This is a genomic window from Marinactinospora thermotolerans DSM 45154 (assembly GCF_900167435.1).
Classification (GTDB): domain Bacteria; phylum Actinomycetota; class Actinomycetes; order Streptosporangiales; family Streptosporangiaceae; genus Marinactinospora; species Marinactinospora thermotolerans.
The window spans coordinates 1-45254 of sequence record NZ_FUWS01000019.1 but is presented as its reverse complement, the minus strand read 5'-3'; the positions used below and the strand labels follow the sequence as shown (position 1 = coordinate 45254).

Genomic DNA, 45254 nt, shown 5'->3' with positions numbered 1-45254 from the left:
AGGTCAAGATCCGGGGCTTTCGCATCGAGCTCGGCGAGGTCGAGGCCGCGCTGGCCGACCAGCCCGGCGTGGGCCAGGCCGTCGTCGTCGCGCGCCCCGGAGCGGATGGCCGGCCCGCGCTGGTGGGCTACCTGGTGGCCCGGGACGCAGAGATCGACGTCGACGCGGTGCGCGCGGCGCTGGCCGACCGGCTGCCCGGCTACATGGTGCCCGCGGCACTGGTGGCTTTGGAGGCGCTGCCGCTCACCGCCAACGGCAAGATCGACCGCGCCGCCCTGCCCGCCCCCGCCACGCGGGGGGAGGCGCCCGCCGGCCCCGCGCCCGCCGGCCCCTTCGAGGCCGCGCTGCGCGACCTGTTCGCCGACGTGCTCGGCCTGCCCCGGGTCGGCGCGGACGACGACTTCTTCGCCCTGGGCGGCCACTCGCTGGCCGCCGCCCGCGTCGCCGGGCGCATCCGCGCCGACCTGGGGGTCGACGCCGGCGTGCGCGACCTGTTCGACGCGCCCACCCCGGCCGCGCTCGCCCACCGCCTGGCCGACGCGCGACGCGGCGGCGCCCGCCCCTCCCGTCGGCAACGCCCCGACCGCCTCCCGCTGTCACCCGAGCAGCGCCGCCTGTGGCTCATCGACCGGCTCGACGGCCCGGGGTCCGCCTACAACGTCCCCTGGGTGCTGCGGCTGCGCGGCGACCTCGACACCACCGCGCTGGCCGCGGCACTGGCCGACGTCGCCGAACGGCACGAAATCCTGCGCACCCGCTTCCCCGAGGTCGACGGCGAACCCGAGCAGCGCGTCGTCGAGCCCGGCGACACCGCCCTCCTGCGCGTCGACCCGGACGGGGCCGACCCCGCCCGGCTCATGGCCGCCGCCACCGAGCCGTTCGACCTGGCGGCGGGGCCGCCCATGCGCGCGGTCCTGTTCCCGGCAGGCCCCGCAGAACACGTCCTGCTGCTGGTGTTCCACCACATCGTGGTGGACGAGTGGTCGCAGGAACCGTTCCTGCGCGACCTCGACGCCGCCTACACCGCCCGCCGCGCCGGACACGCCCCCGACTGGGCGCCGCTCCCGCTCCACTACGCCGACTACGCGCTGTGGCGCCACGACCTGCTCGGCGACCCCACCGACCCCGGCTCCACGGCGGCCCGGCTGCGCGCCCACTGGCGCTCCGCCCTGGCCGGCCTGCCCGACGAGGCGACCCTGCCCCCCGACCGGCCCCGGCCGGCCGTCCTCGGAACCCACGGCGACCTGGTCCGCTTCACCGTGCCCGCCCGGCTGCGCGCGGCGGTGACCGAGTTGGCCACGCGCCTCGGCGCCACCCCGTTCATGGTGCTGCGCGCCGCCGTGGCGGCCCTGCTCCACCGGATGGGCGCCGGCGACGACATCCCCATCGGCACGCCGGTCACCACCCGCTCCGACGCCGCGCTCCACCACGCCGTCGGCTTCTTCCTCAACACCCTGGTGCTGCGCACCGACCTGTCCGGCGACCCGTCCTTCGCCGAGCTGCTGGGGCGGGTGCGCGCGAGCGACCCGCGCGCCCACGACCACGCCGACCTGCCCTTCGACGAGGTCGTCGACCTCCACGCCCCGGCGCGCTCACGCGGCCGCCACCCCCTCTTCCAGGTGATGGTCTCCCACCAGATCCGCCCCGGCGGGGTCGGGTCCCTCCTGGGCACCCGCTCGACCACCGAGGACCTGGTGGTCCCCGGCGCCAAGTTCGACCTGGAGATCGCGTTCATCGAACGCCCCGGCGTGGACGGCCTGGACGGCGTGGTGCGCTACGCCACCGCGCTGTACGACCGGGTGACCATCGAGCGGTTCGCCCAGCGCCTGACCGGCCTGCTCGACGCCGTGGTCGCCGACCCCGCGCGCCCGATCGGCGCGCTCGACGTCCTCCTCCCCGCCGAGCGCGCCCTCCTCGCCGCGGAGAACACCACCCACCGCCCGCTGCCCGAGACCACGCTGACCGCCCTGCTCGCCCACGACACCGACCCCGACGCCACCGCCCTGATCCACGAGGACGCCGCGGGCACCCCGACGCGACTGTCGCGCGGTGGGTTCGAGGCGCGGGTGAACCGGCTGGCTCGGGCGCTGGCCGCACGCGGTGTGGGACCCGAGACGGTCGTCGCCGTGGCCATGGAACGCTCGGCGGAGCTGGTGGTGGCGGTGCACGCGGTGGTGCGCGCGGGCGCGGCCTACCTACCGGTGGACCCCGGCGACCCGGCCGAGCGGCTGGCCGCCGTCCTCGACGACGCCCGCCCGGCCCTGCTGCTGCTCGACGACGCCGGCGCCGCGAGCGTCCCGGAACGGGCCGGCGTCGAACGCCTCGTCGTGACCGACCCCCGGGTGCGCGACCGTCTCGCGCGCCTGCCCGCCACGCCTCCCGCCCCCGGAGAACTCCCCGAACCACGGCCCGACCATCCCGCCTACGTCATCTACACCTCCGGCTCCACCGGCCGGCCCAAGGGGGTGGTGGTCCCCCACTCCGCCATCGTCAACCGGTTGCTGTGGACCCAGGACCACTACCGCCTCACCCCCGCCGACCGGGTGGCGCACAAGACCCCGGCCACCTTCGACGTGTCGGTGTGGGAGCTGTTTTGGCCGTTGGTCGCGGGCGTGCCGCTGGTCGTGGCCGCGGCGGGGGTCCACCGCGACCCGGCCCGGCTGGCCGCGCTGTTCCAGCGGCACGGCGTGACCACGGCGCACTTCGTGCCGTCGATGCTGGAGGTGTTCCTGGAGGAGCCGGCCGCCGCCGGATGCGTCGCGCTGCGCCGGGTCCTCGCCTCGGGCGAGGCCCTGCCCACGGCGACCGCCGCGCGTTTCGCGGCGGTGCTGCCGCAGGCGCGGCTGCACAACCTGTACGGGCCTACCGAGGCGGCGGTGGACGTCACCGCGTTCCCGGCCGACCGGGTGACGCAGGGGCCGAGCGTGCCGATCGGCCATCCGGTGTGGAACACCCGCGCCCACGTGCTGGACGCGGCGCTGCGCCCGGTGCCACCGGGCGTTCCAGGGGAGCTCTACCTCGCCGGCGTCCAGCTGGCGCGCGGCTACCTGGGGCGTGCGGGCCTGACCGCCGAGCGGTTCGTCGCCGACCCCTTCGGCGGTCCGGGGGAGCGGTTGTACCGCACCGGTGACCTGGTGCGCCGTCGCGCCGACGGCGCGATCGAGTTCCTCGGCCGCACCGACTTCCAGGTCAAGATCCGCGGGGTGCGGATCGAGCCCGGCGAGGTCGAGGCGGCCCTGACCGCGCTGCCCGGCGTCGGCGCCGCGCTCGTCATCGCCCGCGCCACGGCGTCAGGAGACCAGGCCCTCATCGGCTACGTCACACCGCGCGCCGGAGCCAGCCTGGACCCCGAGGAGCTGCGCGCCGCCCTGGCGGGCCGGCTGCCCGCCCACCTGGTGCCCGCCGCGGTCGTGGTGCTGGCCGCCCTCCCGCTGACCACCAGCGGCAAGATCGACCGCGCCGCCCTGCCCGCCCCGGCGTCGGGGACCGCGCCCGCCCGACGGCGCGCACCCGCCGGACCGGTCGAGGCCGCGCTGTGCGAGCTGTTCGCCGACGTGCTCGGCCTGCCCCGCGTCGAGGTGGACGACGACTTCTTCGCGCTGGGCGGCAACTCCCTGGCCGCCGCGCGGACCATGAACCGGGTGCGCGCCCGGCTGGAGACCGACGCCGGGGTCGCCGCCCTGTTCGACGCCCCCACCCCCGCGGCGCTCGCCGCCCTCCTCGCCGCCCGCGCCACCCCCGACACCCCGGCCACGGGCGGACCGGTGCTGCGCCGCCGCGTCACCGGGGAACGCGGCCTGCCGCTGTCGGACGGCCAACGCCGCATGTGGGTCGCCGGGACACTCGACCCGGGAGCCGCCCACAACGTGGTCTGGGCGCTGCGCATCGACGGCGACCTCGACGCCACCGCGCTGGCCGCGGCACTGGCCGACGTCACCGACCGGCACGAGATCCTGCGCAGCGTCTTCCCCGACGAGGGAGGAGAACCCCGCCAGGACGTCCTGGCCGAAGGCACCCCGCTCGCGGTGGCCGACGCGGCGGGCGGCGACCCCGACGCCCTGCTCGCCGAGGCCGCGCGTCGCCCCTTCGACCTGCGCGCCCACCCCCCGTTCCGCCCCACACTGGTGCGCGTCGGGCGGCAGCGGCACGTCCTGCTGCTGGTGTTCCACCACATCGCGGTGGACGAGTGGTCGCAGGAACCGTTCCTGCGCGACCTCGACGCCGCCTACACCGCCCGCCGTGCCGGACACGCCCCCGACTGGACGCCCCTGCCGGTGCGCCCCGCCGACTACGCGCTGTGGCGCCGCGACCTGCTCGGCGACCCCACCGACCCCGACTCCACCCAGACGCGGCTGCGCGCCCACTGGCGCCGCGTCCTGGCCGGCCTGCCCGAGGAGACCGCGCTGCCGGCCGACCGGCCCCGCCCCGATAGGCGCGACGGCGTGGGCGCGGCGGTGGAGACCGAGGTGCCGCCGGCCCTGGCCGCCGCCCTCGCCGAGCTGGGCCGCGCCCACGGCGCGACACCGTTCATGGTGTTCCAGAGCGCGGTCGCGCTGCTGCTGCACAAGCTCGGAGCCGGCACCGACATCCCGCTGGGCACCGCCGTGACCGAACGCGCCGACGAGGCGCTGCACGACCTCGTCGGCTTCTTCCTCAACACGGTCGTCGTGCGCGCCGACCTCTCCGCCGACCCCGCCTTCACCGAACTGGTGGAGCGGATCCGCGCCACCGGCCTCGACGCGCTCGCCCACGCCGCCCTGCCCTTCGACCACGTGGTCGACGAACTCGCCCCCGAGCGCGCGCCCGGCCGCCACCCCCTCTTCCAGGTGATGGTCACCCACCAGATCCGCCCCGAGCGGCCCGAGCGGCTGTTCGGCCTGGACACCCGGATCGACGACGGGATGGGGGCGGCGGCGCGCTTCGACCTGGAATTCGAGTTCGTCCAGACCCCGGGCGAGGACGGGGCGCGCGTGGTGGTCCGCTACGCCACCGACCGGTTCGACCGCACCACCGCGCAGGGCATCGCCGAGCGCCTGCTCGGCCTGCTCCACCGGGTGGCCGAACGTCCCGGCCTGCGCCCCTCCGGCCTGGACCTGCTCACCGACCCCGAACGCGCCGCGATCGGGGCCGGCAACGCCACCGGCCACCCGGTCACCGCGCAGACCCTGCCCGACCTGCTGGACCGGTCGCCCGCCCCCGCCCACGCGGTCGCGTTGGAAACCGCCACCGAGCAGGTGACCCGCGCCGGATTCGAGGCGCGGGTGAACCGGTTGGCGCGGGCGCTGATCGCGCGCGGTGTGGGACCGGAGTCGGTCGTCGCCGTGGCCGTGGAACGCTCGACGGCGTTCCTGGTGGCGGTGCACGCGGTGGTGCGCGCGGGCGCGGCCTACCTGCCGGTGGACCCCGACGACCCGGCCGGACGCCTGGCCGCCGTCCTCGACGACGCCGGGCCCCTCCTCGTCATCGCCTCGACCGAGACGGTCTCCAGGCTCCCCGGGCAGGTCGAGACGCTGGTACCCGAGGCGGTCGCCACCGCGGCCGAACTCGCCGCCCACTCCGACGCCCCGCTGACCGACGCCGACCGCAGGGCTCCGCTGCGCGGCGACCACCCGGCCTACGTCATCTACACCTCCGGTTCCACCGGCCGGCCCAAGGGGGTGGTGGTTCCCCACTCGGCCATCGTCAACCGGTTGGAGTGGATGGCCGCCGCCTACCCGCTCGGCCCCGCCGACCGGGTGGCGCACAAGACCCCGGCCACCTTCGACGTGTCGGTGTGGGAGCTGTTCTGGCCGGTGGCCGCGGGCGTCCCGCTGGTCGTCGCCGACCCGGGCGTCCACCGCGACCCGGCCCGGCTGGCCGCGCTGTTCCAGCGGCACGGCGTGACCACGACACACTTCGTGCCGTCGATGCTGCGCGCCTTCCTGGAGGAGCCGGCCGCCGCCGGGTGCGCCACGCTGCGCCAGGTGTTCGCCTCGGGCGAGGCGCTGGGCCGTGACCTCGCCGCGCGGTTCGCGGCGGTGCTGCCGCAGGCACGGCTGCACAACCTGTACGGGCCTACCGAGGCGGCGGTGGACGTCACCGCGTTCCCGGCCGACCGGGTGACGCAGGGGCCGAGCGTGCCGATCGGCCATCCGGTGTGGAACACCCGCGCCCACGTGCTGGACGCGGCGCTGCGCCCGGTGCCACCGGGGGTGTCGGGAGAGCTCTACCTCGCCGGCGTCCAGCTGGCGCGCGGCTACCTGGGGCGTGCGGACCTGACCGCCGAACGGTTCGTCGCCGACCCCTTCGGCCACCCCGGAGCCCGGCTGTACCGCACCGGTGACCTGGTGCGCCGCCGTGCCGACGGCGCGATCGAGTTCCTCGGCCGCACCGACTTCCAGGTCAAGATCCGCGGGGTGCGGATCGAGCCCGGCGAGGTCGAGGCGGCCCTGACCGCGCTGCCCGGCGTCGGCGCCGCCGTGGTCACCGTCCAGACCACCCCGGCGGGCGGACGCCACCTCGTCGCCCACGTGGAACCCGAACCCGGTGCCACCCCCACGGGAGGGGACCTGGCGGCCGCCCTGGCCGACCGGCTGCCCGCCCACCTGGTGCCCGCCGCGGTCGTGGTGCTGGCCGCCCTCCCGCTGACCACCAGCGGCAAGATCGACCGCGCCGCCCTGCCGGCGGCCGACCTCGCCGCCGGGGCCGGCGGCGGACGCGACCCCCGCGGCGAGGTCGAGGCCGCGCTGTGCGAGCTGTTCGCCGACGTGCTCGGCGTGCCCCGGGTCGGGGTGGACGACGGGTTCTTCGCGCTCGGCGGCGACAGCATCCTCGCCATCCGGCTCGTCGCCCGCGCCCGCGAACGCGGACTCCAGATCGGCGCCGCCGAGGTGTTCGCCCACCAGACACCGGCCCGCCTGGCGCCACTGGCGCGCCAGGCCACGGCCGCCCCCCGCCCCGGCGACGACGACGGGACCGGAGAGGTGGCGCTCACCCCGATCATGCACTGGCTGCGCGAGCGCGGCGGCCCCATCGACCGCTTCAGCCAGGCCATGCTGCTGCGCACCCCGCCCGGCGCCGACACCGAGCGGATCACCGCCGCGCTCCAGGAGGTCTTGGACCGCCACGCCATGCTGCGCGCGCGGCTGGACAGCGACGCCGACGGAACCTGGAGGCTGACCGCGCCCCCCGAGGGGACGCTGCCCGCCGAACGCATCCTGCGCCGCGTCCCCGCCACCGGGCTCGACGACGCCGGGCTGCGCGCCCTGGTACGGGCCGAAGCCGCCGCCGCGCAGGCCGGGCTGGACCCGGCAGCCGGAGACATGGTGCGCGCGGCCTGGCTGGACCGGGGCAACGCGCCCGGACGGCTCCTCCTCGTCGTCCACCACCTCGCCGTGGACGGGGTGTCCTGGCACATCCTGCGCGCCGACCTGGCCCGCGCCTGGACCCGACCCGGCCGTCTGGCCACGCTGCCGCGCGGCACCTCCTTCGCCGCCTGGGCGCGGATGCTGCACGCCGCCGCGACCGACCCCGCACGCGCGAGCGAAGCCGCACTGTGGCACCAGATCACCGCGGACCCGGGGCCACGGCTGGCCCACCGCGAACCGGACCCCGCCCGCGACACGGCGGCCACCACGCGCCGCCACGTCACCGTCCTGCCCACCGAGACCACCACGCCGCTGCTCACCCGGGTCCCCGAGGCGTTCTCCGCCGGCGCCGACGACGCGCTCGTCACCGCGCTGGCCCTGGCCGTCGCCGCGGAACGCGCCCGACGCGGCCGGGGAGGCGCCGGCGCGCCGGTGACCCTGCACCTCGAAGGGCACGGCCGCGAACCCGCCGTGGTGGGCCGGGCCGACGTCGACCTGACGGAGACGGTCGGCTGGTTCACCAGCCTCTTCCCGATCCGCGCCGACCTCGCCGACATCGACGTGGCCGAGGCGCGCCGCGGCGGCCCCGCGGCCGGACGGGCGCTCAAACGGGTCAAGGAGCACCTGCGGTCGCTGCCCGCGCGCGGCGCCGGATACGGGCTGCTGCGCTACCTGACCCCCGCCGCCGACCGGCAGACCGCCGGCGGCGAACCGGAGATCCTGTTCAACTACCTCGGCCGCCTCAGCGTCCCCGACGGGGACGACGGCGCGGACTTCGCGGTCGCCCCCGAGACCACCGAGATCCCGCCCGGCGCCGACCCCGCCATGCCCGTCGCCCACCCGCTGGAGGTCACCGCGCTCACCCGCGACGGCGCCGCCGGCCCGGAACTGGTGGCCACCTGGGCCTGGCCCGAAGGACTGCTCGCCGAAGAGATGGTGCGCTCCCTCGCCGAGGGCTTCCTCGACCACCTGCGCGGCATCGCCGCGCACGCCCAAGACCCCCACGCCGGCGGGCACACCCCGTCCGACCTGTCCCTCGTGACGCTCGACCAGGACGAGATCGACGAATTCGAAGCGGAGTGGAGACTGTCGTGAACACCCCCACCGGCCTGGAGGACATCCTCCCGCTGACCCCCTTGCAGGAGGGGCTGCTCTTCGAGAGCGGACGCGACGACGACCCCGGCGTCTACACCGTCCAGGTCGCGCTGGACCTGCGCGGACCGCTCGACCCGGCCGCGCTGCGCGAGGCCGCCCGCGCCCTGCTGCGCCGCCACCCCCACCTGCGCTCGGCGTTTCGCCGCCGCCGCAACGGCCAGGCCGTCGCCCTCGTCCCACGCCGCGTCGACCTGGCCTGGCGTGACACCGACCTGAGCGGGGCCGACGAGGCGGGCCGCGCCGCCGCGCTGCGCCGACTGCGTGACGAGGAACGCGCCACTCCCTTCGACCCGGCCACCCCGCCCCTCATCCGGTTCGCGCTGGCCCGCACGGCGCCCGACCACCACGTCCTCGTCCTCACCCACCACCACATCCTGCTCGACGGCTGGTCGCTGCCGCCGCTGACGCGCGAACTCCTCGACATCGCCGCGGCCGGCGACGACACCGCCCTGCCCCGGCCCACCCCCTACCGCGCCCACCTCGCCTGGCTGGCCGGCCGCGACCGCGCCGCCGCCGAGGCGGCCTGGCGCGCCGCACTGGCCGACCTGGACGGCCCCACCCTGCTCGCCGGCGCCCACCGGCCCGGCCGGGACACGCCCGACACCGTCCTCGCCGACGTTCCCGAGGACGTCACCGCCGCGCTGGGCGCGCTCGCCCGCGACCACGGCGTCACCCTCAGCACGGTCGTGCAGGCGGCGTGGGCGGCGCTGCTGGGCACCCTGCTGGACCGCGACGACGTCGTCTTCGGCACCACCGTCTCGGGGCGCCCGCCCGAGATCCCCGACGTCGAGTCGATGATCGGCCTGTTCATCACCACCGTCCCGGTCAGGGCGCGGCTGCGCCCCGCCGAACCGGTGGCCGACCTGCTGGCGCGGATGCGCGACGAGCGCGCCGCGCTCATGGACCACGACCACCTCGGCCTGGCCGGAATCCAGCGCCTGGCCGGCCCCACCCCCCTGTTCGACACCCTGGTGGTCGTCGAGAACTACCCGCTGGAACGCGCGACGCCGCCCGAGCGCGGCGCGTGGGTGGCCGCGGTCGAGGGGGACGACTCCACCCACTACCCGCTGTCACTGGGAGTGGTGCCGGGACGGCGCCTGCGGCTGCGCATCGGCCACCGGCCCGACCTGCTGCCCCGGCGGCGCGCCGAGGAGATCGGCGCGTGGCTGGTGACCCTGCTCGGACGCGTCGCCGCGGACCCCGGCGCCCCCCTGGGCCGGCTGTGCCTGCTCGACGACGCCCGGCTCCGCCGCGCCGTCACCCCCGACGCCACCGACACGGCCGGCCGGGCCGCCACCCGCCCGGCGACCTTCCCCGACCTGCTCGCCCGCCGCGTCGCCGCCGACCCCGAGGCCCCGATGCTGGTCGGCGCCGACGGGCAGGAGAGCGCCGCCCAGGCCGACGCGCGCGCCACCCGGCTCGCCCGGGAACTCATCGCCCACGGCGCCGGCCCCGAGACCGTGGTCGCCGTCGCCCTGCCCCGCTCACCCGACCTCGCCGTGGCACTGGCCGCCGTCCTCAAAGCCGGCGCGGCCTACCTGGCCATCGACCCCGGGCACCCCGACGAGCGCGTCGCCACCACGCTGGCCGACGCCCGCCCGGTCTGCGCGGTCACCGACACCGGCCTGCACCCCCGGCTCGCCGGCCTCCTCGACGCCCCCTGCCTGGTCCTGGACGACCCGGACACCGCCGCGCGGGTGGCGGCACACCCGGCCACGCCCCTCACCGACGCCGACCGCGCGGCCCCGCTGCGCCCCGACCACGCCGCCTACCTCGTCTACACCTCCGGCTCCACCGGCCGGCCCAAGGGGGTGGTGGTCACCCACGAAGGGGTGGCCAAGCTCGTCGCCACCGCCTCCGACCGGCTCGGCGTGGGGTCCGGCTCCCGCATCGCGCAGTTCGCCTCACCGGCCTTCGACGTGGCGTTCTGGGAGATCGTCATGGGGCTGCTGTGCGGCGCGGCGCTCGTGCCGGTGCCCGAGGAACGGCGGGTGGCCGGCGCCCCGCTCATCGACCACCTGCGCGCCCACGGCGTCACCCACGCGGCCCTGCCCCCGGCGCTGCTGTCGGCGTTGCCCCCCGACATCGAACTCCCCCCGGGGATGACCGTCCTGGCCGGGACCGAGGCGGTCTCCGCGACCCTGGTGCGCCGCTTCGCCGCCGGACGCCCCATGTTCAACTGCTACGGCCCCACCGAGGCCACCGTCAACGCCACCCTGCACGCCTGTGACCCCGACGCCGACGCCGAGCGCGTCCCCATCGGCCGCCCCGACCCCGGCGTGCGCGCCTACGTGCTGGGCCGCGGCCTGCGCCCGCTGCCCGACGGGGTCACCGGGGAGCTCTACCTGGCCGGCCCCGGGCTGGCCCGCGGCTACAGCGGCCCCACCGCCCTGACCGCCGAACGGTTCGTCGCCGACCCCTTCGGCCCGCCCGGATCGCGCATGTACCGCACCGGGGACCTGGTGCGCCGCCGGCCCGACGGCGAACTGGACTTCCTGGGACGCGCCGACCACCAGGTGAAGATCCGCGGGCTGCGCGTCGAGCCCGCCGAGGTCGAATCGGCGCTGGCCGCCTGCCCGGACGTCGCCGCGTGCGTGGTCCTCGCCCGCGCCGACGACACCGGAACCGTCTCGCTGGCCGCCTACGCGGTCCCGGTGGACGGCGCCACCCTCGGCCCGCGCGCGCTACGCGACCGGCTCGCCGCCACGCTCCCCCCGGCGATGGTGCCCGCCGCGATCGCGGTGCTGCCCGAGCTGCCCACCCTGCCCAACGGCAAGGTGGACCGCGCCGCGCTGCCCGACGCCGAGCCCCTGGCCGCGGGCGGCGGGCGCCCGCCGCGCGACCCCGTCGAGGAGCTGCTGTGCGAGCTGTTCGCCGAAGTGCTCGACGTGCCCGCCGTCGGCGTCGACGACGACTTCTTCGCGCTGGGCGGACACTCGCTGCTGGTGACCCGGCTGGTCGCGCGGGTACGCGCCGCGCTCGGCAGGGAGCTGCCGCTGCGCGCCGTCTTCGACGCGCCCACCGTCGCCCGCCTGGCCGAGCACCTGGAGGCCGGACGCGAACTGCCCGCCCTACGTCCACGGCCCCGCCCCGAAGTGCTGCCGCTGTCCTTCGCCCAGCAGCGCATGTGGTTCCTGTACCGGATGGACGGCCCCACCCCCACCTACACCATCCCCTTCGCCGCGCGGCTGCGCGGCCCGCTCGACCCCGCCGCGCTGCGCGCGGCACTGGCCGACGTGGTCGCCCGCCACGAGACCCTGCGCACGGTGTTCCCCGAGGTCGACGGCGAACCCCGGCAGGTGATCCGCGCCCCCGAGGCGGCCCGCCCGGACCTGCCGGTCCACCCGGTCGACGAGGCTGACCTGGCGCAGCGCCTGGCCGAGGCGACCGCGACCGGCTTCCGGCTGGAGGAGGAGCCGCCGTTGCGGGCCCACCTGTTCCGGCTCGGCCCCGACGAGCACGTGCTGCTGCTCCTGCTCCACCACATCGCCGGCGACGGGCGTTCGGCCCGGCCGCTGCTGCGCGACATCGGCACCGCCTACACCGCCCGGCTCGTGGGTCGGGCACCGGCCTGGACGCCCCTGCCGGTCCACTACGCCGACTACGGGCTGTGGCAGCGCGACCTGCTCGGCGACGAGAACGACCCCGACAGCCTGGTCGGCGCCCAGGCGGCGTTCTGGCGCACGGCCCTGGCCGGGCTGCCCGCCGAACTGGCGCTGCCCACCGACCGTCCCCGCCCCGCGGTCGCCGGCGGACGCGGCGGAGGTGTGCGCGTCACCGTCCCCGCCGGGCTCGCCGCCCGGCTGCGCGGGCTCGCCCGCGACTGCGACGCCAGCGTGTTCATGGTGCTCCAGGCCGCCGTCGCCGCGCTGCTGACCCGCCTGGGCGCGGGCACCGACATCCCGCTGGGCACCCCCGTGGCCGGACGCGCCGACCCCGCGCTGGACGACCTGGTCGGGTTCTTCGTCAACACGCTGGTGCTGCGCACCGACACCTCCGCCGACCCCTCCTTCCGCGAGCTGGTGGCACGAGTGCGCGAGGCCGACCTGGCCGCCTTCGAACACCAGGACATCCCCTTCGAGCGCCTGGTCGAACTGCTCAACCCGGTGCGCTCCACCGCCCACCACCCCTTGTTCCAGGTGATGGTCGCCTATCAGCGCGCCGGCGACCTGGAGTTCCCGTTGGCCGGGATCGAGGTCCGGCGCGAACCGCAGCCCGGGGCCACCGCGAAATTCGACCTGGCCGTGGAATTCCTGGACGACCCCGGCGGCGGGATCGGCTGCGCCCTGGATTACAGCGCCGACCTGTTCGATCACGCCACCGTCGAGGGCGTCGCCGCGCGGCTGCTGCGCCTGCTGGAGGCCGCCGCCGACGACCCGGCCCGCCCCATCGGCCGCCTCGACCTGCTCACCGCCGCGGAACGGGCCGAGGCCGCCGCCGTGGCGACCGGGCCGGCGCTTCCCGCCGCCGACGTCACCCTGGCCGACCTGTTCGAACGCCAGGCGCGCGCCACCCCCGACGCCACCGCCCTGGTCTGCGGCGCGACGCGGCTCACCTTCGCCCGGCTCAACGCGCGCGCCAACCGGCTGGCCCACGAGCTGATCGCGCTCGGGGCCGGCCCCGAGCGCGTCGTCGCGCTGCTGCTGCCCCGCGAGGCCGACACCGTCGCCACGCTGCTGGCGGTCCTCAAGACCGGCGCCGCCTACCTGCCGATCGACCCGCTCTACCCTGATGAGCGCGTCACCCACATGCTCACCGACGCCGCCCCCGTCCTCCTGGTCACCTCGCCCGGCCTGGCCGACCGGCCGGCCGCGACCGCCGCCGGCGTCCCCCGCCTGGTCCTGACACCCGATACCGCCGCCCACCGACCCGCCACCGACCCCACCGACGCCGACCGCGCGGCCCCGCTGCGCCCCGACCACGCCGCCTACGTCATCTACACCTCCGGCTCCACCGGGCGGCCCAAGGGGGTGGTCGTCACCCACCGCAGCGTCGTCAACCTCTTCCACAGCCACCGTGAGACCCTGCACCGGCCCACGGCCCGCCGGGCCGGCGGGCGGGCGCTGCGGGTGGGGCACTCCTGGTCGTTCGCCTTCGACGCCTCCTGGCAGCCGCAACTGTGGCTGCTGGACGGCCACGCCCTGCACGTCGTCTCCGAGGAGGAGATGCGCGACCCCGATCTGCTGGTCGCCCACATCCGCTCCGCGCGCATCGACTTCATCGAGGTGACGCCCTCCCACGCGCTCCAGCTCGTGCGCGCGGGACTGTTCGACGACGGCGCCCACCACCCGTTGACCCTCGGCGTCGGCGGGGAGGCCGTCCCGCCCGCGCTGTGGCAGCGGCTGCGCGAACTGCCCGCCACCCGCGGGGTCAACCTCTACGGCCCCACCGAGACGACCGTCGACGCGCTCGCCGCCTTCACCACCGACCACGAACGGCCCGTCGTCGGCCGTCCCACGGCCAACACCACCGCGCACGTCCTCGACGCGGGCCTGCGTCCGGTGCCGCCCGGCGTCGTCGGCGAGCTCTACCTCGGCGGCGCCGGCCTGGCCCGCGGCTACCTGGGGCGGCCGGACACCACCGCCGAGCGGTTCGTCGCCGACCCCTACGGCCCGCCCGGATCGCGCCTGTACCGCACCGGCGACCTGGTCCGCCGCACCCCTGACGGCGCCATCGACTACGTCGGACGCGCCGACGACCAGGTCAAGGTGCGCGGGTTCCGCATCGAACTCGGCGAGATCGCCGCGGCGCTGGGCGCCCACCCCGACGTCGGCCAGGTCGCCGTCGACACCTGGGAGGCCGCACCCGGCGACCGCCGCGTCGCCGCCTACGTCGTGCCCGCCGGCGACGGCGGCGTCGACCCGGCGCTGCTGCGCGCCCACCTCGCCCGGACGCTGCCACCCTCGATGATCCCCGCGGCCTTCGTCACCTTGGACGCCCTCCCGCTCACCGCGCACGGCAAGATCGACCGGGCCGCGCTGCCCGCGCCCGACACCGCCGCGCACGAGCCGGGCCGCCCGCCGCGCGACGCCGCCGAGGCGCTGCTGTGCGCCCTGTACGCCGAGGTCCTCGGCCTGCCCGCGGTCGGCGCCGACGACGACTTCTTCGACCTCGGCGGCCACTCCATGCTCCTGGTGCGGCTGCGGGCGCTGGTCGCCGAGCACACCGGCGCCCGCCCGCGCATCGCCGACCTGTTCGCCCACCCCACCCCGGCCGCGCTCGCCGCCCACATCGCCCGCGACGGCACGGCCGCCACCGCGGTGGGAGACGGCGCCCCGGCACCGCGCGGCGTGCGGGTCCTGCGCGCCGAGGGGGAGCGGGCGCCGTTGTTCTGCGTCCACCCCGCGAGCGGGTTCGCCTGGCCCTTCGTCGGCCTGCGCCGCCACACCGGCGCGGACCGTCCCCTCTACGGTGTCGAGTCCCCCGACCTGTCGGCCGCGCTGGCCTCCGGCGCGGAACCCGCCGGCCTGGAGGAGCTCGCCGAGGAGTACGTGGCGCGCGTGCGCGCCGTCCGCCCGCACGGCCCCTACCACCTGGTCGGCTGGTCCTTCGGCGGCGCGCTCGCCCACGCCATGGCCGTGCGCCTGCGCAAGCAGGGGGAGCGGGTCGGGCTGCTGGCCCTGCTCGACGCCTTCCCGCCGGGCCACGCCCACCCGCCCCGCGAGGACGGGGCGGACGCGGCGCCTCCCGACTTCGGGGAGGCGGGCGCGGCCGTCGCCGGCGACCACGGTGACCCGCGCCTGCTCGCGGCCAACCACCGGCTGGCCGCGCGGCTGCTGGCCGCCGGGGTGCCCGGACACCACCCCGGCGACGTCCTCGTCGTCGAGGCCGCGCCGCCCGGCGGGCCGCGCGGGGAGGCGGCGCGGGCCTGGGCGCCCTACGTCGGGGGCGCGGTCGAGCGCGTCGAGGTGCCCTTCGCCCACGACGACCTGCTCGCCCCCGCCGCGCTGGCCGCCGTGGGGCCGCTGCTCGCCGACCGCCTCGCCGCCGCCGAGCAGCGCGAGGAGGACGCCGGAACCGTCCCCGGCGTGTGACCGGTGCCGGCGGGGAGGACCGCCCCGCCGGCACCCCGACGACCACCCGCGCGGCGCGGGCGCCGACACCGCCCGCGCCACACCCGTCCAGGTCAGGAGGACCACGTTGCCCGAGACCCCGGGCGCCCCACAGCGGACGCGCCCCTCACCCCGCGAACTCACCGAGGGACTGGCGCCGGAGGTGGTGCGCGCCGGCCCGCCCCCCACCCCCCGCCTCGTCGGCGCGATCACCGTGCGACCGGTCCGCCCCGAGGGCGCCGACCTGGACCTGGTGCACGCCTGGATGAACCTGCCCCACGTCGCCGAGTTCTTCGGGCAGGCGTGGCCGCGCGAGCGGTGGGCCGACGAGCTCGCCGCGCAGGCCGGGGGCGACTACGCCCGCCCCCACCTGGTCGCCGTGGACGGCGCCGAGGTGGCCTACATCGAGCTGTACCGGGCCGCGCGCGACGTCATCGCCGAGCACTACCCGGCCGACCCCCACGACGTGGGCCTGCACATCGCCATCGGCGTGCCCGAGCGGATCGGGCGCGGGCTGGGGCCGCGCATCATGGCCGCGGTCGCCGGCGGGCTCTTCGCCGCCGACCCGCGCTGCCGCCGCGTGATGCTGGAACCCGACGCGGCCAACACCGCCGCCCGCCGGGCCGCGCGCCGGGCCGGCATGCACCTGCTCGGCGAGGTCGAACTCCCGCACAAACGCGCCGCCCTGTTCGTCCTCCCACGCACCACCGCCGACCTGCCGGGGTGAGCCGGCCCCGGGCCGGGACGGAGCCGGGCCCCGCGCGCTCCCCTCGGGCGCGACGGGGCCCGGCCGTTCGGGGCCGCCCGGCCGGTTCAGCGGCCGCGACGCTCCACGGCACTGCGCCGGGGGAGCGGGGCCGGTCGGGGCGGCGGGGCGGGTGGGGAAAGCCAGCGCAGGACGAAGTACACGCCGTCCTCCGCAGGGGCGAGCGTTCCCCAGCGGGCGGCCAGCCGGTCCACCAGGAACATGCCCCGGCCGCGCTCCGAGCCGGGATCGGGCTCCAGCACGCGGGGGAGGTCGCAGGGCCGGCGCGGGGGCAGCGTGCGGACCTCGGTCCGCGCGCCCCGGGCGTCCACCTGTACCCGGACCCGGAAGGTCCCGTCCGGGCCGCCGCTGAGGGTGTGCAGCACGGCGTTGGCGCACAGCTCCGAGGTGATCAGCTCGGCGCGCTCCACCATCTCCGCGGACACGTCGGCCTCGGGGGCGATGCGCAGCGCGCCGCCGACGAAGCGCCGCGCCAGGGCGACGCCCTCAGGCCGGCCGGGGAAGGCCGAGAAACACACGCTCACCGGACCACCGCCAAAACGCCCGGCGCGACGCGGGGCCGCGTCGGGGGCACGTGTGACCGGCGCCGGCGACGAAGGGCGGCGCGCGGCTCCCGGAGGATCCACCTGTGGGCGAGGACAGCCTCGTGCATCGGGTTTCCACCTGTTCATGCCAGTCGGGGCTCATGGCCCCGGTCCGGTGTGTCCGCACCAGAGGGGGCCGTTTTCGTTCACCGATGGGTGACGACCGTTCAACACTCCACCACCTGACCAAGGTTCTCCAGGCGTATAGCTGACCTGGGAACAATTGGAAAGGCGTAATCTAATCAGTGGTAATCCAGTGGTGGAGGGCGATAGGTCAGTGGTGAGACATCCTCCCGTTTGGGCGCGGTTCGGCGGTGAAGTGCGCCGTTTGCGGCGCCAGGCGGGATTCTCGCAAGAGCATCTCGCTAAAATGATTCCCCTGAGCCAGAGCATGCTGAGTGGTATCGAGCTCGGCAGCAAAGGTGCAAAGAGGGACCATGCGGAAGCTATTGACCGCGCGCTCAACACCAGCGGCAAACTCACCCGGCTCTGGGATTCGCTGAACTCGGGTCCGGCCCATCCTGATTGGTTCCAGGACGTGCTGACCCTGGAGCGCAGGGCCGTTGAAATCCGCGAGTACCAGATGGCCGTGCTTCCGGGGTTGTTGCAGACCGAGGCGTATGCCCGCTCCCTGATCCGTCCGGCTCAGCCCTGGGCGACCTTGGCGAAGGTGGAGGAGCTGGTGCGAGCGCGGATCAGCAGACGCGAACTTCTGTCCTCAGTGGAGCGCCCTCTCGTCTGGTTCGTTGTCGACCAGGTCGCCATCGACCGCATTTCCGGCGGTCCCGCTGTGATGAAGGAGCAGATGTCGTACCTTCTGGAGCTGATCGACGACTGTGTGATCAGGTTCCAGATCGTTCCCCAGGAGCTTTCCCTCCATCCCGGACTCGCCGGTCCCTTCCGGATCATGTCCTTCGACGACCGTCCTACGATGGTCTACACAGAACACGCCCTGGGGGGACTGCTGCTGGACCACAACAAAGAGGTCCGGCAATGTGCGGCGATATTCTCCGCTTTGCAGTCAGAAGCGTTGTCCCCCGGAGATTCTGCTTCTTTCATCCGCAAAAGAAGGGAACAGCTATGAATGCTGGCGAAATAGGGCACGGAGTCCTTCGCTGGCACACGTCCAGCTACAGCAGTGGCAATGGGGGCAACTGTGTCGAGGTCGCCGAGTGCGGGGACGCGGTGCTGGTGCGGGACACGCGGCACCGGGAGCTGGGGCATCTGGGCTTCGCACCGGCGGAGTGGACGGCCTTCCTGGCCGGACTGAAGAACCGTCACATGTAGTCCTCCCCTCCAGGGGAGGCGAGGCGGCGGGGCGCTCCCCGGAAGCGGGGCGGCGCCTTCGGGGGCGGGAAAAAGACGTGGCTTCGCGGGACGGAACGTGTAGGGTCCGGAGCCGCGTCCCGACATCCGCGGGCAACGCGCCCGCGCCCCGAGCGACCTTCGAGGAGAACCCGACCGTGCCCTCCGCGTCACCCGTCCTGGACGTCCGTATCGATCGGCTGCGGGAACTCGCCCACGCCGAACCCCTCCTGGAGGGGGTGCTGCTGTACGGCTCGTGGACCATGGGCGAGGCCGACGCGCACTCCGACATCGAGGCCTACCTCTACGTCGCCGATGATCGTGTCGAAGACTTCGACGCCCGCGCCTTCCTGGAACGGCTGGCCCCGCTGGAGCTGGCCTACACCAACATGTACGGCATCCTCGCCGTGGTCTTCGACGACCTGATGCGCGGCGAGTTCCATGTCGGCCCCGCGGGGGAGGGGATCGCCGAGGTCCCCACCTGGAAGGGGATGGTCCACCTTCCCCGGCCGGAGAAGGCCGTCCTGCTGGACCGGACCGGACGGCTGACCGAGGCCGCCCGGCGACTGGCCGACGAGATCCCCCCGGAACCGGTGGAGACCGCCCAGCGGCTCACCGACGAGCTGGCCAACTGGACCCTCATGCTCGCCCACGTCCTGCGACGCGGCGAGATCGCCCGGGCGCACGCCCTCCTGCACACCATCGTCGCGCCGCAGCAGCTCCAGCTCTGCCGTCTCCTGCGCGGCAGCACCGCCCACTGGCTGACGCCCAGCCGCGCCCTCGAACAGGACCTTCCCGCCGCCGACGCGCGGCGCTACGTCGCCACCACCGCCCCCGCCCGGGAGCCGGAGGTGCGCGCTGCGGCGCGTTCCAGCTGGCGCTGGAGCCGCGACCTGGCGGCGGAGGCGGCCGGTCGGTGGCCCCTCACCCTCCCCGAGGACCTGCACGAGCGGATCGCCGGCCTCCTCGACCGTTCCTGAGCCGGCGGGCGCGCCGGGAGGGGCGGCGGCCGTCACCCCTCCCGGGCGGAGATGAACCCCTGACGCGCCCGCGCCACGATCCGCAGGGCGGCGGCCCCGCGCACCGCCGACCGCGACAGCTCGGCGAACGCCTTCCGGTAGGGGGCGATCGCGTCGTCGTCGGTCAGGCTCAACTCCGCCCCCGTGGTCTCGATCAGGACGCGGCCCTCGTCGAACATCCAGAATCCGTGGGCCGGGACGACGCTCACCCGCGCGGCGATCGGCAGGACGGAGACGCCGACGACACCGCGTTGGATCACGTCGGCGATGTGGTCCATCTGTTCGGCCATCACCGCCGGTGGCGCCAGAGCGGTCCTCAGCGCTGGCTCCCAGACCAGGATGTCGAACACCCGCCCTGGTTCGTCGATGATCCGGCGCCGCTCCATCCGGACCCGGACCCCCGCTTCGAGGTCGTCGGGGCTGCGGTGGAAGTCGATGACGTGCCGGAGTACGTGCCGGGCGTAGTCGGGGGTCTGGAGCAGCCCTGGAACGCACGAGGTCTCGAAGATGCGGAAGCGCCGTGTCCGGTCCTCCAGGCTCTTGGACGCCGCCTGACGAGCCCGGGTGCCCGCGGCGAGCTGACGCCGCCAGCTCGTGTAGTGCGTTTCCAGCGCTCTACGCTGGGCCGACAGCTCGACCGCGGCCCCGGGCACCCCGCACGCCACCGACCACGCCTCAAGATCCTCGACGCTGGCCGTCTGTCGGCCGAGTTCCAGCCGGGAGACCTTGGAGGGAGGCCAGCCCAGGGCCTCGGCCAGCGCCCGCCCGGACAGCCGGGCCTCGACCCGTAGCTCGCGCAGGCGGGCGCCGAGTGAGGCCCTGGCCATCTGGTAGTCGGTCATCCCACCCTTGTCGCCATGTACTCCGTGTAGGTGAGGGCATGGTGCCACGCCGCGTCACGTGCGGCCAAGGCGGTGACGACGGCTCGGGGATCGTCGTCGAGGTGGACTCCGATGACGTCAGGTCCGTCGAATTCGAAGCGGGCCAGCAAGCGGCTGTCGAAGATCCAGAAATCCTCGTCGGGGAGTTCCGCCACCACGGGATGTTCTCGGGGGAGGTAACGGATGTCCTCCCCCACGCCGAGGTTGTAGGGGGTCGCCCACAGTTCCCAGCGCAGGTAGTCGGAGGGGGGATCGTCGATGATCCGCACCCGCTCCATCCGTTTCCCCTTGGCCAGTTCCTCCCGCATCATCCGTAGCCATGGTTCGAACCATCCGATCCCCGGGTCCTTGCCGGAAAGCCACTGCTGGTAGGGCTCGTCCTCGTCGACCTTGCCGTAGGCGGTCCGGGTCTCCAGCCGCCATGCCGTGTAGCGGTAATCGCGGAACAGGGCGTCAAAGGCGTCATCGTCCAGGGGGATGCCCATGGTGCTACTCCTTCGGGGCGAAGCGGGTCATCAGTTCCCGAGGAACCACGACGAACGTCTCGTTGGGGAGAACGTCCTCCAACTGGGCCAGAGCCTCGGGATCGGTGAGCCGGTAGCCCTGGACGATGATGTCACCTCGCTCCATTTCATACAACGTGGGGCATTTTCCGGCGTTGGACGTGGTTCCCAATTTGTGTAGTTTCATCTCTCTCCTCGACTCTCGGGGCCTCCAGTATTCCGTCGCCTCTGTCGCTCGGCCAGAGCCGTGTCGAGGGCCCGCGAGCAATTCCGCGCAATCCCTCTCCGACGCCGCCGCCTCCATTTCTACGCTCCCTCTTAAACCCGGGTATTCCGTATACGGAGAGGATCGAGATGGCGATGTGCGGGGTCTGTAGGGGCGAGGGAGGCTCGTGAGTGGCGGCCGACGGAGACGCTACCTGGGCGAACAATCGGGTCTGGGTCCCCTGCAGTGCCTGTGATGGGATCGGTGAGAAGTGACCTCCGAGCGGGATTCCACCCCCCGCCCGCTGGGAGACGCTCCCCTGATCCGGCGGATGCGTTCGTCGGGTGTTCCGGAGGAGATCCTCCGGGCCTTCGCCCGCGTCCGCCGGGAGGAGTTCCTCCCCGATCGGGTGTGGGATGAGAGAGGGGGAGAGGTGGTGCGCTCCGACAGCGGCGAGGAGTGGTCCCGGCTCGTCCACTCCGACGCTGCGGTGGTCGTCCAGCGCGACGACGGCGTGGCAGGCGGGCGCGGCGTCGCGACGTCCTCGTCCTCCGCTCCGTCGGTCATGGCCGCCATGCTCCAGGCCGCGGACGTCCGGAGGGGAGCCCACGTGCTGGAGATCGGGACGGCCACCGGCTACAACGCCGCGCTCCTGGGGGAACTGACCGGAGCTCCAGAGACGGTGACGACCGTCGAGATCGACGCGGCTCTCGCGGAGCGGGCGCGTTCGGTTCTACGCGACATCGGACACCACCCCCGCGTGGTCGTCGGAGACGGGGCGTTGGGCCACCCCGCCACCGCGCCCTTCGACAGGGTGCTCGCGACCTGCGCGGTGGCCCGGGTCCCCGCTCCCTGGATCGACCAGACCCGTGAGGGCGGGCTGATCGTGTGCCCCTGGGCCCCTTCCTCGGCTCTGCCCGGTGGGTTGCTGGCCCGGCTCACCGTCCGGGATGGTACTGCCGAAGGGCCTTTCGTCCGCTTGGTGTCCTTCATGTGGCTGCGCGGACAGCGGGAGGAACCCGGTGTTCCCCACGATCTGGGGGCACCCCCCGACCGGGTGTGTGCGGTCGACCGTGATCCACGCAGCCTCCTCCTCGACGGAACGCGGGCACTGCCCCTCGCCCTCATGGTTCCGGCCTGGCGGTTCGGCGTCCGGATGGGGACGCAAGGGGAACCACAAGGGGAACCACTGGTGTGGCTGTCCGCGCTGGACGGAGCCTCATGGGCCAGGCTGTATCCGGACCGAGTCGAACAGGGCGGGCCGCGCCTCCTGTGGGACGAGATCGAGGCCGCCCACCGTCGGTGGCGGGCACTGGGCGGCCCACCGGCCACCGCGTTCGGGCTCACCATCGCCGGTGGGACACACCGCGTCTGGCTCGGCGATCCGTCCGGGCCTTCCTGGTCCCTGCCATGACACCCGGCTTCCCAGGTCCGATCTCTCACGTGGATCGAGGAGGAAGGGAGGGATGCTGAGCAGACCGGTTCCGGTGCCGTCTCGTGGGGCGCCCGAACAACGTGGGCGGTAACAGTCCGAAAGAACGAGGAGACCGTACTCCGCGACGGCGCGGTCCGGCGCCGCGCGGAGCGGTCGAGGAGGGCGACGGTGCGGGGCGAGAATGACTGAGAAGACCGAGGGAGTCGACTGCGTGTTCTGTCGGATCGTTTCGGGGGATGCTCCGTGCCATCCGATCTGGGAGGACGAACGTCACCTGGCCTTTCTATCGATCTTCCCCAACACCGAGGGATTCTCGGTCGTGGTGACCAAGGAACATCTGTCCAGCTATGTCGTCGACCTGGGTGACGACTCCTACCTGGCTCTGCACCTGGCCGCGCGTGAGGCCGCCCGCCGGCTGGACGCGGCCTTCCCCGATGTGGCCCGCACCGGGATCATCTACGAGGGGTACGGGGTCGACCACGCCCACGCGAAGCTGTTTCCAATGCATGGGACATCGGGTAACTCGGGCGCGGACTGGCGCGCGGTCGAATCCGACGTCGACCTGTACTTCGAGCGGTACCAGGGATACCTCTCGTCGCATGACCACGGTCGCGCCGATGACGATGAGCTCGCCCGTCTCGCCCGGCGGATCAGGACATCGCTGTAAGAGCCCGCATGTGTGAACGCGAGAGCCGTGGCGTGCGGACGGTTCCTGTGAGACAGAGGAGAACGCGGGGCCGGGCATCCCGGCCCCGCGCGAGGTGTGCTCGCTGTACCTAGTTGTCTCCGTCGCCGTTCATCTGTACCTCCGAGGACGTTGGGTCTTGGCGAGACCGGAGTGAGGATGCTCGTTTCTCCGGAACTCCGCCTTACCGGGAACCTTAACGATTTCTCCTCTTCGACGGCACGTCATTGCTCGGGATTGCTCGTTTCCCGCCGAGATCACGCGGAACCGGGGAGACGCGGGAGACGGCCATGAGAGGAAGGGGAGAAGGTCACTTCGGCATCGTCCCACCCGGTGGCCGGAAGACGCGAGCGGAAACGTCCGAGAAAAACCCCGGGACCTGTTTATCACAGCTGTGATAACGTCCGTGACATGATCGATGGAGGGGGCGGAGGTGACGCGGTCCGCCACCGTGTCCTGGAGGCGGTCCTTCGCCTCGTGGAGCGCGGCGGCGTCGCCGAGGCGTCCCTGCGCAGGGTGGCCGAGGAGTCCGGTGTCAACATCGGTTCGGTACGGCACCGCTTCGGCAGTCATGAGGCGCTGCTGACGGCTGCGGCCGAGGAGGTCGGCGCGCGCATGGAGCGCCGGCTGGACGCCGCGCTGCTGGATCCGCCGGGCCCCTCCGACGTCGCCGGCCGCCGCGCGCTGCTGGAGCACGTGGTGGCCGCGCTGCTGCCCGAGGCGCCGGAGGAACGCGCCGAACTGGTGGCCCTGCACGAGTTCGTCGCCGCCGCGCGCATCCACCCCGCGTTTCGGCCCCTGGCCGCGCGGATGGGACGTGACATGCGCGCCCTCCTCCGCCGCGCGCTCGACCTCGCCGGCGTGGCCGACCTCGACGTCGAGACCGAACGCCTCGTCGCGCTCGTCAGCGGGCTGACCTTCGACCTCGTCCACCCGCACGGCGCCGGCGCGGACACCCCCGCGCCCCACGAGGTCCTGCGCCACCACGTGGCGGCGCTCATCCCGGGCTGACGCCCCCGACACCTTTCCGACGTCCGAGATTCCGAGATCCGGAGGGCAGCACCGTGCCGGCCTGGCTCGTCGCGCTCGCAACAGGAGCGCTCGTCTTCTACACCGACGACTACGTGATCGCCGGGGTCATCCCCGAGATCGCCGCGGACCTCGGTGTCAGCACGGCCCTGGCGGGGCAGCTCGTCACGGTCTTCTCGCTGACGGTCGCGGTGGCCGCCCCGGTCGCCGCCGTCCTCACCGCGCGGCTGCGCCGCCGCACCGTGCTGACCGCCGCTGCGGCCGTGTTCACGGCCGCCAACGCGCTGGCGGCGCTCGCCCCCGGCTACGAGGTCCTGCTGGGATTGCGGGTGGTGGCGGCGCTGGCCGCCGCGGCGGCGACCCCGTCGCTGTTCAGCGCCGCCGCGCAGCTCGCCCCGCCCGACCGGATCGGCCGCCACGTCGCGGTCGTCTCCTTCGGGGTGACCGGGGCGATCGCCCTGGGCGTCCCGGTGGGCACCTGGGTGGGCGGCGCGTGGGGGTGGCGGGCCACGTTCGCGCTGATGGCGGTGGCCGGCGCGGGCGTCACGGTGGCGTTCGCGGCGCTGGTCCCGCGGCGGGCGGGGGCGCGCGAGGCGCTGCCCGTGCGGGCCCAGCTCGGCGTCCTGGCGCGGCCGGCCATCTCGGTGGGACTGGTCGCCAACCTGGTGCTGATGCTGGGGTCGATGATGCTGCTGACCTACCTGGCCCCCTTCGCCGCCGGGATCACCGGGACCGGGACGACCGGCCGGGGCGTGCTCTTCGCGCTGTCGGGGATCGCCGGCATGGCCGGCATCTGGGCCGGCGGCCGCGCCACCGACAGGTGGGGGCCGGACCGCACCCTGCTCCTCGGCGTGGCCGTGTTCGTCGTCACCATGGCGGCCCTGGCGGTGCTGTGGCCGCTGCGGCCCATCCCCATGGCGGTGCTGGTCCCGTTGGCGGTGGTGTGGGGCGGCGCGGCGTTTTGGAACTCCCCGGCCGTCCAGGCGCGCCTGCACCTGCTCGCCGGCCCGGTCTCGCCCCAGGCCCTGGCCCTGAACACCTCGGGCACCTACCTCGGGGTCGCGGCGGGCGGGGCCGTGGGCGGTCTGGTGATCGACGCGGCCGGCCCGGGGCCGCTGCCCGCCGTCTCGGGCGTCTGCGGGCTGGTGGCGGTGGCGCTGTTCGCCTTCGCGGCGTCGAGGTCGGGAAGCGCGCGGGAGCGGAGCATCACCCCCTGACCCCTTCCGGTCCCGCCTGTCGGGACCCGCGTCTGGTACGAAGGACCGGGCGCGGGCCGCCTTCCGGCGGATCGCCGAGTCGCGCCCGCCGGGCCGCGCCCGGCCCGACCGCGAGGAGCTGCGCCGTGCCCCTGGCCCGCCTGGTCATCGACCTGAGTCCGTTGCGTTCCAGCGGCCCGTTCCGCGTCCTGTTCGCGGTGCGGGTGGTGTCGCTGTTCGCTGGCGGGTTCCGGCTGGTCGCGCTGCCGATCCAGGTCTACGCCATGACGGGCTCGTCGTTCCTGGTGGCCAGCGTCGGCATCGTCAACGGCGTGGCGAGCTTCGGGGGCACCCTCGTCGGCGGGCTGCTCGCCGACCGGTGGGACCGGCGCCGCCTGATCGTGGCCGCGGCCGTCATCGAGGTGGGGGTCCTGGCGTTGTTCGCGGTCAACGCCTACCTGCCCGCACCCTCCCTCGGCCCGATCTACCTGGGCGCGGCGGTCAACGGCGTGGCGGGGACGGCGGGCCTCATCGCCCAGCAGGCGGCCGTCCCCGCGCTGGTGGGGGCGTCGCGGGTGGCCGCGGCCGGCGCGCTGTTCGCGGTGACCGCGCAGTTCGGCGCGATGGCGGCGCCCGCGCTGGGCGGGGTGGCGATCTCGGCGTGGGGCGTGGGGCCGGGCTACGCGGGCACGGCGGTCATCGCCGCCGGGTGCGCCGTGGCGGTGGCGTTCCTGCCGCCGTTGCGTCCGGCGCGCGGGACGCAACGGACCTCGGCGCCGGCCGACGTCGTGGAGGGGCTCGCCTTCGTGCGGCGGGATCCGCTGGTGCGCCCGCTGCTGGTGCTGGGGTTCGCCCAGGTGCTGTTCACGACGCCGCTCGCGCTGGTCCCGGAGTTCACCGACCGGGTGCTCGGCGGCGGTGCCGCGCTGGCCGGGCTGCTCTACACCGCTCCGGCGATCGGCGCGCTGCCGGCGTCGCTGACCAGCGGGTGGACCTCGCACGTGCGCGGGGGCGGCCCGGTCGTGCTGGGCGCGGTGGCGCTGTGCGGTGTGGCGGTGACCGCCCTGGGGGCGAGCGGCGGCGCGGTGGCGGCGTTCGCGGCGCTGCTCCTGCTGGGCTGCGGGCAGGCGATCGAGGAGATCCTGCGCTACGCGCTGATCCAGCGGCACACCCCCGACGCCCTGCGGGGACGGGTGACCGCGGCGTGGACCGCCCAGGCGACGGTGGGCGGGTCGCTGGGGGCGACCGGGCTGGGCGTGGCGGCGGCACTGGCCGGGCCCGCCGTGGCGCTGGTGGTCAGCGGGCTGTTGTGCGTGGCGGCGACCGTCGCGGTCGCCGTGACCGAGCCCGGGTTGCGCGCCCGCGGGGCCGGGTGAGGCGTCCGGCCCGAGACGGCCGGACGCGGACGGTGTGCGCTCCCTCACCGTGGGGAACGAGGCAAGGGGTGGTGCGCGAGCCCCCGGACCTCTAAAGTGCTCAGGTAAGCCTTTCCTTGCAAAGGTTAGCCTTTCCTCATTCACCCTCCGGGAAGGGGATCCCATGAGCAACCCGTTCGACGACGCCGACGGCACGTTCCTGGTGCTGGTCAACCACGAGGAACAGCACTCCCTGTGGCCGGAGTTCGCCGAGGTGCCGGAGGGCTGGACCGTCGTCCACGGCCCCGCGTCCCGCGACGAGGCGCTCGCCTACGTCAACACGCACTGGACCGACCTGCGCCCCAAGAGCCTGCGGGTGGCCATGGGAGAGGCGTGAGCCCCCCGTGCCCGGGCGAACGGCGTCCACGCCCGGGCACGGGGCACCCCGGTGCGCGCGCACCCCGCCGCGAGCCCGATCATGGAATGCCGCGGGACGAGAACGTGGTCCCGCGGCGTTCCCTCCGGGAACGCCCTCCGATCCCGAAAGAGGACGCGACGTGCAGCGCACACTGCTCAACGGAAAGATCCACCGGGCCACGGTGACCCAGGCCGACCTGCACTACGTCGGCTCCATCACGATCGACGCCGACCTGATGGAGGCCGCCGACCTCGTCGACGGTGAGCAGGTCCACGTCGTCGACATCGACAACGGCAACCGGCTGGTCACCTACGCCATCACCGGCGAGCGGGGCAGCGGCGTGATCGGCATCAACGGCGCCGCCGCCCACCTGGTCCACCCCGGCGACCTGGTGATCATCATCTCCTACGCCGTCGTGGACGAGGCCGAGCGCGCCGCCCACCGGCCCAAGGTGGTCCACGTGGACGGCGCCAACCGCATCGTCGCGCTCGGCGCCGACCCCGCCGAGCCGGTGCCCGGATCCGACCAGGTGTCCGGCGCCGCGCGCTGAGCCGCGGCCGGCGGGGCGGCGCCGGCGCGGATCCGGGCCCCGCCCGGGTTCCCCTCCGCCCTTCCCCGGCCCGTCCGGGCCGACGTCTGGAGACCCGTGAGACCGGCCAACCTCGTCATCGACCTCAGTCCGCTGCGCGCCAGCCGGGACTTTCGCATCCTGTTCACCGCCCGCCTGGTGTCACTGTTCGGGATCGGGTTCACCACGGTGGCCCTGCCGTTGCAGGTCTACGGGTTGACGGGGTCGTCGCTGCTGGTGGCCTCGGTGAGCACGGCCACGGGCGTCTCGGCGATGTGCGGCACTCTCGTCGGCGGGCTGCTCGCCGACCGTTGCGACCGGCGGCTGCTGATCATCACGGGCCGCGCCGCCGGGACGCTCGCCTTCACCCTGCTGGCGGTGAACAGCCTGGTCCCCGACCGCCCCTCGCTCGCCGTCATCTACGCCTGCGCCGTGCTCAACGGCCTGCTGGGGACGCTCAGCGCCGTGGCGTTGCAGGCCGCGGCGCCGGGGCTGGTGGGGCGTGAACGGCTCGCGGCGGCGGGCGCCCTGCTCGCGCTGACCAGCGAACTCGGCGCGGTCGCCGCGCCGGCCCTGGGCGGCGTGGTCATCGCCGCGTGGGGGTTCGGCGTCAACTACGCCGTCACCGCGGTCGCCTCCGCGGTGACGACGGCCCTGGTGTGCCTGCTTCCCCGCCTGCGCCCGGGGTCGCAGGCGGGGCGGGGCTCGATCGCCTCGGCCGTGGCCGAGGGGGTGCGCTTCGCGGTCCGGCATCGCGTCGTCGGGCCGCTGCTGCTGCTCGGTTTCGTGCAGCTGCTGTTCGCGGCGCCGCTCGTGCTCGTCCCGGAGTTCACCGACCGGGTGCTGGGGGGTGACGAGACCCTGGCCGGGCTGCTCTACACCGCTCCGGCGGTCGGCGCCCTGGCCGGCTCGCTGACCAGCGGCTGGACCGGGCGGGTGCGCCGCGCCGGGCTGTTCCTGCTCGTGGCGTCGGCGGCCTCGGGCCTGGCCGTGCTGGGGTTCGGGTTGAGCGCGGCCCCGGTGGCCGCGCTGGCGGCGCTCGTCCTGCTCGGCCTGGGCCAGGTGGTCGAGGAGATCCTGCGCTACGCGCTGCTCCAGTCGCACACCCCCGACGCGCTTCGGGGGCGGGTCAACAGCGTCTGGTCGGCGCAGGCGACCGTGGGGGGATCGCTGGGGGCGATGACGTTGGGCGCGCTCGCCCCGCTGGTGGGGCCGGGCGCGGCGATCGCCCTGGGCGGGGCCGTCACCGCGGTGGCGGTCGGGGCGGTCGCGGCCCTGTTCCCGGCCCTGCGCCGGGCCGGGACGGCCGGCGACGCCGAGGACGACGGTCCTGCCGGAGGGGCGGTCTCGCCGGTCGCGCGGGACGGAGGGGGAAGCAGCGGGCGCGGCACGTCCACCGTGCATGAGAGTTAGCTGAGGCTAAGCTAAGATCGCGTCAACGGTCCGGCCCGGGCCGTGCCGACGATCGGAGGAGCGTGCTCGATGGCCCTCGCCCAGCGTGAGATCCGTGTGGAGATGTACCCCTTGGCGCCCCGCGTGCTGGAAGTGCGCTCGGCGCGGCGGATCACCCCCCGGATGATCCGCGTCGTGCTGGGGGGAGCCGACCTGGCGGACTTCCGCAGCGACAACTTCGCCGACCACGTCAAGCTGTGGTTCCCCGACGAGCGCACCGGCGAGCACGTCATGCCGGTCGTCGAGAACGACCGCGCGCTCAACTTCCGCGCCCCCGGAGCGCTCTACCGCGACTACACGGTCCGCCGCCACGATCCCGCCGCCCGCGAGCTGACCGTCGACTTCGTCGCCCACGACCACGGCCCGGCGGGGCGCTGGGCGCTGCGGGCCGAGCCGGGGCTGCGTCTGGGCGTGCTGGGACCACGGGGCACCGAGCACGTGCCGGCCGACTACGACTACCACGTGCTCGTCGCGGACGAGACCGCGCTGCCGGCCGCCGCCCGCCGTCTGGAGGAGCTGCCCGAGGGCGCGCGCGTCCACGCCTTCTTCGAGGTCGCCGACGCCGCCGAGGAGTCCTACGTCGAGGCCCGCGAGGGGGTCTCGATCACCTGGCTGCACCGCGGTGACGCCGCGCCGGGAGACAGCGGCCTGCTCGAACGCGCCGTCCGCGGCTTCGACTTCCCCGAGGGCGAGGGCTTCGTCTGGGTCGCGGGCGAGGCCACGGCGCTGCGTCCGATCCGCCGCCACCTCAAGGAGCTCGGCTTCGTCAAGGACCGCACCATGGCGGTCGACGGCTACTGGCGGCGCGGTACCGCCAACCTCGACCACCACGCCGCCGACGACGAGTAGGCGCCGCGCCGGCGGCCCCTCCGCGGCCCGGGATCCCTATCGGCCGCCCGGGTCCCCGAACCGGGCCGGCACCGGCCCCGACACCGGCCGCTGACCGGTTCCGGCCTGATCGGGCAGGAGATGGCCACCCGCGTCTTCCCCCGCGCGCTCCTCCGTGTGAGGCTGAGTGCGGTGCGGACCTCCCGAGAGCGGAAGGGAACGCGGGTGAGCGTGGTCGTGACGAACCGGGAAACGGGGCCGTGGCCGGCGCGACGGTCACCGCGATGACGGCGGGCGGGCCGCAGGAACGCCCGTCCCCCGACGGGCCCGAACGCTTCGACCCCGACCACTGGCGGGTCGCCGCCCACATCGAATGGCAGAAACAGGGGACCTGGCTGGTCATGTGGGGCGCCTACACCCGGCGCTACTGGGCCTTCGCCCGTTGGCCCGTCCCCGAGGGCGGCGCCGTGGTCTCCGCGGCCGACCCCGACACCCTCTACGGCGAGATGCGCGACGTCGAGCGCCGCCACGGCTTCCTGCGTTGGCGGTACGGCCGCGGTAGAGGGAGCGGCACCGGCCGCTGACCGGCGTTTCGCTACGATCATCCCGCTATCGGATATGGCGGGAGGAACATGGACACCTGGTACGGGCCTCGATGAGCGCGCCGGCGGCGATGGACCTCGCCCGTCTGCAACGACGCACGCTCGTCACGCTGGCGCTGGCCCAGACCATCGGCGGAGTGGGCGTCGGTTCGGCGTTGAGCGTGGGCGGGCTGATCGCCGAGGAGCTGACCGGCTCGTCGTCGTGGGCCGGTACCGCCACGACGACGATCACGCTCGGCGCCGCCCTCTTCGCCCTGCCGCTCGCGGGACTGGCGGCGCGCAGGGGACGCCGCGCGGGCCTGGGAACGGGCTGGTTCGCCGCCGCGCTGGGCGGGGCGATCGCGGTCGCGGGCGCCTCCTTCGCCTCCTTCCCCCTCTTCCTGGCCGGCATGGCGCTGTTCGGCTCGGGCAGCGCCACCGGCCTGCAGTCGCGCTACGCCGCCGCGGACCTGGCCGGTGAACGGACCAGGGGACGCGACCTGTCCATCGTGGTGTGGGCGACGACGGTGGGCTCGGTCGCCGGTCCCAACCTGACCGGCCCCGGCGGGGTCCTGGCCGCCCGGGTCGGCCTTCCCGAGCTGGTGGGACCGCTGCTCTTCGCCACGGCCGGCTTCCTCGCCGCCGGTCTGCTCACCCTCGTCCTGCTGCGCCCGGATCCGCTGTTGACCGCGCGCCGTCTCGCCGGCGCGCCGGCGCGGCCCCCGCGCCGTGGCTCCCCGCGCGCGGCCTGGCGGCTCGTCGCGCGCACGCCCCGGGCGGCGCTGGCCATGGCGGGCATGGCGCTCTCCCACGCCGTCATGGTCATGGTCATGACCATGACCCCGGTGCACATGGCGCACGGCGGCGCGGAGCTCGACGTCATCGGCCTGACCATCAGCCTGCACATCGCGGGCATGTACGCGCTGTCGCCGGTGGTGGGCCGGCTCGCCGACCGCCTGGGCCGCGTCCCCGTGCTGGTGGCGGGGCAGGCGATCCTGCTCTGCTCCACCGTGGTGTCCGGCCTGGCCGGTCACTCCCACGCCGTGACGACCGTGGGACTGGTGCTGCTGGGGCTGGGGTGGTCCTTCGCCCTGGTGTCGGCCTCGACGCTGCTCGCCGAGTCGCTGGAGGCCGACCGGAGGGCGGACGCGCAGGGCCTGTCCGACCTGGTCATGAACCTGTGCGGGGCGGGCGGCGGAGCCCTGTCGGGCGTGCTGGTCGGCGCGTACGGGTTCGGGACGCTCAACGCGGTCGCGGCGACCCTGACCGTTGTGGTGGTCGTGCTCGCGGCGCGCACGTGGAGGCTGCCGCGCGCTGAGGCGGGGGAGCCGGCCGGGCGGGGTTGAGGTCGTCGCCCCGTCCCGGTCTCAGGGGGCCAGGGCGGGGTTGCGGATCCACTCGCGCAGTTCGGCGCGCCGATCGCTGTCGCACTTGAGCGGGCAGGTGGTGCAGTACCCGTGCTCGGGGTCGCCCTTGTAGTCGAAGCAGCAGGTGCCGCGCACGGCCCAGGTGCCGCGCGGGTGGTTCTCGTAGAAGGGGAAGAGCCGTGGGCGGGCGCGGGTGACGGCGCCCGCCGAGATGAGGGCGTCGCCGAGCCGGTCGGCGCGCCTCCACGCCGCCTCGGCGTCGCGGCCCAGGAAACGGGCCGGGTTGAGCATGTAGAAGTGCATCGTGTCGAGCACCCAGCCCCACAATGTGCGCAGGCCGGCGCGGGTGTGGGCGTGCAGGGCGTCGAGGATGGGCGCGAAGGCGCGGAACAGGTGTTCGGCGGCGATCCGGTCGAGCTCCCCGGCGTCGGCGACGACCACCGCGTCGGGGTGGTCGGCGAAGGGATCGCCGGCCGGCACCGCGACCTTCGCCCCGGTCAACGTCGGCACGCCGAAGGTGGCGTCGGCGTGCCAGGGGAACCACAGCCGCGTGCCGTCCAGGAGCGGGGCGCGCCCGGTGAGGTAGATCCCGGCCGAGACCAGGAAGATGGGCTCGCGCAGCAGCGCGCGCATGAAGTGGGTGGTGGCCGGCAGCCGGTGGTGGGGGCCGTGGTGGGCGGTGAGCTGGTCGAACAGCGTGCCCACGGCGCCCTGGGCCGCCATGAGGTCGGCGCGGTACCAGTGTTCGGCGCCGGGGCGGCGGCAGCCCTGGGTGACGCCGGGAACGCGCAGGTCGGGCAGTGGCGCGAACTTGAGGGGGGCACAGGCATCCACCACCGTCTGGAGCGGATGATGCGGGTGTGCCATGCGCGGATCGCCTTTCCTGCCGCCGGTGCCGGGCGCGCGGTGGCGCGGTGTCGGTTCCAGGGAGACGGCGCCGTCCGGGTGGACGGCGTTGGCCCCCGTTGTTAACTGAGGCTACCCTAACCGATCATCGCGTGGCAATCACGTCACGCCCGCCCGACCGCCGCGACCTGCGGCGCCGCCCGGGGCGGCGAGCCCCCTTCAACGGCCGCCCACCACCACCAGATGGTGCCGCGCCAATACCCTGACCAGGTCGGCCACCGTCGCCGAGGGAAGCGCGCAGCGTTCGGCCAGCTCGGCGACTGTCGCCGAACGCGTCCGCCCCAGTTCGGCCAGCACCGGCGCGGCGGCGGCCGGCAGACGGTAACGGCGTCCCGCGACGGTCAGCGCGACCTTGTCCCCCTCCTCCTCCAGCCGGGGCGGCAGGATGGGCGCGTACTCCACGCGGTTGTCGGGGCCGGGGGGCGTGTCCTCCACCGCCCAGGGCAGCGAGAACGAGCGCCTGCGCGGAAAACGCGCGTCCCGTTCGGCGAGGAAGGCGTCGAGGTCGTGCCGTTCGGCGAGGTCGACCAGCCGGCTCACCAGCTCGTGGTGGTGCTTGCGCCGCTCCTCGGGGGTGGCGAAGCGGGGCAGGTCCCGGCGCATCGCCTCGACGTCGTGCAGCCGGTCCAGCAGCGAGCGCACCCAGTCCACCCCCGTGGCCCGGGTGAACCCGAAGGTCAGGTGCATGCTGACGGTCCCCGCGCCGGTGACGGTGTGCCACCAGCCCCGCGGCACGTGCAGCACCTGTCCCGGACGCAGCGTCCCCTCCCAGACCACCCCGTCGGGAGGCGTGTGGGAGTGGTCGGTGTCGACCTTCATCGGATAGGGGCGCGATCCCTGGCCGTGGACCTGCCAGGACTTGGCGCCGGCGACCTGCACGATGAAGGTGTCGTGGTCGTCCCAGTGGGTGTCGAAGCCGTGCGAGTCGCCCCAGATCAAATAGAGGTTGACCTGGACCTGTTCGCGGACCAGCCGCATCAGGTCGTCGGCGGCGGCGCGGATGGGCGGGTGCAGGCGGTCGATCCCGTCGAGCACCAGGCTCGCCCCCTCGCGCAGCTCCCGGTACAGGTCCTCCGGCCTGACCCGCGTCTCGCCGGCTCCCGACGTCGCGTAGCGCGCGGCGGGGACCGGCCGGCCCTCCCGGTGCAGGCGCAGCCGCGGCGGCCCCAGGGGCCGGGTGGACAGCAGCTCGCCCAGGGCCTCGAAGTCCAGCAGCGGCGCGACCGCCCCGGCCCCGATGTCGGCGAAGACGAACTCCTCCGACAGCCGGGAGGACAGCAGGTCCGCGCCGACGGCGGCGCGCAGCGTCTCGGTGAACAGGCGGTCGGTCACGGGCACTCCTCCACGGTCACCGGGGTGGAACGGGCGGGGCCCGGCCGCGGACGGGTGTACGCGGCCGGGCGTCAGAGGATCTAGATGAAGTCGGAGCTGGAGTCCGTGCCGTCGCTGTCGCCGCCCGCGGTGATGTCCCGCGAGGTGACCTCGGCGAGGTCCTCGACCTCGACCTCGAACTGGTTCGGGTCCATGGTGTTCACCTCTCTTCCTGTGGGGAGTGGGCGGTCCCGGTCCCGAGCGGTGCTCAGCGTGTCGGGGACAGCCCCGTATAGGCGGCGGCGAAGGCGTGCGCGTCCGCCGCCAGGTCGATGGCGCGCGTCACCGCGCGAGGGCCGTGGCCGACACCGCGCTCGTAGCGCAGCAGCACCGGACGGGTGCCGTCGGAGGAGGCGAGCAGCGCCGCGCACATCTTGCGCGGGTGGGCGGCGTCGGTACGGGTGTCCCCGTGGAACCCGGTGAGCAGCACGGCCGGATAGGCGCGGTCGCGGCCGGCCAGCGCGCGGTGGTAGGGCGAGTAGGACAGCAGCGCGGCGAAGTCGCCGGGATCGGCGACGGTGCCGAACTCCGCCGTCCACATCGCCCCCAGCCCCAGCCGTTCGAACCGCACCATGTCGGCCAGCGGGGCCGAGGCGATCACGGCGGCGCACACGTCGGGCCGTGACGTCGCGGCGGCCAGCACCAGCAGACCACCGGCCGAACCGCCCGACAGGCACAGCCCCTCGCGCCGGCACATCCCGGCCGCGACCAGCGCGTCCGCCGCGGCGAGCAGGTCCTCCACGGCGCGCGGCTTGCCGCGGCGGCTGCCGAGCAGGTGCCACTCGCGCCCGGCGTCCCCGCCGCCGCGCACGTGCGCCACCGCGTAGCGGCCCCCGGCGCGCAGCCAGGCCAGCACGGTCGCGGAGAAACCGAACTGGCGGGGACGGCCGAACCCGCCGTAGGCGTGCAGGATCGTGGGAGCGGGCGCGGTGAACCCGTTCAGCGAGAACACGGTCACGGGCAGGCGGGTGCCGTCGGCGGAACGACACCACTGGGTGCGTCGGCGCACCGGGGAGGCGGCGGCAGGCGGTCCGCCCCCCGGCCAGCGTCGAGGCCGCTCCCCGGGGCGATAGGTCAACACGATCTGCTGGGTGGCGACGTCGGCGTAACCGAAGTGGGCCGTGCCGTCGTCACCGGCGTCGAGGTGAGCGACCATGCCGTCGCCGGGGAGGGGGATCGGCCGGGGCGGCCGGGCGCCCGAGGGGTCGTGGGCCGACAGCTCGCTGACGCCCAGGCGGGTACGCGCCACCAGCAGCTCGACGGCGGCGCCGTCGGCGTGGACGACCGCGAAGCCGTCCAAGGTGGCGTCGGACTCCTCGGCGACCACCTCGCGCCAGTGCTCGGGGCCGGGACGGGCCGGGTCGGCGGCGCACACCCGTCGACGGGGCGCGCCCAGGGTGGTGCGCAGGTAGAGGGTCCCGTCAGGGCCGACGTCGGCCGCCGACTCCACGTCGGCGCCCACGTGGACGGGGCGCAGCCGCGGGGAGGACACCTCAGATTCGGCCAGGTCCGCGATCCACAGGTCGTTGCGGTGTCCGGTGCCGTGGCTCTCCGAGACCAGCAGCCAGCGGCCGTGGCGCAGCCGTATCCCCGGCACGGTGCGCGGCGCCTGGCAGGGGTGCACCAGCAGGTCGGGGCGCGCTTCGCGGGCGGCGACCTGGTGCAGCCACACGCCGCGCCGGCCGTCACCGTCGTCGCGGCGCACGTAGTAGAAGGCCGGGGCCGACGTCGAGGGCAGCCAGGCGACGTGGCTGTAGCGCACCCCTGATATGGGCTCCTCCACCGGCCGGCCGGTGCGCGCCGACAGCACCTGGAGTTCGCCGCGCTCGGTGCCGCCGCGTGAGGTCTGCACCGCGACCAGGGCGCCGTCGGGACTGGGCTCCCAGGAGTCCAGGGTCGTCGCCCCGCTGGGGTCGACGGCGGCGGGGTCGAACACGACGTGCTCGCGACCGTCCTCGACGCGGACCAGCCGGGGGTGTTCCGCGCCGGCCGCGCGCCGGGTGGCGAACACCGCGCCGCCGCGCCGGACCGGCGGCGTCCACAGATCGGTGGCGACCAGCTCGCGGATCTCCCGGGCCAGGTGGGGGCGCAGGGGCCAGTCCGCCACCGCCGCGTCGAACTCGCTCGCGCGTTCGGCGAGCCAGTCCCGCGTCGCCGGTGTGTCCGCCTCCTCCAGCCAACGGTAGGGGTCGGGGACCGTCACACCGTGCAGGATGTCGGCGGGGATCCGCCCGGGGCCGCCGTCACGGACGAGCCCGGGGCGGGCCGGCCGCGCGCTCACCCGAACGGCCCGACGCGGCGGGGCCGGGGAACGGTATGTGAGGGACGCGGAGGGGCAAAACGGCGGTCTCGCACGCTCCACATCCTTCAAGCGCCTTCTCGGAGCGGTCAAGTAACGGATGCCTCGCCCGAAAGGACACGACTGTCGCCCTCAGGCCATGTTTGACCCGCGAAACCGCAGAGAGGAGCGGACGTGCCGTTGCCCGCGCCGGGGTCAGCCCGCCGACAGCAGGGCCGCCGCGTCGTGGACGCGCACCCGCACCGGCCCCGGGGCCAGCAGCGCGAGCGCGGCCCGGTAGTCCTCTCCCGCCTCCAGGTCCTCCAGGGCGACGTCGGCCGGCGCGGCCGGGGAGTTCCACGACAGCACGGCCGCCGTCGTGTCCGGACCGCTGACCTCGACCGAGGTCAGCCCGCCGGCCAGCCCCTCGCCGGTGGCCTTCAGCAGGGCCTCCTTGCGGGCCCAGTAGGTGAAGAACCCCGAGACGCGCTCCCGGCCGGACAACGCCTTCAACGCCGCCTGCTCGGTCGGCGTCAGCACGTAGTCGCCAAGGCCGTCGATGTCGCGGGAGGCGCGGACCTCCTCGACGTCGACGCCCACGGGGACCTGCCGGGTCAGCGCGACCACGACGCGGCCGCCCGAGTGGCTGATGGAGATCTCCAGCCCGGCCGCGGGGCCGACGGGGTGGGGCTTGCCGTGCGGTTCGGGGCGGTCGCAGTGGCCGCAGCGCAGTTCGAACCCGACCTCCTCGGGGGCGCACCCGGCCTCCTCGGCGCACAGCAGGCGGGCGAGGGCGTGGGCGACGACGTAGCGGTCGCGGTCGGCGGCCTGCTGGTAGCGGGCGTGTCGACGGCGCTCCTCCTCGTCCAGGAGGGCGAGCAGGGCGGGGGAGGCCGCGGAGGGGGCGGCCCACCACACGTCGCAGGCCGGCGCGGTCACTGGGATGGTCACGGTCCCCATTGTGGCGGGTCGCCGGGACGGCTCCTCTCGCCGGTCCCCAGATGACCGAAGGCGGTCGAAGGGTGTCTGGAAGGTGGCGACATGTCAGGAAGGTGAGCTGGATATCGCCGATAACAGGGGTGTAACGCGGTGCCGCGCGGGGCATTCGTTCAGTGACCCCGCCAAAGGCCGGACCCGGTCGGCCGCATCGGTGAGGACACGGCATCCGGCCGCCGACGAGAAGAGGAGCTTCCGTGTCGATCATGGTCGTGTTCGGCTCCGCCGCCCTCGTAGCGTTGGCCCTGCTCGTCGCGCTCCTGTTCGCGGTCCTGCTGCTCGACTCCGAACCCCCCGTCCCCGACGACCCCTCCGACGAGGAGGCGGTCGACGAGACCCTCGCCTTCCACGGCGCCCGCTTTTGCTGAGCGGCGATCCGGCGCGCCCCGCGGCGCCCCTGCGCGTCACCGTCTGGAACGAGAACCTGCACGAGACCGCCGACGACACGGTCGCCCGCCGCTACCCCGACGGCATCCACGGCGCGGTGGCGGCGGCCCTGCGCGACCACCTGGGGCAGCGGGTCCGGCTGCGCACCGCGACGCTGCGCGAGCCCGACCACGGTCTGGGCGGGGAGGTCATCGACACGACCGACGTGCTGGTGTGGTGGGGGCACCTGGCCCACGACGAGGTCACCGACGAGGTCGTCGAGCGGGTGCGCCGGCGGGTGCTGGCCGGGATGGGGCTGGTCGTGCTCCACTCGGGCCACTACTCCCGGATCTTTCGCGCCCTGATGGGCACCACCTGTTCGCTGCGCTGGCGCAACGCGGCCGAGCGCGAGCTGGTCTGGACGGTGGCGCCCGGGCACCCGATCGCCCAGGGGGTGCCCGACCCCCTCGTCATCCCCGCCCAGGAGACCTACTCCGAGCCCTTCGACGTGCCGGCGCCCGAGGAGCTCGTGTTCATCAGCTCCTTCGCCGGCGGCGAGGTGTTCCGCTCGGGGTGCGCCTACCGGCGTGGCGCGGGTCGGATCTTCTACTTCGGCCCGGGCGACCAGGACTACCCCGTCTACCACCACCCCGACGTGCGGCGCGTTGTGGCCAACGCGGTGCTGTGGGCCGCGCCCGGCCCGCAGGGGGCGCGCGAGCCCGTCTCGGGCGAGGTCCCCGCCGGCTGGTTCGAACGGGGGCAGGGCGACTGAACAGGCCGCCGGGGCCGCCGCGTCCGCGTCATCCACCTCCGGGACCGGGCCGCCATCCCAGGGTCGGGCGGGGCAGGTGTCTGCTCCACGGATCGTTCCGTGCCGGTCTGACCGCTTATGATCGATGGGAACGGATGATCGCCCGGCGTCCTGCGGTCTGGAGAGGAAACGATGATCGGCGAGGGGAAGCCGGCGTTCGCCGCCGAACGCCGCGAGCGCATCCTGGAACTGGTCCGCGTGAACGGGGCCATGGCGTTGCGTGACATCGCCACCCAGGTCCGCGCTTCAGAGGTCACGGTCCGCCGGGACGTGCGCGCGCTGGAGGCCGAAGGGCTGATCGACCGGCGCAGGGGCGGTGCCGCGCTGCCCGGCCGGCTCGGCCAGGAGCAGAGCTACGCCCAGAAGACCCGCCAGGCCGCGCCGGAGAAGCTGGCCATCGCCAGGGCGGCGGCCCGGCTGGTCGAGGACGACGACGCCATTGTGCTCGGCCCGGGCAGCACCACCGAGGCGCTCGCGCGCGAACTGGTCGGCCGCCACGGGCTCACCGTCGTCACCAACTCGCTGCTCGTCGCGCAGGTGCTGGCGGCCGCGCCCGACGTGGACGTGGTGATGACCGGTGGGTCGTTGCGAGGGCCGACCCTGGCCCTGGTGGGGGCCGCCACCGAGCAGGCGCTGGCCGGGCTGCGGGTCCACCGCGCGTTCCTCTCGGGCAACGGGCTGTCCGCGGACCGGGGGCTGAGCACCCCCAATCCGGCCATGGCCAGCGTCGACCGCGCCCTGGTGGCCTGCGCCGAGGAGGCCGTCGTGCTCGCCGACCACACCAAGATCGGTGCCGACACCATGGTCCAGACCGTGCCGCCGGAGCACATCGCCCACCTGGTGACCGACAACCACGCCGACCCCGAGGTGCTGATGACCCTGGAGGAGATGGGGACCACGGTCCACGTCGCGGTGCTGGAGGTGGACCGCGGCGAGTGAGCGCCGTAGACCCGCCGCGTGCCTCCACGTCGCTTGGGGCGAGAAAGTTGCGATAATTGCGATGTCTGCCTGATTTGCGCGATCGGGGGCGCGACGACCGGTCTGTAACCGGGCGAGGGCATACGCTACCCGCTGACACCCCCGGGCCGGGGGGAGAGCGGAGGTGCTCCCGACGGGCGACCGGACGCCCGCGTCGCGCCGCACCCCGGCCGATCCACCAGCAACGGAGGCGCCCCCATGCCCACCCCGGTCACCCTGCCCGACCCCTGGTCCCGGGCCAGGATCAGCGTTGTCGTGCCCACCTACAACGAGGCCGACAACCTGCCCGAGCTGGCCGACCAGGTCCTGGCGCTGGGGCTGCCCAACCTGCGGTTGGTCATCGTCGACGACAACTCCCCTGACGGCACCGGTGACATCGCCGACGAGCTCGCCGCGTCCCACCCGGGCCGTGTCAGCGTGGTGCACCGCACGGCCAAGGACGGGCTGGGCCGCGCCTACGTCGCCGGCATGACCGCCGCGCTGGCTGACGGGGCCGACTACGTCGCCCAGATGGACGCCGACCTGTCCCACCCGCCGGGCTACCTGCCCCAGCTCCTGGGCACCCTGCTGTCCACCAACGCCGGCGTCGTCATCGGCAGCCGCTACGTCCCCGGCGGGAGCCTGTCACAGCAGTGGGGGGTGCGGCGCAGGCTGCTCAGCCAGTGGGCCAACGCCTACGTCAAGGCGATCCTGACGATGCCCATCCGCGACGTGACGGCGGGTTTCAAGGTCTGGCGCCGCGAGGCGCTGGAGAGCATCGACCTCCCCAGCATCCACAGCAGCGGCTACAGCTTCCAGGTCGAGATGCACTTCCGCGCCTACCGGCGCGGGCAGAAGATGGTCGAGATCCCGATCCACTTCGAGGACCGTCAGGAGGGGGCCAGCAAGATGGACCTGGCCGTCCAGGTGGAGTCGGCGGTCCGGCCGTTCCTGCTGCGCAGGCACGAGCGCGAGGTGCGCCGGACCCGCTGACCCGGAGGTCAGGGGACCACGGTGGGCTCGCCGCGCCGTCCGCGCAGCACCGTGTCGGCGATCCGCTGGGCCAATCGCTCGGCCTGGGCCCGGATCTCGGGCACCGCGGTCGTCTCGTAGAGCTGACCCCGGCGCAGCGGGCCCAGGGCGAACAGGTGACGGCTCACCCGGCCCGAGGGGGCGACCAGAGCCCCCCGCGGGCAGGTGTCCACTCCCAGGCCCAGGTGGTTGCGGCGGGCCAGGCCGTCGCCGAGCAGCGCCTGGACGAAGGGGTCGGAGCCGGGGGCCGAACCGGTGCAGTTGACGATCGTGTCGGCCTGGATCGAGGTCCCGTCCGACAGCACGGCGCGCAGCCCGGCCCCCGTGGGCTCGACCGAGGCGACGCGGCCGGTGTGCAGCCGCAGCCGTCCCCGCGCACGCAGCTCCTCCAGCCGGCGGGCCACCTCGGGGGCCATACGGTGTCGCGCGGGCTCCCAGTAACGGGAGAAGCGCCGCAGGAAGACCCGCTGCTCGGCGGGGGAGAGCCCCTGCCACAGCAGGGGGACGCTGGGGCGCAGCGAGTCGACCACGTGCCGCCAGTCGCCGGGGTGGACGTCGATCGCCGCGCGCACCCGCCGAACCAGCTCGCGCAACGGGAGCGGCCCCGACAGGTCGACCAGCCCGGGCGGCGCGATCAGCGGGAGCCGGTGGGGGTGAGGGAGCCGGCCACGCGCCGAGGTCGCGTGCACGACGGTCCCGGGGTGGGCGGCGGTCACCGACAGGGCCACGTCCACCGTGCTCAGCCCCGTGCCGATGGCCAGCACGGTCCGCCCCTCCGTCAGGCGCGCGGGGTCGCCGTGCGGGTGCCAGGGGTCGTCGACCACCCCGGCGGTTCCGGCGCACCCGGGTGGCGGCGAGGCCGGGGCGTTGCCGGTGGCGACGACCGCGGCCGCCACGGGCAGCCGCGTTCCGTCGGACAGGATCAGCACGACGCCCTGGTCACCGTCCTCGGCGCGTTCCACCCGGGCGGTGCGCAGGTGCACCTCGGCGTGGGGGGCGGCCCAGGCCGCCGTCTCGGCGAGGGTCTGGGCCAGGTAGTCGCCGTAGACGCGGCGGGGCAGGAAGGAGTCGTGAGCGCAGGCGTGACCGGCCGCGCGGGCCCAGGCGACCAGGTGGCCGGGCTGGTCGGGGAGGGCGGACATCGCCGCCGCGGGGGAGTTGAGCAGGTGCTGGTCGTCGCGGGTGGAGTAGGCCACCCCACGGGCGTGCCGACCGTGCTCGTCGAGTAGGACGATCCGGTAGCCCAGGCGCAGCCAGGTCGTCGTGCGCAGCAGTGCGATCGCGGTGAGCGTGGCGCTCGCGCCACCGCCGACGAAGGCGATGACCGGTCGGCGCTCGGGGTTCCTCGGCTCGCGGACCATGAAACCTACTCTATCGATCGGAATTAGGGGATTGCTGTCGCCGTCATGGAGACGGTCCCCTTCCGAATCTAGCCGTCCGCCCGGCACGGCGCACGCCGAAACCGCCTCCACGCGGGCGGAGGCGGTCGCGGCGGGGGACGGCGGCCCCGGGGCCGGGGGAAGGCCGGCCCCGGGACCCGGCGTCACTCCGCGGCGAGGCTCGCGGTGATCGATGCGCGCGCCGCCCGCCGCGCCGGCAGGATCGCCGACACCAGGCCGGCCAGCGCCGCGATCCCCACGAACAGGGCGATCCGCCCGACCGGCAGGGCGAACACCAGCCCCATGAGCGTGGCCTTGCCCGCGGCCCAGCCGAACAGCACGCCCAGCCCGATGCCCACGAGCGCGCCGGTCACGCAGACCAGGACCGCCTCGACGCCGATCATCCGGCGCAGCTGCCCCCGGGACAGGCCCAGGGCGCGCAGCAGCGCGGACTCGCGGGTGCGCTCCAGCACCGACAGGGCCATGGTGTTGGCGACGCCGAACACCGCGATGAGGATCGCCAGCCCCAGCAGCGCCGAGATGGCCAGGAAGGCGGTGTCCAGGGTGGTGGTGAACTGCTCCTTCACCTCGGCCGCGCCCTCCACGAGGACCGTCGGATGGTCGGCGATCGCGGCGTCCACGGCCGCGCGGATCTCGGCGGCCGAACTGGCGTCGGTGCCCTTGACGAACACCGTGCTGTCGGTCGTGGCCTCCGGGAAGGCGGCGGCGAAGTCCCGCTCGTCCATCGTCAGCCCCGGCAGCATCCCCATGTCGTCGGCGATCACGGCGACCCGGTAGTCCCGCTCGCCCTGCTCGGTCGTCAGGGACAGGGTGTCGTCCAGGCCGACCCCCAGACGCTCCGACGTGGCACGCGCCAGCGCGACCGAACCGGGACCCACATCGGCGAAGTCGCCCTCGGCCTCCTCACCGCCGATGTCCTCGCCCAGCTTCGCGCCGGGGTAGGCCAGCACGTCCACCGCCTCGTCCCCGTGCTCGGCCTGCGCCCTCCTCTCGGAGAAGATCGTGGCCACCTCCGGCGCGTCCGCGAGCTCCCGCCGCACCGAGGCGGGCACCCCCTGCTCCTCCTCGGTGTACTGCGTGCGCAGCAGGTAGTCCACCGGGAACTGCTCCTCCAGCTGCCGGGTGAGCGTGCGCTCCATCGACTCGGCGATGACCGAGTAGCCGGTGATGAGGGTCGCGCCGACGGTCAGGGCGATCATGGCGGTGGCGGCGCGGCGAGGGCTGCGCCGGGCGTTGCCGGCCGCCAGCATCCCGGCCACCCCGGTGCGGCGCAGCGGCACCTCCGCCAGGCGGACGAAGCCCCGCACCAGCAGGGGACCCAGGAGCACCACGGCGACGAAGGCGACCAGCCCGGAGGCGACCACCAGGATCATCCCCAGCTGGCTCGGCTCGTTGCGCAGAGCGTGGACCAGCATCGCCGCCGAGGCCAGCACCAGCAGCGTCGCCACCGCGATGCCCACCTTGCCGACCCCCTTGCCGGCGTCGGCGACCGCGCTGTCGCGCAGCGCCGCCAACGGGGGCACCCGGGTGGCGCGCAGCGCCGGAACCGTCGCCGACACCAGGGTCACCACCGTGCCCACGACCATGCCCACCACGATCGTGGTGGGGGTGATCAGCACGTCGGTGCGCAGCGCCGTCTCGGCCGCGGCCTGGCTGTCCATCTGGCCGGCACCCAGCCGGTAGCCGACGATGCCCAGTCCGACGCCGGCGGCGACGCCGAGCGCGGAGGAGAGCAGGCCGGTGACGAGGGCTTCGGTGAGGACGCCGCGGAAGACCTGGGCGCGGGTGGCGCCGGCGCAGCGGAGCAGGGCCGTCTCGCGGCGCCGTTGGGCGATGAGGATGGCGAAGGTGTTGTAGATGACGAGGGCGCCGACGAACACCGCGACCGCCGCGAACAGCAACAGCGCCATGGCCATGACGTCGGCCTGGGTCCCGGCGTTGGCGGCGTTCTCCTCGGCCAGCTCCTCACCGGTCATCGTCGTGTAGGCGTCCCCGACGGCGGCGGCCACCGCAGCCTCGACCTCGGTGGCGGGGGTCCCCTCGGTGCCGATCACGTCGATCTCACCGAAGTCGGCGACACCGGTCATGGCCTGGGCCGTCTCCGGATCGAAGGCGACCACGCCCCGGTAGCTCGCCTCCGGGTCCAGGCCGAAGTCGACCAGGCCGACGACGGTGAACGCGCGGGGCTTCCCCTCGGGGTCGAGCACCTCGACCTCGTCGCCCACCGCGAAACCGCTCTGGCGCGCGGTGGAGGTGGCCAGGGCGACCTCCTCCCCGTTCTCCGGCAACCGCCCCTCGGCGGCCTCGTAGCGGGCGACGTCGCCGCCCACGGAACGACCGGAGGTGGGCACGTAGCCGATCGCCCGGCCGTCGGCGTCCAGCAGTGGGGCGTCGCCCATGGTGACGCCCTGGGCCGCGGCCACCTCGGGCAGGTCGCGGACCTCCTCGAGGAGGTCCGCGGTGATGGCGGCGGGCTCCTCTCCTTGCTCAAGACCCTCATGGGCGGGCAGGACGATCGTGTCCAGCCGGTCGGCCGACCCCATCACCTGGGTGCTGAAACTGTGGCGGAGGGTGTCGGTGAAGACGAGGGTGCCGGTGACGAACATGACGCCCAGCACGATGGCCAGGGCGGTGGTGAACAGGCGGCCCTTGTGCAGGCGCAGGCCGGCCAGGGTGGTGCGTAGCACGGTTCAGCCCTCCAACGCCAGCAGGTGGTCCAGCACCGACTCGGCGGTGGGATCGTCGACCTGTCCGGCCGGGCGGCCATCGCGCAGGAACACCACCCGGTCGGCGTAGGAGGCCGCCACCGGGTCGTGGGTCACCATCACCACGGTCTGGCCCATCTCACGCACCGAGTCGCGCAAGAACGCCAGTACCTGGGCGCCCGACCGCGAGTCGAGGTTGCCGGTGGGCTCGTCGGCGTAGACCACCTCGGGCGCGCCCAGCAGGGCGCGGGCCACGGCCACGCGTTGTTGCTGGCCGCCGGAGAGTTTGGCGGGCAGGTGGTCCAGTCGGTCGGCCAGGCCCACCACTTCCACGATGCGGGCCAGGCGTTGGTGGTCTATGCGGCGTTTGGCGATGCGGGCGGGCAGGGTGATGTTGTCGCGGGCGGTGAGCATGGGCAGCAGGTTGAAGGCCTGGAAGACGAAGCCGATGCGGTCGCGGCGCAGTTGGGTGAGTTGCCGGTCGGTCAGGGCGGTGATGTCGGTGCGGCCCATGGTGATCTGGCCGGAGGTGACGGTGTCCAGTCCGGCCAGGCAGTGCATCAGGGTGGATTTGCCCGAGCCGGAGGGGCCCATGATCGCGGTGAACGCGCCGCGGGCGAACTCCAGGTCCACCCCGTCCAGGGCCCGTACCAGCGTGCCACCGGTGCGAAACGTCTTGGTCACCCCACGCGCCACCACCAC

Annotated in this window: 32 protein-coding genes; 21 read left to right on the top strand and 11 right to left on the bottom strand. The window is 74.6% G+C overall.

Annotated features, from left to right (window positions below; all coding sequences use genetic code 11):
* The first annotated feature begins 8 nt into the window (after positions 1–8).
* The 3 genes from B5D66_RS23765 (at position 9) to B5D66_RS23755 (ending at position 16280) form a co-directional block, all read left to right on the top strand.
* Positions 9–8441: a non-ribosomal peptide synthetase gene (locus B5D66_RS23765; RefSeq protein WP_268805661.1), complete on the top strand. Its 8433-nt coding sequence runs from the start codon at positions 9–11 to the stop codon at positions 8439–8441.
* Positions 8438–15535: a non-ribosomal peptide synthetase gene (locus B5D66_RS23760; protein WP_078764052.1), complete on the top strand. Its 7098-nt coding sequence runs from the start codon at positions 8438–8440 to the stop codon at positions 15533–15535. Before B5D66_RS23765 ends, B5D66_RS23760 begins: the two co-directional genes overlap by 4 nt.
* A 106-nt stretch (positions 15536–15641) precedes the next feature.
* The gene (locus tag B5D66_RS23755) at positions 15642–16280 is read left to right on the top strand and encodes a GNAT family N-acetyltransferase (RefSeq protein WP_078764051.1); all 639 of its coding nucleotides are present in this window, start codon (positions 15642–15644) and stop codon (positions 16278–16280) included.
* A gap of 86 nt (positions 16281–16366) precedes the next feature.
* Here B5D66_RS23755 and B5D66_RS23750 read toward each other — a convergent pair whose 3' ends face one another.
* On the bottom strand, positions 16367–16843 hold the full coding sequence (locus B5D66_RS23750; protein WP_078764050.1) for an ATP-binding protein: 477 nt from the start codon (positions 16841–16843) through the stop codon (positions 16367–16369).
* A 316-nt stretch (positions 16844–17159) separates the two neighbouring features.
* On the opposite strand from B5D66_RS23750, the gene B5D66_RS23745 reads away from it, so the two are divergent.
* The 3 genes from B5D66_RS23745 to B5D66_RS23735 all read left to right on the top strand — a co-directional run bounded on the left by B5D66_RS23745 (position 17160) and on the right by B5D66_RS23735 (position 19188).
* Complete coding sequence (locus B5D66_RS23745) at positions 17160–17987, top strand: helix-turn-helix domain-containing protein (RefSeq protein ID WP_327309337.1); 828 nt, start codon at positions 17160–17162, stop codon at positions 17985–17987.
* Positions 17984–18190 (top strand): DUF397 domain-containing protein, encoded by a 207-nt coding sequence (locus tag B5D66_RS23740; RefSeq protein WP_078764048.1) that lies wholly within the window; start codon positions 17984–17986, stop codon positions 18188–18190. Before B5D66_RS23745 ends, B5D66_RS23740 begins: the two co-directional genes overlap by 4 nt.
* A gap of 176 nt (positions 18191–18366) precedes the next feature.
* On the top strand, positions 18367–19188 hold the full coding sequence (locus B5D66_RS23735) for a DNA polymerase subunit beta (RefSeq protein ID WP_078764047.1): 822 nt from the start codon (positions 18367–18369) through the stop codon (positions 19186–19188).
* Between the two features lie 32 nt (positions 19189–19220).
* On the opposite strand, the gene B5D66_RS23730 is transcribed toward B5D66_RS23735, so the two are convergent.
* From B5D66_RS23730 to B5D66_RS23720, 3 genes are read right to left on the bottom strand one after another with little or no spacing between them, the layout of a single operon-like run.
* On the bottom strand, positions 19221–20069 hold the full coding sequence (locus tag B5D66_RS23730) for a helix-turn-helix domain-containing protein (RefSeq protein ID WP_078764046.1): 849 nt from the start codon (positions 20067–20069) through the stop codon (positions 19221–19223).
* Positions 20066–20593 (bottom strand): DUF6879 family protein, encoded by a 528-nt coding sequence (locus B5D66_RS23725; protein WP_078764045.1) that lies wholly within the window; start codon positions 20591–20593, stop codon positions 20066–20068. Before B5D66_RS23725 ends, B5D66_RS23730 begins: the two co-directional genes overlap by 4 nt.
* Before the next feature lie 4 nt (positions 20594–20597).
* Positions 20598–20798: a hypothetical protein gene (locus B5D66_RS23720; RefSeq protein ID WP_078764044.1), complete on the bottom strand. Its 201-nt coding sequence runs from the start codon at positions 20796–20798 to the stop codon at positions 20598–20600.
* 349 nt (positions 20799–21147) lie between these two features.
* Here B5D66_RS23720 and B5D66_RS23715 point away from each other — a divergent pair, with 349 nt between their 5' ends.
* The 11 genes from B5D66_RS23715 (at position 21148) to B5D66_RS23665 (ending at position 31709) form a co-directional block, all read left to right on the top strand.
* Positions 21148–22230, top strand: coding sequence for a methyltransferase domain-containing protein (locus B5D66_RS23715; protein ID WP_078764055.1), 1083 nt, complete (start codon positions 21148–21150; stop codon positions 22228–22230).
* Between the two features lie 202 nt (positions 22231–22432).
* The gene (locus B5D66_RS23710) at positions 22433–22918 is read left to right on the top strand and encodes an HIT family protein (protein WP_078764043.1); all 486 of its coding nucleotides are present in this window, start codon (positions 22433–22435) and stop codon (positions 22916–22918) included.
* Between the two features lie 429 nt (positions 22919–23347).
* Entirely contained in the window at positions 23348–23947 is a 600-nt protein-coding gene (locus B5D66_RS23705; RefSeq protein WP_078764042.1) for a TetR/AcrR family transcriptional regulator, read from the top strand.
* A 53-nt stretch (positions 23948–24000) separates the two neighbouring features.
* The gene (locus B5D66_RS23700; protein WP_078764041.1) at positions 24001–25182 is read left to right on the top strand and encodes an MFS transporter; all 1182 of its coding nucleotides are present in this window, start codon (positions 24001–24003) and stop codon (positions 25180–25182) included.
* Positions 25183–25307: 125 nt separating this feature from the next.
* Complete coding sequence (entS, locus tag B5D66_RS23695; protein ID WP_078764040.1) at positions 25308–26537, top strand: enterobactin transporter EntS; 1230 nt, start codon at positions 25308–25310, stop codon at positions 26535–26537.
* 163 nt (positions 26538–26700) lie between these two features.
* Entirely contained in the window at positions 26701–26913 is a 213-nt protein-coding gene (locus B5D66_RS23690; RefSeq protein ID WP_078764039.1) for an MbtH family protein, read from the top strand.
* Between the two features lie 160 nt (positions 26914–27073).
* The gene (gene panD, locus B5D66_RS23685) at positions 27074–27484 is read left to right on the top strand and encodes an aspartate 1-decarboxylase (protein ID WP_078764038.1); all 411 of its coding nucleotides are present in this window, start codon (positions 27074–27076) and stop codon (positions 27482–27484) included.
* A gap of 96 nt (positions 27485–27580) precedes the next feature.
* The gene (gene entS / locus B5D66_RS23680) at positions 27581–28915 is read left to right on the top strand and encodes an enterobactin transporter EntS (RefSeq protein ID WP_078764037.1); all 1335 of its coding nucleotides are present in this window, start codon (positions 27581–27583) and stop codon (positions 28913–28915) included.
* A gap of 69 nt (positions 28916–28984) precedes the next feature.
* Complete coding sequence (locus B5D66_RS23675; protein ID WP_078764036.1) at positions 28985–29803, top strand: siderophore-interacting protein; 819 nt, start codon at positions 28985–28987, stop codon at positions 29801–29803.
* Positions 29804–30066: 263 nt separating this feature from the next.
* The gene (locus B5D66_RS23670; protein WP_078764054.1) at positions 30067–30366 is read left to right on the top strand and encodes a hypothetical protein; all 300 of its coding nucleotides are present in this window, start codon (positions 30067–30069) and stop codon (positions 30364–30366) included.
* Between the two features lie 71 nt (positions 30367–30437).
* Positions 30438–31709 (top strand): MFS transporter, encoded by a 1272-nt coding sequence (locus B5D66_RS23665; protein ID WP_078764035.1) that lies wholly within the window; start codon positions 30438–30440, stop codon positions 31707–31709.
* A 21-nt stretch (positions 31710–31730) separates the two neighbouring features.
* Here the strand turns inward: B5D66_RS23665 and B5D66_RS23660 are convergent, their stop codons facing one another.
* The 4 genes from B5D66_RS23660 to B5D66_RS23645 form a co-directional block, all read right to left on the bottom strand.
* Entirely contained in the window at positions 31731–32597 is an 867-nt protein-coding gene (locus B5D66_RS23660) for a (2Fe-2S)-binding protein (RefSeq protein ID WP_078764034.1), read from the bottom strand.
* A 198-nt stretch (positions 32598–32795) separates the two neighbouring features.
* Complete coding sequence (locus B5D66_RS23655; RefSeq protein ID WP_078764033.1) at positions 32796–33968, bottom strand: JmjC domain-containing protein; 1173 nt, start codon at positions 33966–33968, stop codon at positions 32796–32798.
* Between the two features lie 247 nt (positions 33969–34215).
* Positions 34216–36288, bottom strand: a complete 2073-nt coding sequence (locus tag B5D66_RS23650; RefSeq protein WP_078764032.1) for a prolyl oligopeptidase family serine peptidase — start codon at positions 36286–36288, stop codon at positions 34216–34218.
* A 213-nt stretch (positions 36289–36501) separates the two neighbouring features.
* Positions 36502–37245, bottom strand: coding sequence for a 4'-phosphopantetheinyl transferase family protein (locus B5D66_RS23645; RefSeq protein WP_078764031.1), 744 nt, complete (start codon positions 37243–37245; stop codon positions 36502–36504).
* 233 nt (positions 37246–37478) lie between these two features.
* On the opposite strand from B5D66_RS23645, the gene B5D66_RS26240 reads away from it, so the two are divergent.
* From B5D66_RS26240 to B5D66_RS23630, 4 genes are all read left to right on the top strand, one after another.
* Complete coding sequence (locus B5D66_RS26240; RefSeq protein ID WP_159457313.1) at positions 37479–37649, top strand: hypothetical protein; 171 nt, start codon at positions 37479–37481, stop codon at positions 37647–37649.
* A complete protein-coding gene (locus B5D66_RS25835) occupies positions 37643–38419 on the top strand; it encodes a ThuA domain-containing protein (protein ID WP_235001195.1) in 777 nt (258 codons plus the stop codon). Before B5D66_RS26240 ends, B5D66_RS25835 begins: the two co-directional genes overlap by 7 nt.
* 171 nt (positions 38420–38590) lie before the next feature.
* Positions 38591–39397 (top strand): DeoR/GlpR family DNA-binding transcription regulator, encoded by an 807-nt coding sequence (locus B5D66_RS23635; RefSeq protein WP_078764030.1) that lies wholly within the window; start codon positions 38591–38593, stop codon positions 39395–39397.
* A gap of 237 nt (positions 39398–39634) precedes the next feature.
* Positions 39635–40408 carry a polyprenol monophosphomannose synthase gene (locus tag B5D66_RS23630; protein ID WP_078764029.1) on the top strand — a complete coding sequence of 258 codons (774 nt, stop codon included), beginning with the start codon at positions 39635–39637 and terminating at the stop codon, positions 40406–40408.
* Between the two features lie 8 nt (positions 40409–40416).
* Here the strand turns inward: B5D66_RS23630 and B5D66_RS26235 are convergent, their stop codons facing one another.
* The 3 genes from B5D66_RS26235 to B5D66_RS23615 all read right to left on the bottom strand — a co-directional run.
* A complete protein-coding gene (locus B5D66_RS26235) occupies positions 40417–41808 on the bottom strand; it encodes an FAD/NAD(P)-binding protein (protein WP_078764028.1) in 1392 nt (463 codons plus the stop codon).
* A 182-nt stretch (positions 41809–41990) separates the two neighbouring features.
* Positions 41991–44534 (bottom strand): ABC transporter permease, encoded by a 2544-nt coding sequence (locus B5D66_RS23620; RefSeq protein ID WP_078764027.1) that lies wholly within the window; start codon positions 44532–44534, stop codon positions 41991–41993.
* Between the two features lie 3 nt (positions 44535–44537).
* Positions 44538–45254 (bottom strand): ABC transporter ATP-binding protein (locus B5D66_RS23615; RefSeq protein WP_235001134.1); only part of this gene is annotated, 717 nt, incomplete at its 5' end.

Bases quoted from the DNA above. Each gene is read 5' to 3' on its own strand.
- B5D66_RS23740 (WP_078764048.1), top strand. From the start codon at position 17,984: ATGAATGCTGGCGAAATAGGGCACGGAGTCCTTCGCTGGCACACGTCC.
- B5D66_RS23715 (WP_078764055.1), top strand. From the start codon at position 21,148: ATGCGTTCGTCGGGTGTTCCGGAGGAGATCCTCCGGGCCTTCGCCCGC.
- B5D66_RS23725 (WP_078764045.1), bottom strand. From the start codon at position 20,593: ATGGGCATCCCCCTGGACGATGACGCCTTTGACGCCCTGTTCCGCGAT.
- B5D66_RS23670 (WP_078764054.1), top strand. From the start codon at position 30,067: ATGACGGCGGGCGGGCCGCAGGAACGCCCGTCCCCCGACGGGCCCGAA.
- B5D66_RS26235 (WP_078764028.1), bottom strand. From the start codon at position 41,808: ATGGTCCGCGAGCCGAGGAACCCCGAGCGCCGACCGGTCATCGCCTTC.
- B5D66_RS23635 (WP_078764030.1), top strand. From the start codon at position 38,591: ATGATCGGCGAGGGGAAGCCGGCGTTCGCCGCCGAACGCCGCGAGCGC.
- B5D66_RS23660 (WP_078764034.1), bottom strand. From the start codon at position 32,597: ATGGCACACCCGCATCATCCGCTCCAGACGGTGGTGGATGCCTGTGCC.
- B5D66_RS23705 (WP_078764042.1), top strand. From the start codon at position 23,348: ATGATCGATGGAGGGGGCGGAGGTGACGCGGTCCGCCACCGTGTCCTG.
- B5D66_RS23665 (WP_078764035.1), top strand. From the start codon at position 30,438: ATGAGCGCGCCGGCGGCGATGGACCTCGCCCGTCTGCAACGACGCACG.
- B5D66_RS23720 (WP_078764044.1), bottom strand. From the start codon at position 20,798: ATGAAACTACACAAATTGGGAACCACGTCCAACGCCGGAAAATGCCCC.
- B5D66_RS23730 (WP_078764046.1), bottom strand. From the start codon at position 20,069: ATGACCGACTACCAGATGGCCAGGGCCTCACTCGGCGCCCGCCTGCGC.
- B5D66_RS23630 (WP_078764029.1), top strand. From the start codon at position 39,635: ATGCCCACCCCGGTCACCCTGCCCGACCCCTGGTCCCGGGCCAGGATC.
- B5D66_RS23645 (WP_078764031.1), bottom strand. From the start codon at position 37,245: ATGGGGACCGTGACCATCCCAGTGACCGCGCCGGCCTGCGACGTGTGG.
- B5D66_RS23690 (WP_078764039.1), top strand. From the start codon at position 26,701: ATGAGCAACCCGTTCGACGACGCCGACGGCACGTTCCTGGTGCTGGTC.
- B5D66_RS23710 (WP_078764043.1), top strand. From the start codon at position 22,433: ATGACTGAGAAGACCGAGGGAGTCGACTGCGTGTTCTGTCGGATCGTT.
- B5D66_RS23675 (WP_078764036.1), top strand. From the start codon at position 28,985: ATGGCCCTCGCCCAGCGTGAGATCCGTGTGGAGATGTACCCCTTGGCG.